The sequence below is a fragment of the Paracoccus sp. (in: a-proteobacteria) genome (genome assembly GCF_030538495.1).
GTDB lineage: Bacteria > Pseudomonadota > Alphaproteobacteria > Rhodobacterales > Rhodobacteraceae > Paracoccus.
Map to the genome: position 1 here is coordinate 167,999 of NZ_JAUNTW010000002.1, position 56,772 is coordinate 224,770.

At 62.8% G+C, this 56,772-nt stretch carries 55 protein-coding genes, 1 tRNA gene and 1 pseudogene (1 of these 57 running past the window's edge); 18 read left to right on the plus strand and 39 right to left on the minus strand.

Going from position 1 to position 56,772, the window contains the following annotated elements; all coding sequences use genetic code 11:
• On the minus strand, positions 1–243 hold the start of the coding sequence (locus Q4G20_RS02420; protein ID WP_303341739.1) for a lysophospholipid acyltransferase family protein. It extends 564 nt beyond the left edge of the window; only the first 243 of its 807 coding nucleotides appear in the window; the start codon lies at positions 241–243; the stop codon falls past the left edge of the window.
• Between the two features lie 104 nt (positions 244–347).
• Positions 348–2,915: an aminopeptidase N gene (pepN, locus tag Q4G20_RS02425; RefSeq protein ID WP_303341740.1), complete on the minus strand. Its 2,568-nt coding sequence runs from the start codon at positions 2,913–2,915 to the stop codon at positions 348–350.
• A gap of 175 nt (positions 2,916–3,090) precedes the next feature.
• Here pepN and Q4G20_RS02430 point away from each other — a divergent pair, with 175 nt between their 5' ends.
• The 4 genes from Q4G20_RS02430 (at position 3,091) to Q4G20_RS02445 (ending at position 7,677) form a co-directional block, all read left to right on the plus strand.
• A complete protein-coding gene (locus tag Q4G20_RS02430; RefSeq protein WP_303341741.1) occupies positions 3,091–3,762 on the plus strand; it encodes a hypothetical protein in 672 nt (223 codons plus the stop codon).
• A gap of 178 nt (positions 3,763–3,940) precedes the next feature.
• Positions 3,941–5,515, plus strand: a complete 1,575-nt coding sequence (locus Q4G20_RS02435) for a Re/Si-specific NAD(P)(+) transhydrogenase subunit alpha (protein ID WP_303341742.1) — start codon at positions 3,941–3,943, stop codon at positions 5,513–5,515.
• Positions 5,516–5,525: 10 nt separating this feature from the next.
• The gene (locus tag Q4G20_RS02440; protein WP_303341743.1) at positions 5,526–7,112 is read left to right on the plus strand and encodes an NAD(P)(+) transhydrogenase (Re/Si-specific) subunit beta; all 1,587 of its coding nucleotides are present in this window, start codon (positions 5,526–5,528) and stop codon (positions 7,110–7,112) included.
• A gap of 220 nt (positions 7,113–7,332) precedes the next feature.
• On the plus strand, positions 7,333–7,677 hold the full coding sequence (locus tag Q4G20_RS02445) for an arsenate reductase family protein (RefSeq protein ID WP_303341744.1): 345 nt from the start codon (positions 7,333–7,335) through the stop codon (positions 7,675–7,677).
• Here the strand turns inward: Q4G20_RS02445 and Q4G20_RS02450 are convergent.
• The 16 genes and pseudogenes from Q4G20_RS02450 to Q4G20_RS02525 all read right to left on the minus strand — a co-directional run bounded on the left by Q4G20_RS02450 (position 7,674) and on the right by Q4G20_RS02525 (position 24,328).
• Positions 7,674–8,102, minus strand: a complete 429-nt coding sequence (locus Q4G20_RS02450; protein WP_303341745.1) for a TIGR01244 family sulfur transferase — start codon at positions 8,100–8,102, stop codon at positions 7,674–7,676. The two genes, Q4G20_RS02445 and Q4G20_RS02450, sit on opposite strands and share 4 nt — an antisense overlap.
• A 338-nt stretch (positions 8,103–8,440) precedes the next feature.
• Positions 8,441–9,712, minus strand: a complete 1,272-nt coding sequence (locus Q4G20_RS02455) for a class II D-tagatose-bisphosphate aldolase, non-catalytic subunit (RefSeq protein WP_303341746.1) — start codon at positions 9,710–9,712, stop codon at positions 8,441–8,443.
• Positions 9,709–10,626, minus strand: a complete 918-nt coding sequence (locus Q4G20_RS02460) for an ROK family protein (protein WP_303341747.1) — start codon at positions 10,624–10,626, stop codon at positions 9,709–9,711. The genes Q4G20_RS02455 and Q4G20_RS02460 overlap by 4 nt, the downstream gene beginning before the upstream one ends.
• Entirely contained in the window at positions 10,623–11,699 is a 1,077-nt protein-coding gene (locus tag Q4G20_RS02465; protein WP_303341748.1) for an SIS domain-containing protein, read from the minus strand. Before Q4G20_RS02465 ends, Q4G20_RS02460 begins: the two co-directional genes overlap by 4 nt.
• An 11-nt stretch (positions 11,700–11,710) precedes the next feature.
• Positions 11,711–12,589, minus strand: coding sequence for a transcriptional regulator (locus Q4G20_RS02470; protein ID WP_303341749.1), 879 nt, complete (start codon positions 12,587–12,589; stop codon positions 11,711–11,713).
• Positions 12,590–13,660, minus strand: a complete 1,071-nt coding sequence (locus Q4G20_RS02475; RefSeq protein WP_303341750.1) for an ABC transporter ATP-binding protein — start codon at positions 13,658–13,660, stop codon at positions 12,590–12,592. It lies immediately after the preceding gene.
• Positions 13,647–15,542, minus strand: coding sequence for a DUF5107 domain-containing protein (locus Q4G20_RS02480; RefSeq protein ID WP_303341751.1), 1,896 nt, complete (start codon positions 15,540–15,542; stop codon positions 13,647–13,649). Before Q4G20_RS02480 ends, Q4G20_RS02475 begins: the two co-directional genes overlap by 14 nt.
• Positions 15,539–16,411, minus strand: a complete 873-nt coding sequence (locus Q4G20_RS02485; RefSeq protein ID WP_303341752.1) for a carbohydrate ABC transporter permease — start codon at positions 16,409–16,411, stop codon at positions 15,539–15,541. The genes Q4G20_RS02480 and Q4G20_RS02485 overlap by 4 nt, the downstream gene beginning before the upstream one ends.
• A 1-nt stretch (position 16,412) precedes the next feature.
• Positions 16,413–17,297, minus strand: coding sequence for a carbohydrate ABC transporter permease (locus tag Q4G20_RS02490; protein WP_303341753.1), 885 nt, complete (start codon positions 17,295–17,297; stop codon positions 16,413–16,415).
• A 62-nt stretch (positions 17,298–17,359) separates the two neighbouring features.
• Positions 17,360–18,616, minus strand: a complete 1,257-nt coding sequence (locus Q4G20_RS02495) for an ABC transporter substrate-binding protein (protein WP_303341754.1) — start codon at positions 18,614–18,616, stop codon at positions 17,360–17,362.
• Between the two features lie 86 nt (positions 18,617–18,702).
• Positions 18,703–19,508, minus strand: a pseudogene (locus Q4G20_RS02500) (carbohydrate ABC transporter permease).
• A complete protein-coding gene (locus Q4G20_RS02505) occupies positions 19,505–20,383 on the minus strand; it encodes a carbohydrate ABC transporter permease (protein ID WP_303341755.1) in 879 nt (292 codons plus the stop codon). The pseudogene Q4G20_RS02500 and the gene Q4G20_RS02505 overlap by 4 nt, the downstream one beginning before the upstream one ends.
• Positions 20,384–20,393: 10 nt before the next feature.
• A complete protein-coding gene (locus Q4G20_RS02510) occupies positions 20,394–21,425 on the minus strand; it encodes an ABC transporter ATP-binding protein (RefSeq protein WP_303341756.1) in 1,032 nt (343 codons plus the stop codon).
• 3 nt (positions 21,426–21,428) lie between these two features.
• Positions 21,429–22,190, minus strand: coding sequence for a metallophosphoesterase (locus tag Q4G20_RS02515; protein ID WP_303341757.1), 762 nt, complete (start codon positions 22,188–22,190; stop codon positions 21,429–21,431).
• A 53-nt stretch (positions 22,191–22,243) separates the two neighbouring features.
• The gene (locus tag Q4G20_RS02520; protein WP_303341758.1) at positions 22,244–23,515 is read right to left on the minus strand and encodes an ABC transporter substrate-binding protein; all 1,272 of its coding nucleotides are present in this window, start codon (positions 23,513–23,515) and stop codon (positions 22,244–22,246) included.
• Positions 23,516–23,545: 30 nt separating this feature from the next.
• The gene (locus Q4G20_RS02525; RefSeq protein WP_303341759.1) at positions 23,546–24,328 is read right to left on the minus strand and encodes a DeoR/GlpR family DNA-binding transcription regulator; all 783 of its coding nucleotides are present in this window, start codon (positions 24,326–24,328) and stop codon (positions 23,546–23,548) included.
• Positions 24,329–24,401: 73 nt separating this feature from the next.
• Between Q4G20_RS02525 and Q4G20_RS02530 the strand changes: the two genes are divergently transcribed.
• Complete coding sequence (locus Q4G20_RS02530; protein WP_303341760.1) at positions 24,402–24,764, plus strand: hypothetical protein; 363 nt, start codon at positions 24,402–24,404, stop codon at positions 24,762–24,764.
• 4 nt (positions 24,765–24,768) lie between these two features.
• Here the strand turns inward: Q4G20_RS02530 and Q4G20_RS02535 are convergent.
• From Q4G20_RS02535 to putA, 3 genes are all read right to left on the minus strand, one after another.
• Positions 24,769–24,845 (minus strand) — tRNA-Pro (locus Q4G20_RS02535).
• A gap of 41 nt (positions 24,846–24,886) precedes the next feature.
• A complete protein-coding gene (locus Q4G20_RS02540; RefSeq protein ID WP_303341761.1) occupies positions 24,887–26,482 on the minus strand; it encodes a GMC family oxidoreductase in 1,596 nt (531 codons plus the stop codon).
• Positions 26,479–29,916, minus strand: coding sequence for a bifunctional proline dehydrogenase/L-glutamate gamma-semialdehyde dehydrogenase PutA (gene putA / locus Q4G20_RS02545; protein ID WP_303341762.1), 3,438 nt, complete (start codon positions 29,914–29,916; stop codon positions 26,479–26,481). The genes Q4G20_RS02540 and putA overlap by 4 nt, the downstream gene beginning before the upstream one ends.
• Before the next feature lie 100 nt (positions 29,917–30,016).
• On the opposite strand from putA, the gene Q4G20_RS02550 reads away from it, so the two are divergent.
• From Q4G20_RS02550 to Q4G20_RS02580, 7 genes are read left to right on the plus strand one after another with little or no spacing between them, the layout of a single operon-like run.
• Positions 30,017–30,184, plus strand: a complete 168-nt coding sequence (locus Q4G20_RS02550) for a hypothetical protein (protein WP_303341763.1) — start codon at positions 30,017–30,019, stop codon at positions 30,182–30,184.
• The gene (locus Q4G20_RS02555; RefSeq protein ID WP_303341764.1) at positions 30,184–31,365 is read left to right on the plus strand and encodes a VWA domain-containing protein; all 1,182 of its coding nucleotides are present in this window, start codon (positions 30,184–30,186) and stop codon (positions 31,363–31,365) included. Before Q4G20_RS02550 ends, Q4G20_RS02555 begins: the two co-directional genes overlap by 1 nt.
• Positions 31,366–31,394: 29 nt before the next feature.
• Positions 31,395–32,042, plus strand: coding sequence for a sulfotransferase family protein (locus Q4G20_RS02560; RefSeq protein ID WP_303341765.1), 648 nt, complete (start codon positions 31,395–31,397; stop codon positions 32,040–32,042).
• A 38-nt stretch (positions 32,043–32,080) separates the two neighbouring features.
• Positions 32,081–32,761: a M48 family metallopeptidase gene (locus tag Q4G20_RS02565; protein WP_303341766.1), complete on the plus strand. Its 681-nt coding sequence runs from the start codon at positions 32,081–32,083 to the stop codon at positions 32,759–32,761.
• A 51-nt stretch (positions 32,762–32,812) separates the two neighbouring features.
• Complete coding sequence (locus tag Q4G20_RS02570; RefSeq protein ID WP_303341767.1) at positions 32,813–33,940, plus strand: hypothetical protein; 1,128 nt, start codon at positions 32,813–32,815, stop codon at positions 33,938–33,940.
• Entirely contained in the window at positions 33,937–35,277 is a 1,341-nt protein-coding gene (locus Q4G20_RS02575) for a cytochrome P450 (protein WP_303341768.1), read from the plus strand. The genes Q4G20_RS02570 and Q4G20_RS02575 overlap by 4 nt, the downstream gene beginning before the upstream one ends.
• Complete coding sequence (locus tag Q4G20_RS02580) at positions 35,274–35,612, plus strand: MmcQ/YjbR family DNA-binding protein (RefSeq protein ID WP_303341769.1); 339 nt, start codon at positions 35,274–35,276, stop codon at positions 35,610–35,612. The genes Q4G20_RS02575 and Q4G20_RS02580 overlap by 4 nt, the downstream gene beginning before the upstream one ends.
• Here Q4G20_RS02580 and Q4G20_RS02585 read toward each other — a convergent pair.
• The 9 genes from Q4G20_RS02585 to Q4G20_RS02625 all read right to left on the minus strand — a co-directional run bounded on the left by Q4G20_RS02585 (position 35,609) and on the right by Q4G20_RS02625 (position 45,417).
• On the minus strand, positions 35,609–36,718 hold the full coding sequence (locus Q4G20_RS02585; protein WP_303341901.1) for an ABC transporter ATP-binding protein: 1,110 nt from the start codon (positions 36,716–36,718) through the stop codon (positions 35,609–35,611). The genes Q4G20_RS02580 and Q4G20_RS02585 overlap by 4 nt on opposite strands.
• 20 nt (positions 36,719–36,738) lie before the next feature.
• Positions 36,739–37,557 carry an ABC transporter permease gene (locus tag Q4G20_RS02590; RefSeq protein WP_303341770.1) on the minus strand — a complete coding sequence of 273 codons (819 nt, stop codon included), beginning with the start codon at positions 37,555–37,557 and terminating at the stop codon, positions 36,739–36,741.
• On the minus strand, positions 37,554–38,423 hold the full coding sequence (locus Q4G20_RS02595) for an ABC transporter permease (protein ID WP_303341771.1): 870 nt from the start codon (positions 38,421–38,423) through the stop codon (positions 37,554–37,556). Before Q4G20_RS02595 ends, Q4G20_RS02590 begins: the two co-directional genes overlap by 4 nt.
• Positions 38,424–38,517: 94 nt before the next feature.
• Positions 38,518–39,288, minus strand: coding sequence for a squalene/phytoene synthase family protein (locus Q4G20_RS02600; RefSeq protein WP_303341772.1), 771 nt, complete (start codon positions 39,286–39,288; stop codon positions 38,518–38,520).
• On the minus strand, positions 39,285–40,688 hold the full coding sequence (gene cysS / locus Q4G20_RS02605; protein WP_303341773.1) for a cysteine--tRNA ligase: 1,404 nt from the start codon (positions 40,686–40,688) through the stop codon (positions 39,285–39,287). Before cysS ends, Q4G20_RS02600 begins: the two co-directional genes overlap by 4 nt.
• 29 nt (positions 40,689–40,717) lie before the next feature.
• Positions 40,718–41,941, minus strand: coding sequence for a glycosyltransferase (locus tag Q4G20_RS02610; RefSeq protein WP_303341774.1), 1,224 nt, complete (start codon positions 41,939–41,941; stop codon positions 40,718–40,720).
• 103 nt (positions 41,942–42,044) lie between these two features.
• Positions 42,045–42,521 carry a paraquat-inducible protein A gene (locus Q4G20_RS02615; RefSeq protein ID WP_303341775.1) on the minus strand — a complete coding sequence of 159 codons (477 nt, stop codon included), beginning with the start codon at positions 42,519–42,521 and terminating at the stop codon, positions 42,045–42,047.
• A 64-nt stretch (positions 42,522–42,585) separates the two neighbouring features.
• Positions 42,586–44,385 (minus strand): translation elongation factor 4, encoded by a 1,800-nt coding sequence (gene lepA / locus Q4G20_RS02620; RefSeq protein WP_303341776.1) that lies wholly within the window; start codon positions 44,383–44,385, stop codon positions 42,586–42,588.
• Between the two features lie 54 nt (positions 44,386–44,439).
• On the minus strand, positions 44,440–45,417 hold the full coding sequence (locus Q4G20_RS02625) for a DMT family transporter (protein ID WP_303341777.1): 978 nt from the start codon (positions 45,415–45,417) through the stop codon (positions 44,440–44,442).
• 35 nt (positions 45,418–45,452) lie between these two features.
• Between Q4G20_RS02625 and Q4G20_RS02630 the strand changes: the two genes are divergently transcribed.
• From Q4G20_RS02630 to Q4G20_RS02640, 3 genes are all read left to right on the plus strand, one after another.
• Positions 45,453–45,647 carry a heavy-metal-associated domain-containing protein gene (locus Q4G20_RS02630; protein ID WP_303341778.1) on the plus strand — a complete coding sequence of 65 codons (195 nt, stop codon included), beginning with the start codon at positions 45,453–45,455 and terminating at the stop codon, positions 45,645–45,647.
• A 151-nt stretch (positions 45,648–45,798) separates the two neighbouring features.
• Positions 45,799–46,107 carry a hypothetical protein gene (locus Q4G20_RS02635; protein WP_303341779.1) on the plus strand — a complete coding sequence of 103 codons (309 nt, stop codon included), beginning with the start codon at positions 45,799–45,801 and terminating at the stop codon, positions 46,105–46,107.
• Complete coding sequence (locus Q4G20_RS02640; protein ID WP_303341780.1) at positions 46,107–46,781, plus strand: NAD-dependent deacylase; 675 nt, start codon at positions 46,107–46,109, stop codon at positions 46,779–46,781. Before Q4G20_RS02635 ends, Q4G20_RS02640 begins: the two co-directional genes overlap by 1 nt.
• On the opposite strand, the gene parA is transcribed toward Q4G20_RS02640, so the two are convergent.
• Complete coding sequence (gene parA / locus Q4G20_RS02645; RefSeq protein ID WP_303341781.1) at positions 46,773–47,408, minus strand: ParA family partition ATPase; 636 nt, start codon at positions 47,406–47,408, stop codon at positions 46,773–46,775. The genes Q4G20_RS02640 and parA overlap by 9 nt on opposite strands.
• A gap of 73 nt (positions 47,409–47,481) precedes the next feature.
• The gene (locus Q4G20_RS02650) at positions 47,482–47,805 is read right to left on the minus strand and encodes an antibiotic biosynthesis monooxygenase (protein WP_303341782.1); all 324 of its coding nucleotides are present in this window, start codon (positions 47,803–47,805) and stop codon (positions 47,482–47,484) included.
• A gap of 113 nt (positions 47,806–47,918) precedes the next feature.
• Here Q4G20_RS02650 and Q4G20_RS02655 point away from each other — a divergent pair, with 113 nt between their 5' ends.
• Positions 47,919–48,956 carry a dipeptidase gene (locus Q4G20_RS02655; protein WP_303341783.1) on the plus strand — a complete coding sequence of 346 codons (1,038 nt, stop codon included), beginning with the start codon at positions 47,919–47,921 and terminating at the stop codon, positions 48,954–48,956.
• A 51-nt stretch (positions 48,957–49,007) separates the two neighbouring features.
• Here the strand turns inward: Q4G20_RS02655 and Q4G20_RS02660 are convergent, their stop codons facing one another.
• The gene (locus Q4G20_RS02660; protein ID WP_303341784.1) at positions 49,008–50,252 is read right to left on the minus strand and encodes a helix-turn-helix domain-containing protein; all 1,245 of its coding nucleotides are present in this window, start codon (positions 50,250–50,252) and stop codon (positions 49,008–49,010) included.
• A 110-nt stretch (positions 50,253–50,362) separates the two neighbouring features.
• Positions 50,363–51,592 (minus strand): 5-aminolevulinate synthase, encoded by a 1,230-nt coding sequence (gene hemA, locus Q4G20_RS02665; RefSeq protein WP_303341785.1) that lies wholly within the window; start codon positions 51,590–51,592, stop codon positions 50,363–50,365.
• Positions 51,593–51,757: 165 nt separating this feature from the next.
• Between hemA and Q4G20_RS02670 the strand changes: the two genes are divergently transcribed.
• Together Q4G20_RS02670 and Q4G20_RS02675 are read left to right on the plus strand one after the other, a co-directional pair.
• A complete protein-coding gene (locus Q4G20_RS02670) occupies positions 51,758–53,140 on the plus strand; it encodes a M20/M25/M40 family metallo-hydrolase (RefSeq protein WP_303341786.1) in 1,383 nt (460 codons plus the stop codon).
• 86 nt (positions 53,141–53,226) lie between these two features.
• A complete protein-coding gene (locus tag Q4G20_RS02675; protein WP_303341787.1) occupies positions 53,227–53,460 on the plus strand; it encodes a DUF6525 family protein in 234 nt (77 codons plus the stop codon).
• A 73-nt stretch (positions 53,461–53,533) separates the two neighbouring features.
• Here the strand turns inward: Q4G20_RS02675 and Q4G20_RS02680 are convergent, their stop codons facing one another.
• The 5 genes from Q4G20_RS02680 to gatC all read right to left on the minus strand — a co-directional run bounded on the left by Q4G20_RS02680 (position 53,534) and on the right by gatC (position 56,675).
• A complete protein-coding gene (locus Q4G20_RS02680; protein ID WP_303341788.1) occupies positions 53,534–53,896 on the minus strand; it encodes a YigZ family protein in 363 nt (120 codons plus the stop codon).
• A gap of 14 nt (positions 53,897–53,910) precedes the next feature.
• A complete protein-coding gene (locus Q4G20_RS02685; protein ID WP_303341902.1) occupies positions 53,911–54,540 on the minus strand; it encodes an N-acetylmuramoyl-L-alanine amidase in 630 nt (209 codons plus the stop codon).
• Between the two features lie 65 nt (positions 54,541–54,605).
• Positions 54,606–54,884 (minus strand): hypothetical protein, encoded by a 279-nt coding sequence (locus tag Q4G20_RS02690; RefSeq protein WP_303341789.1) that lies wholly within the window; start codon positions 54,882–54,884, stop codon positions 54,606–54,608.
• 25 nt (positions 54,885–54,909) lie between these two features.
• Positions 54,910–56,391, minus strand: coding sequence for an Asp-tRNA(Asn)/Glu-tRNA(Gln) amidotransferase subunit GatA (gene gatA / locus Q4G20_RS02695; protein ID WP_303341790.1), 1,482 nt, complete (start codon positions 56,389–56,391; stop codon positions 54,910–54,912).
• On the minus strand, positions 56,388–56,675 hold the full coding sequence (gene gatC, locus Q4G20_RS02700) for an Asp-tRNA(Asn)/Glu-tRNA(Gln) amidotransferase subunit GatC (protein ID WP_303341791.1): 288 nt from the start codon (positions 56,673–56,675) through the stop codon (positions 56,388–56,390). The genes gatA and gatC overlap by 4 nt, the downstream gene beginning before the upstream one ends.
• Positions 56,676–56,772: the final 97 nt, after the last annotated feature.

Genomic DNA, 56,772 nt, shown 5'->3' on the forward strand with positions numbered 1-56,772 from the left:
CAGCGCGGGGCCGGTTTGGGGCAGGTGATCTGCGCCCGTTACTTGCAGATCGCGCACAATCAGGTCGGCCATGTGGCGCATGATGTGATCGGTGGGCATATCGCGAAACTGCGCGCCCAGTTCCACCGTGCGGGGGTATTGCAGCAGCCGCATCATCACTGCGCGGCTGGCTCGGTTCAGGGTTCCGTCCGCGAACAGCCACGGCGCGCGTTCGGCAATCAGCGGATCCAGACGGGCGCGCATATCGGCCTGCGCGTCGGGGGGAGGGGTGGCTGCGGGGAACGTCGCGTCCCCCGGACCCCCTGCGGGATATTTAGGCACAGAAGATGCCGCAGAAGATACTCGCGTCATGCGCCTGCCGCGATCATGCGGCTGACCATTTCCCGCGTGTTCCGGCTGAGGCCGTCCGTCGCCGCAATCCGGTTCAGCGCAGCAACGGCATGGGCGCGGCGCGTGGCGTCATAGCGGGGCCAGGTTTCAAAGGCCGTGGACATGCGCGCCGCGATTTGTGGATTTACCGCGTCCATGCGGATCACCCAATCGGCGGTAAAGTCATAGCCCGACCCGTCGCCTGCGTGAAAGCCCGCATGATTGGCCGCCAGCCCGCCCAGCAATGCGCGGTAACGATTGGGGTTTTTCCAGTCGAAATCGGCGCGCGCGGCCAGTTCGGTGGACAGCGCGACCGCGCGGGCCGGATCGGCGGCCATGGGCTGCACCATGAACCATTTATCCATCACCAGCCGGTTGTCATGGAATTGATCATGCAGCGTTTGCAGCGCCTGATCGGCGCGGTTCTGCGCGATCAGCGCGGCCAAAGCGCCCATGCGTTCGGTCATGTTGGTGGCGTTGTTGAACAGGGCTTCGGCGCGGGTGCCGCCATCCAGACGCGACAGCAGCGACAGCGCCGCCAGACGCAGCGACCGGCGCGCGGCGGATGTTGCATCGGGGCTGTAGTCGCCCGGCACCGCCATAGCGTCGTAAATCCGCGCCAGAATGTCGTGATGCGCCTCGGCCGCGCGTTTGGCCAGCGTTTCGCGGGCCTGATGGATGGCATCGGGATCGGGGGTGACGCCGGTGTTGTGCAGAGCCGTGGCGATGTCATCTTCGGCTGGCAGCGACAGGCACAGGGCGCGGAAGGCCGGATCGGCGCTGTCATCCGTCAGCAGGCGACCGATGGCATCGACCCAAGCCGCGCCGGCGTCATGCCCCTGCGCCAGTTGGATCAGCGCGGACATAGCCAGATCGCGCCCCGCATCCCAGCGGGCGAAGGGGTCGGTGTCATGCGCCAGCAAAAACGCCCGCGTGTCATCGTCAATGGCGCGTTCCAGCACCACCGGCGCCGAAAAACCGCGCAGCACCGACACAACCGGACGCGCGCCAAGCCCGTCAAAGGTGAAGCTTTGCCGCGAATCCGTCATTTCCAGAATACGGGTCGGCATGATTTCATCGCCGTTCTGGCCGATCAGGCCCACGGCAATGGGGATCACGCGCGGCGCTTTGTCCGGTTGGCCGGGGGTGGGGGCGGTGTGCTGGTCAAAGGTCAGGGTCAGGGTGCCGTCGGCCCAATCCTCGGCCATGCGCAGGGTGGGGGTGCCGGCGTCGAAATACCAGCGGCTGAATTGCGTCATGTCGCGGCCCGTGGCGTCGGTAAAGACCTGCAACCAGTCTTCAATCGTGGCGGCGTCGCCATCGTGGCGGTCGAAATACAGGTCAAGCGCGGCACGATAGCCGTCGTCGCCGACCAGCCGTTTCAACATGCCGATCACCTCGGCCCCTTTTTCATAGACGGTTACGGTGTAGAAATTGTTGATTTCTTCGTAATGATCGGGGCGCGGGGGATGGGCCAGCGGTCCCGCATCTTCGCGGAACTGGCGGTTGCGCAGCAGGCGCACATCCTCGATCCGTTTGACGGCGGCGGAACGCAGGTCGCTGGTGAATTGCTGATCGCGGAACACGGTCAGCCCTTCTTTCAGGCACAGCTGGAACCAGTCGCGGCAGGTGATGCGGTTGCCGGTCCAGTTGTGGAAATATTCATGCGCGATCACCGCCTCGATCCGTTCGTAATCGGTGTCGGTGGCGGTGTCGGGGCTGGCCAGCACCAGTTTGCTGTTAAAGATGTTCAGCCCTTTGTTTTCCATCGCGCCCATGTTGAAATCATCCACGGCGACGATATTAAATTCGTTCAGATCGTATTCGCGGCCGTAAACGTCTTCGTCCCATTTCATGGATTTGATCAGCGATTCCAATGCGAACCATGCGCGGTCCTGATCGCCGGGACGCACCCAGACATTCAGCGCCGTGGGGTTGCCGGATTTGGTAGTAAAGCTGTCGCGGACCGCGACCAGATCACCCGCGACCAGAGCAAACAGGTAACAGGGTTTCGGCCATGGGTCGATCCAGACCGAACCCGTGCCATCGGACAGGCCGCGTTCGCCGTTGGACAATTCCACCGGCTGATCGCTGCGGATGGTGACGTGGAACGGAGCCATCACATCGGGCCGGTCGGGATAAAAGGTGATGTGGCGGAAGCCTTCGGCCTCGCATTGGGTGCAGTAAATGCCGCCGGACAGATACAGCCCTTCGCAGGTGGTGTTGGCCGTGGGGTTGATGACGACCTGCGTTTCCAGCGTGAAATCGCGGTCGGGCAGGGCGGCGGCGGCGATGATCAGGCGTTCATTCGTGACGGTCACGGCATCGCCATCAACCGCCTGCCCGTCGATCGTCAGCAGCCGCAGATCCACCCCCGCGCCGCCGTCCAGCACCAGATCCGCGCGTCCGGCGCGTGGGGTGAACGACAATTGCGCCGTCACCGTGGTGCGGGTCGGGTGCAGGTCAAACTCAAGCCGCGTTTGCGTCAGGATGAACGGAAACGGGGTGTAATCGGACAGGTGGTGAACCGGGTTGGGCTGCGTCATGGCGGGCTTTCGCTGATTGTGACGCGAAACGTCGCGCCGTGGCGGAACTGAACTGATGCTGTTGTGTTAAAGCGCAGAACGCCGCGTCGCAAGCGGTGCGTTTGGTGTGGGAATTGACAGCATCCCCCCGGTCGCGCACAACCCAACCCAACAAATGATGTGTCAGGAGACGAACATGACCCATAATCCGAACGAACCGCAAAAGCGCGAAGACGTCTATGTCGAGCCGGTGAAAACCCAATCTTCGGCGCTGCCGCTGATTATCGGGGTGCTGGTTGCGTTGGCCTTGGCCTATTTCATTGTGACGCGGTTCACCGGCAACGACACGCCGGTGGCAGACACGACCGTGACCACGACGCAGGACGCCCCGGCGGCGCCGGTCGTGACCGAGGCTGAAACCGCCGTCGAAACGGTTGAGACCGAAGCCGAAGCCGCCGCGGCATCGGCTGAAGCGGCCGCCGAACAGGCCGCAGCGGACGCGCAAGCCGCAACCGAGGCCGCAGAAAACAGCGTCGCCGCAGCCGCCGACAGCGCCGCAGAAACCGCTGAACGCGCGGCTGAAACCGCTGAAGCGGCTGCTGCATCCGCCGTTGAGGCTGCCGAAGCTGGCCTGACCGAGGCCGCGCAAGCCGCCCAGGACACCGCCGAGGCCGCAGCCGAAACCGCATCCGAGGCCGCCGCCGCCGTGCAAAACGCCGTGTCAGATGCGTTGACCACGCCGACCACGACCCCGGCACCGGCCACCACTCCGGCGACCCCCGCGCCGTCGGCCATCACCGTGGAACCGACCCCCGCACCGGCGACCAGCACCACCACCGTGCCGGTCACGCCTGCGCCGACCAACTGATCGCGCGGCACCCCAAAACACAACCCAAAGGCCCCCGGCCTTTGGGTTTTTTGATGCGCAGATCCCAAACAACTGGTTCTTTCCGGTGAAGTGAACCGATGACAGGCTTGTGAAGCCGCGCGCGCCGGTGCTATTCACTTTGCAACTGCGAAATCACCATGCGGGGGGCGATGACACCATGAAGATCGGTGCGCTAAGAGAGACTTTTGACGGAGAGGCGCGCGTTGCGATTACGCCAGCCTCTGCGGGTCATTTGCAAAAACTGGGGCATGAGGTCTGGATTCAGGCCAATGCGGGCAGCCGTGCGGGCTTTTCCGACGCGGATTATCAAAAAGCGGGCGTGACGGTCGCGCAAACCGCCGCCGAACTGATCGGCGCGGTTGATGTGGTCGCCAAGGTCCGTCAGCCCAGCCCCGGCGAATTGGGCCAGATGCGCGACGGGCAAACGGTCATTTCGTTCTTCTATCCCGCGCAAAACGCGGAATTGCTGGCGCAGGCCAAAGATCAGGGCGTGACCGCGATTGCCATGGATATGGTGCCGCGCATCAGCCGGGCGCAGAAAATGGATGCGTTGTCATCCATGGCCAACATCGCCGGCTATCGCGCCGTGATCGAGGCGGCGAACAATTTCGGCCGCTTCTTTACCGGGCAGGTGACGGCGGCGGGCAAGGTTCCCCCGGCCAAGGTTCTGATCGTGGGCGCCGGTGTGGCCGGTCTGGCCGCGATTGGCGCGTCGGTCAGTCTGGGCGCGCAGGTCTATGCGTTCGATGTCCGCCCCGAAGTGGCCGAACAGATCGAATCCATGGGCGCGGAATTTGTGTTCCTTGATTTCGAAGAATCGCAACAGGACGGGGCCGCGACGGGCGGTTATGCCGCGCCCTCATCGCCCGAGTTCCGCGAAAAACAACTGGCCAAGTTCCGCGAACTGGCCCCGCAAGTGGACATCGTGATCACAACGGCGCTGATTCCGGGCCGCGACGCGCCGGTTCTGTGGACCGCCGACATGGTGGACGCGATGAAACCCGGCAGCGTGATCGTTGATCTGGCCGCGGAAAAGGGCGGCAACTGCGAACTGACCGTGGCCGACGAACGCATCGTGACCGAAAACGGCGTTGTCATCATCGGTTACACCGATTTCCCGTCGCGCATGGGCGCGCAGGCGTCGGAACTCTATGGCAACAACATCCGTCACTTCATGGCCGATCTGACGCCGGGCAAAGACGGCGTGATCGTTCACAACATGGAGGACGACGTGATCCGGGGCGCGACCGTGGCGCATGACCATGATGTGACATGGCCGCCCCCTCCGCCGAAAATCGCCGCAATCGCGGCGCAAAAGCCCAAGGAAAAGAAAAAAGAGCCGACCCCCGACGAACGCCGCGCCGCCGAGGTGGCCGCGTTTCAGGCACAGACCCGCAGCCAGTTCACCTTGCTGGGGATTGGTGCCGCGCTGATGCTGCTTGTGGGCCTGTTCGCCCCCGCCAGTTTCCTGCAACATTTCATCGTCTTCGTGCTGGCGGTGTTCATTGGCTTTCAGGTCATCTGGAATGTCAGCCATTCGCTGCACACGCCCCTGATGGCGATCACGAATGCGATTTCGTCCATCATCATCGTGGGCGCGATTATGCAGATCGGTTCGGGGTCATGGCTGATCGTGCTGCTGGCGGCGCTGTCGGTGTTCATGGCGGGCATCAATATCTTTGGCGGCTTCATGGTCACGCGGCGTATGCTGGCCATGTTCCAGAAATCGTAAGGATCGGATCATGGAACAAACCACCAATTTTTCCGCGCCCGTGATCGTGACCGACACCATGATGACCACCCCGCCCATGGCGCCCGTCGTGGAGCCTGTGATCGTGCCGGTCGGGCATGGCGTTTTGTCGGCGCTGCCGGCCTATGGCTTTACCACGGCGGCGTATGTCGTGGCGGCGGTGCTGTTCATTCTGGCCTTGGGCGGGTTGTCGGGCCAGGAAAGCGCGAAACGCGCCGTTTGGTATGGCATTGTTGGCATGGCTTTGGCCGTTATCGCCACGCTGTTCGGGCCGGGTTATGGCAATTGGCTGCTGACGATCCTGATGATCGGCGCGGGCGGCGCGATCGGCTGGGTCGTGGCCAAGCGCGTGCAGATGACCGAAATGCCGCAACTGGTCGCGGCGATGCACAGCCTTGTCGGTCTGGCGGCTGTGTTCGTGGGCTTTAACGCGCAGTTCGAACTGGGCCGGGTGCAGCGCCTGATGCAGGAATTCGCACTGGGTCTGAACGATCACCTGCTGCATCTGCGTGGCTTTGCCGCCGTTCTGGCGCATAAAACCCCCGCCGAGCTGTCCGTTCTGAAGATCGAGGTGTTTCTGGGCGTGTTCATCGGCGCGGTGACCTTTACCGGGTCGGTGGTCGCCTATGGCAAGCTGGCGGGCAAGATCGACGGCAAGCCAAAGAAACTGCCGGGCGGGCATATGCTGAACGCGGGTGCGGCGGCGCTGTCGCTGCTGTTGGGCATCCTCTATGTGGCGGGCGCGGGTCCGGCGGTGCTGTGGCTGGTGGTCATCTGTCTGCTGGCGTTCTTTATCGGCTATCACCTGATCATGGGCATCGGCGGCGCTGATATGCCGGTCGTGGTGTCCATGCTGAACAGCTATTCCGGGTGGGCGGCGGCGGCCATCGGCTTTACGCTGGGCAATGACCTGCTGATCGTGGTCGGTGCCTTGGTGGGTTCGTCGGGTGCGATCCTGTCCTATATCATGTGCAAGGCGATGAACCGGCATTTCGTGTCGGTGATCCTGGGCGGCTTTGGCGGTGAAACCGGCCCGGCGGCGGAAATCGAGGGCGAACAGATCGCCATCGACGCCGACGGCGTGGCTGCGGCCCTGAACGACGCCGACAGCGTGGTGATCGTGCCGGGTTACGGCATGGCCGTGGCGCAGGCTCAGGGCGCGGTCAGCGAACTGACCCGCAAACTGCGCGCATCGGGCAAAGAGGTGCGCTTTGCCATCCACCCCGTCGCCGGTCGTCTGCCCGGTCACATGAACGTGCTGCTGGCCGAGGCCAAGGTGCCGTATGACATCGTTCTGGAAATGGACGAAATTAACGATGATTTCCCATCCACCGATGTGGTCATCGTGATTGGGTCGAACGACATCGTTAACCCCGCCGCCCAAGACGACCCCAACAGCCCGATCGCCGGTATGCCCGTGCTGGAGGTGTGGCGCGCGAAACAGGTCTTCGTGTCCAAACGCGGGCAGGGCACCGGGTATTCCGGGATCGAAAACCCGTTGTTCTTTAAGGAAAATACCCGGATGTTCTATGGCGATGCCAAAGACAGCCTGAACAAATTGCTGCCGATGATCGACTGATTTTCGGCGATAGGAACCAACCCGCTGGTGGTGACGCTGGCGGGTTTTTTCGTGGCTGGAACCGTGATGGGGCAGGGGCGTTGACCTGCGCGTCGCGACCTGACACACTGCCGGTAACGTCTTGAGGGATAATATGAAACTGACCGCTGCTTTCGCGTTGTTGCTGGCCTTGTCCGCCTGTGGCGTGCCATTCGTTCCGTTCATCTGATTTGGAGGATATATGTCCAAGACATTGACCATGCTGGGACTTGGCCATTGCTCGACCTGCCAAAAGGCGCATGCCGCGTTGCAGGACCATGGCTGGACCGTCGATTTCCGCGATGTTCAGAAAGACCCGCTGACCGATGACGAACGCGCCGATCTGGTGCAGCGGTTTGGTGAAAAAATCATCAACCGCGCCAGTCTGACATGGCGCGTCATGTCCGATGACGAACGCAGCACGGACCCGGTCGCCATGATGGCCGCCAAGCCCAGCGTTATGAAACGTCCCGCCATCATCGCGGGCGATCTGAACCTGCTGGGCTGGACGGCAAATGTGAAACGCGCGCTCGACGTGCCAGCTTAACGGTTCTGATTGGCCAGCGATTCAATCAGCGGCCGAACGCCGGTCAGGTCGTAACCGGCCTGATGGGCGGTCGCCATAATCTCGGATACCGGCGTTTTCCCAGCCTGATTCAGCGCCCACAGAACCGTGCAGCGATTGCCCGTGCGGCAATAGGCGACCACAGGCGCGCCGCCATCCGTCGCCGCGCCAAAATCCGCGATCAGTTGCGGCGTGATCTGACCCGGAAAGAACGGCTGGTAATGATAGGCCATGCCCGCATCCGCCGCCGCCGCCGCCATGGCGTCGTGATCCAGACCAGCCTCGATTTCGTCATCGGGGCGGTTGTTGATCAGAACCTTGAAACCGGCCTGTGCCAGACTGGCCACATCGGCAGGCGTCAACTGCGCCGAAACCGCAAGCGTAGGGCTAATCTGCCGCAAATCCATCGCAAACCTCATTTATTGCTGTCACGCCTTTGGGCTGTGTAAATGTGGGTTTGTCAAGGCTGGATGGTGGTTATGTTACATAATACAGATTATTGGATAATTACAATCCTGGCGTGTAGCGACGACGGTTGGCAGCGTGGGACTTGGCCGCTCGAAAAACTCAGCCATCATTGTGGACAATTACAAACGATTGGCCCCTGCTCTTTTATTCAGACGGTCATCCTGACACTGCCATAGATATTGTGTTGATGATGAGAAAAAATATCCGCACAATTTTCACGGACATCGCGCGGGACGGCGTATTGTCGCTGGCCCCATCGGGGCCAGCCGTTGCGTCGTTACGCCGCCGTCTGACAGGCCAGATACGGGATCAGGACGCCCTGAATTTCGGCCATGACTAACGCATCAGCCCAGGGCACATCGCGGATCGCCTCGGCCCGCTCCAGCGTTGCCGCGTCGAAAAACTGGGCCAGCAGCGGCGCGGGGGGGCGTGGGCCGTCAAGCGCCGCCATCAGCGCATTGACCGCCGCCACGGCCTCGGGCCGGGTCCAGTAGTATCGGATCCGGTCGGCGTAACCGAAATGCAGCAGATCGCGCAGCGCCTCGCCCTCGGCGTCGTAATGCGCGGCCCACGGGCCGGGATCGGCGCGCATCAACCCCTCCATCACGGCGGGCAGGCCGACCCCCTGCCCGCGCCACGCCGCCAGCCCGTCAAGCGCATAGAGCGCGCGGCGCAGCGCAAAGGTCAGGGCGGGGCCGACCTTCAGCACCGCGAAATGACGCCGTGCCAGATCGCGGAACACGGCATCGTCCTGATAATCGGTGGAATGGGCCTCGAACGCCATGGCCGGATGGTCGGACAGCGCCGCCGACAGATGGTCGGGCTGGTCACGGTCAAAGCGGATGACGTGATCGGGGGTGAACTCTAACCCCGGCTGCACGACCAGGGCGACCATGCGCGGCCAAGCCCCGCCCAGCCCCCGCGCGTCAAAGGCCGCGCGATGCGCCGCAATCGTGGCCGCCGCTGCCTGCGGATCGGTGGGCGGCACGCTGTCGTGGTTGTCATCGGCGCGGGCGCCGCCGGGGGGCGGAACCTCGGTCCCAAAGCAATAGGACAGAGCGGCGGGATCGGTGGCCGCGCCTTCGCACACCGCGGCCAGATCGGCGGCGCGGTCGGCGCTGATCGCGTCCCCCACCTGCGCCGGTTCGCCCGCGCAGCCTTCGGAACAATCCAGATGGATTTTGGTAAACCCGGCGCGGACAAAGGCGCGCATCAGATCGCGGGCCTTGGCCATGGCGGTGTCCGCATCTTCGCGCCGCCAGACCTGCGGCCCCAGATGGTCGCCGCCGAAATGCAGCCGCGCCGGGTCCATCCCGTTCTGCACCGCCATATCCCGCGCCCATGCGACGAAATCGGCGGGCGTCATGCCGGTATAGCCGCCGAACTGGTTCACCTGATTCGACGTTGCCTCGATCAGCAGGGGTTGGCCGGACGCCGCCGCCAGCCGCATGGACGCGGCCAGAACCAGCGGATGCGCCGAACAGACCGAGGCCAGCGCAACCGGCTGGCCCGCGCGGTTGCGGGAAATGGTGTCGCGCAGCAGATTCATGTCGTTTCCTTTGTGGATGATTGCAGGGCAAACAGCGCCGCCCCGCGCGCGCCGCTGGCATCGCCGAATTGCGCAATGCGGATGCGGGGCGCGCGGGTGCCGGTCAGAACGCGGGCGTCGATCAGGCTTTGCGTGCGGTCGGCCAGACCGGGGACGGTGGACACGCCGCCGCCCAGAACGATCACGTCGGGGTCGATGGTCAGGTTCAGGATCAGCAGCAATTCAGCCAGCAGCGCAAACCACTGATCGACAACGCCCGCCATGGCCGCATCCCCGGCGGCGGCGCGGGTGAACACATCGACCGATGGGACAGCTTCGCCGGTCAGGGACAGCGCCAGCCGCGCCACGCCTTCGCCCGATAACAGCGTTTCATAACAGCCCACAGCGCCACAGCCGCAGCGCAGCACCGGCAAGCCCAGATGGGCGGGGGCGGCGATATGGCCGACCTCACCCGGCAGGCCGCCCATGCCCGTCACCAGCCGCCCGCGATGCACGACGCCGCCGCCGATGCCGGTGCCGATGACCAGCCCGACCGCCGTATCGGCCCCATCCGCCGCGCCGCCGATGGATTCGGACAGGGTGAACAGCTTGCAATCATTGGCGAATGCGATGCGCCCGCCGGCGCGGTCCGCAATTTCAGCGGTGATCGGGCGGCCCGTGGCGGGCAGGTTCGCGGTCGTCGCCTGTCCGGTCGCGGGGTCGATCACACCGGGCAGGCCGATGCCGACCGCCAGATCATCCCCGCCCTGCCCGCGCAGCCAGCCCACCATATCGCAGACAGCGGCGATGATCCCGGCATAATCGCCGCGCGGCAGAGGGATGCGGTAACGCGCGATCTCGGCCATGTCGGGGGCAAACAGGCGCGCTTCGATCTTGGTGCCGCCGACATCAATACCGCCCGATGCCTGCGTCATGCCGGATGCCCCGCCCACGGATACAGCGTCACCCCCGACACCACCCGCGTCAGATTGCGCCCGGCAAAGGGATCATCGGCGTTCAGGCCCAGCGTATCAGACCAGCGCAGCGACAGGATTTGCGCCGGGATCACGTTCAGCGGCACCGACCACGCATCATCCAAGCCCGCAAACGGGCCGATCCGGGTGGCGATGCCGTCGTGATATTGACGGCCCAATTCGTCGATCAGGTCGGTTTCATAGCGCGCAGTCTGCGCATCCGCCGACCCCAGCACAAAGACCTGAGTCTGCGGGTTCACCACCGCCTTGGGGCCGTGGCGAAAGCCCAGCGGCGTGTCAAACATCGTCACCACCTGCCCCGCGGTCAGTTCCAGCACCTTCAGCGCGGATTCGCGCGCAGCCCCGGCCAAAGGCCCCGCGCCCAGAAACACCGCGCGTTCCGGCATCGCCAGTTCCGCGTCAAAACCGCGCGCGATCACCCCATCCGCCGCATTGGCCAGACGGTGCAGCTGCGCCGAAATGCCCCCCTGCGGCGGGGCAAAAACCGACAACGCCGACAGATACATCGTTGTGTAGCTGGAGGTCATGGCAAAGCCCGCATCCTCGGTTTCCGGGGGCAGGATCAGGCGGCGGCATTGTCCTGCCGCGCCGTCGGGCATATCGCGCGTGGCCAGTGCCGATCCGGCGTTGCAGGTGATGTGCAGCCGGTCAAAGCCCGGCGCGTGCGCGTCCAGCAGGTCCAGCGTGCCGATGCTTTCGGAACTGTTGCCCGACCGGCCAAAGGACACGACCAGCACGCCCCGGTCGCGGTGCAGAACATCCTGCGGACGGGCGACAAGATCGGGCGACGGCACCGCGCGGAACCGCGCCCCCCCCGACACGCCATTCAGCGCCGCCGCCAGCGATTCCCCGATAAAGGCCGATGTCCCTGCCCCGCAGAACCAGATTTCATCCACCCCCCGCGCCGCGATCCAGTCGCGCAGATCATCGGCCCCAGCGGCCAGAGCGGGGGCAAAGTCGCGCCAAATCTGCGGTTGCTGGCGAATTTCGCGTTCAGTGGCAAAACGGGTCATCATATTTCCTTTCACGGCAGGGCGGCGCGGATAACGCTGATGCCGCGCCCGGTCAATTGGTCGTAAATATCGGCGGGAATCGCGTCGTCGGTGACGATCATATCGACCCGGTCCAGCCCACAACAGCGGTGCAGACGCGGCGCGCGGAATTTGGTGCTGTCGGCCAGTACGATCACGCGGGCGGCCACCTCGATCATATGGGCGTTCTGGCGCGCCTCGGCCTCGTTATAGGTGGACAGGCCGAAATCGGGGTCGATGGCGTCCGCGCCCAGAAACACAATGTCAAACCGCAGCCGCGCCAGCGTCGATTCCGCCAATTCACCGACCAGAGATTGCGATTGCGGGCGCAGGATGCCGCCGGGCAACAGCAATTGATGCTGCGTCGCGCCATGCAGAACGCCCGCGACGTTCAGCCCGGTGGTCATCACGATCAGCGGCGGGGCCGCGCGCAGATGATGGGCAAAGACCTGCATCGTCGATCCGCCATCCAAGAGGATCGACTGCGCATCCCCCAGATGATGCAGGGCAGCGGCGGAAATCGCCTCTTTCTGGGGGCGGTTCATCACGGCTTTGTCGGACACCGTGGGTTCGATGCGGCCGGTATCGGTGCCTGCGCCCTGCGCCAGCGTCATGGCCAGCGCGATGCGGAAATCCGCGACACCTTTGTAACCAAAGCTGCGGCAGAACCGCAAAACGCTGGGTTCCGACACCCCCGCCCGCGCCGCGATCTGATTCAGCGGCAGTTGGATGAAATGATCGGGCGCGTCGGTCAGAAACCGCGCCACGCGCTGATGGGCGGGGCTAAGCGCGCCCGCCTGATCGCGCACGCGCTGAATCAGGTGGATCGGATCGGGGGGGCGGCCCGCCCCTTGGGTGGCACGGTCGGACATTCAGGCCCCCGCCGGTCGGGCCAGCAGATTGCGGCCCGTGTCGTCAAAAGCCGCCAGCCGCGCCGCATCCGGCAGCAGGTGCAGCACATCGCCCGCCCGCGCGGGATGCTGTTTGCCCAGCCGCGCGATGAATTTTTGCCCATCGGCCAGCGTGCCATGCGCGATCGTTTCATCGCCCAGTTGTTCGACCACAGAAACGGTCAGGGTCAGCGCGCCCGGCGCGCCGGGGCGGATCGTCACATCTTCGGGGCGGATGCCCAATTCGGTGGCCTGCGCGGCATGGGCGGACAACGAAACCGAGACACCGCCCGGCAGCACCGCCACCCCGCCCTGCATCGTCACACGGACAAAGTTCATCGGCGGTTGCCCCAGAAACCCGGCGACAAAACGGTTGGCGGGGTGGTTGAACAGCTCCAAGGGCGTGCCGACCTGTTCCACATCGCCGCCGCGCATCACGACGATGCGGTCGGCCAGGGTCATCGCCTCGACCTGATCATGGGTGACGTAGATCATCGTATTGCCCAGCCGCGCATGAAGCTGCGCCAGTTCGACCCGCATATCCCCGCGCAGCGCCGCATCCAGATTGGACAGCGGTTCATCGAACAGGAAAATCGGCGGGTTGCGCACCAGCGTGCGGCCAATCGCGACCCGCTGACGCTGACCGCCGGACAGCGCCTTGGGCTTGCGGTCCAGCAGGTGATCCAGTTGCAGCAGCGTGGCGACTTCGCGGACGCGCGGGCCGATGTCGCGGCGGGGCATCCCGGCGATTTTCATGCCAAAGCCCATGTTTTCGGCCACCGTCATATGGGGATAGAGCGCATACGACTGAAACACCATGCCGATACCGCGCGCGACCGGGGGCGCGGTCGTCACATCCTGCCCGTCGATCAGCACCTGCCCGCTGGTCACATCCTCAAGCCCCGCGATCAGGCGTAAGAGCGTGGATTTGCCGCAGCCCGACGGGCCGACCAGCACGACAAATTCCCCATCCGCAATCGTCAGATCCACCCCGCCGATGACCCGATGCCCGCCATAGCTTTTGCTGATGGATTTCAGTTCAACATGGGCCATTCGGGGTCTCCTCTGGGTCGGGCTGCATTCGGAAATCCAGATGCGGGGGCAAGGGGTGGTCGCGCGGATCCTGTCCACGCAGGGCGATCAGGGCGTCCCATAATTCGCAGGTCACGGTTTCGCCTTCGCGGATGGTGGCAAAGGGGCGGGTCAGCAGATCGGCCAGCGTATCGGCATCGCCATCGGCGGCGGCCAGACGCGCGCGGGCCAGATGGATGCGTTCGTCATCGCGCGCCGCCGCCGGCAGGTTGGTGACGAACGGGCCAAAACCGGCGGGGTCATGGCGGCGCAGATGTTCGGCGATTTCTGCGGCCAGCGACACCGGCGCGCCCCCTGCGGCCCATGCGGCGCGGTAATGCGCGGTCGCCTGCGCCGGGTCATCGGCGCACAGCGCCAATTGCCGATGCGCCATCCAGTGATCGCCCGCCATCCGCGCCAGTTGCGCGGCCTGCGCCCGACAGCCCTGATCCAGAGCCGCAACCGACCGGAACAGAGAGGCGCGCGGATCATCCACCCCCTCCAGCCGCGCCAGCCATGCGGACGACAGCGCGAACCCATCCGGGAATCCCGCGCGTGGCGCGCGCCCGGCGGCCAGATCGTCCCAGAAATCGGGGGCGTGATTGGTCGTGAAATCCAGATGCGCGGCCAGCGTTTGGCCCGTCAGCGCCTGATGCCGCCCGCCCCATGGCGCGCCGGTGGACAACACCCGCGCCGGGGTCTGCGCCACCCGGCGCATCCAGTCCTGCGCCGGTTCCAGCCCGCCCGGACAGGCCGCCGTCAGCGCATCAGTGGCGGCATGGTAATCGCCATGCGCGCCCGGCACGGTGACGGGGGCCAAAATCGCGGTCCAGTCCAGCACCGCCCCCGGCGCCAATTCCCGCCGCTGGTTCTGATGCGGGGTGATCCCGGCCTGAAGTTCGACATAATCGCCCTGCCCCGGCTGCGACAGGTAATCCATCCAATGCTGCCCGCCCGGCGCGGTGCCGAAATAGAAAAACTTGCGCCCCGGCAGGCCCTCTGTCGCGATATGGGCCAGCCCCTGCCCGTCCGCATCCACGCAGGCGATGATCCCCGGCCCCGGCCTGCCGCCGCGAAAGAACACCGACGTCGCCCCGCGCCAGTTGCCCGGATAGGACCCGTCCGGGTCACGCGGAAAAGCGAAACGCTCCAGATGGTTATCGGGCAAGACATGTTCGATGCTGTCATCCGCCGCCGCCAGCACCCGCCCCCCCGGCGGCGTGGCAACCGCGATATTCGTCCACCAATAGACCCGCGCAGGCGCATCGCCGGGGTTCATAATGCGGCCATGAATGACCAGCGGCCCATCACCGGGCGGCAAAAACAGGTCAATCTGCCAGACACATTCGGTCGTGCGGTCAAATTCATACAGCCGCAGCACCGGGCCATGTTCGGTATCGACCCGCGCGGTGAACACCGGGCTGCATGTCGTGGGGCTGTGACCCGGCGTCAGGCCGTTCCATTCCACCCCGCCCGAAAACCACGCATTCAGCGCCGCCAGATTGGCCGGCTGAAACACCGGGTTGCAGAACAGCAATTCGCGCCCTGCGGCTTTGTCGAACAAACTGGTCAGCCGCCCGCCCAGACCCGGTGCGATGCGGGCGCGGAACCGGTCGTTTTCCAATTGCTGCACCGGCAGGGCGGCGTCGCGCCGATCGCGGTCGTAACGGTCCTGCACCTGATAGGGCAGGATGCTGTCCGCGCCCCAGTCGAACAGATGGGTGACCTCATCGCCCTGCAACCCCACAGGCGGGGCATCGCTGACCGGGATCGGCTGTTGCCAGCGGTATCGCGGCATCGGACAGGGTGGGCCAAGCCACGCCATCGGCAGGATCACCTGCGCATCGGTCAGCGTCGCGGTCATTTCACGCCGCCCATGGTGATGCCGGAAATCATCTTTTCCGACAGCGCAATGAACAGAACCACCGTCGGCACCATCACAATGGTCACGCCCGCAAACAACGCCACCCAATCGCCGCCCGAATACTGCATGGATGTGATCAGCGCATAAATCCCCAGCGACAGCGTGCGGTTATCGGGGCTGTTCAGCAAGACCAGCGACCATTGATATTCGTTCCACAGCCCGACGAAATTCAGGATCGCCACCGTCGCAATGCCCGGCATGGCCAGCGGCAACATCACATGGCGGAACACCTGAAAATCCGAACAGCCGTCAATGACCGCGGCACTTTCCAATTCCGACGGCAGGGACGTGAAAAACCCTTCAAGCACATAGATCGAAAACGGGATCGACAGCGCGATATAGGCCAGCGTCAGCCCGGTCAGGCTGTCGCCCAGCCGCATCTGATTCATGATCACGAAAATCGGCACGAACAGCAACGGATAGGGAATCCCCATGCCAAAGGCGAAAAAGCTGGACATCGCGCCCCGCCCCCGGAACCGCGCCCGCGCCAGCACATAGGCCGCCGGAACCGACACGATCAAAATGCCCAAAACGGATGCCGACACCACCAGAGCCGAGTTCAGGAAATAATCGCCAAAGCGGTTCGACACCCATGTCTTGACGTAATTGCCCCAGACCGGATCCAGCGGCAGCGACCACGGTTCGCGGAACAATTGCCGGTTGGTTTTCAGCGATGCCGAAATCACCCAGACGACAAAGAACACCGAACTGAACGACCAGCCCGCCACGATCAGATAGCTGATGGCCCGGCCCAGACGGCCACGGCGCACGGGCTTGCGGCGGATGGATGGGTTGCTGGGATGGGTCATCTTAATACTCCAGCCGGTCGCGCTTCATCAGCAGGCGCAGGCCGACAATGGTGATCAGCGTGAACACAAACAGCGCCACCCCGATGGCCGAGGCATAGCCCAGCGCATAGACCGGTTCGCGCTGACCAAACCCCATAATGTAAAGGTAAATCGCCGGCGTATACAGGTTCTGGTCGATATTCGGCCCGCCAAAGGCATAGGGAAATTCGGTCAGCTTGATCGCCTGAATCGACCACAGCACCACCGCAATCGTCACAATGTCCCAGATCATCGGCAAGGTGACATAGCGGAAAATCTGAAAGGTGGATGCGCCTTCCAGACGGGCGGCCTCGAACATATCTTGCGGGATTTTGTCGGCTCCGGCCAGCACCAGAATGGTAAAAAACCCCGCCGACACCCAGACCAGCCCGACGATCATTGCCGACAGCACGTTTTCGGGCGCGGTCCACGGCGTTGCGGCCAGACCGTCCAGCCCCATCGCCTTAAGCAGATTGGTCAGCAGGCCATAACGCGGCGTGAACACAAACGACCAGAACGTCGTAATCGCCACCACCGCGATCATATTCGGCAGGAAAATCAGCGCGCGAAAGAATTTCTTCCCCCACATCCCGGAACTGAGCAGCATGGTAAACAAAAACGCCAGCCCGAACACCGCCGCGCCGCCGATGACCAGCACCGTCAGCATATTGCGCACCGCGCGCCAGAAAATCGGGTCGCCCCACAGCCGCGTGTAATTGCGCAGACCCACCCAGACCGGATCATCGCCAAAGCCGCTGGTCGCATAAAAGCTGAGCTGAAAGGCCTGGATCGCGGGCAGGATCATCAGCCCCAGATACAGCACCAGCGCAGGCACCAGAAACAGAACAACCATGCGGCGGCGGATCATCACGCGCCCCTTTTTGTCATGACATCAGGGGGTTGGCCGGTGGTCCCGGCCAACCATCGGGATCAGTTCTGGCTGTCCCAGTATTTTTTGGTTTCGTCGACCAGACGGGCGACGAACTGTTCCGGCGTGGTTTCGCCCAGGAACATGCGGTTGTATTCCGGCTGCAACACCTGCGACGTAAATTCGGGATAGAGGATGTTCAGACCGCCGCCATAGGGGGTCAGGGCCGTGGCCTCGGCCGCGGACGTTTCGGCACTGGCCAATGCGCCCGGCCATGCCACGCCGCTGCGCGTCACGCCGACGCCGCCGGTTTCGGCCAGAATGGCCTGTGCCTCGGCCCCCATCAGGTGGTTCAGGAAACCCGCCGCCTCATCCGCATGGGGGGCGTTTTTCAGGATCGCAATGGACACCATCGCGACCTCTAGATCGGTGGCCTTGCCTTTGCCATCCGCCACAGCGGGGAAATTGAACGCACCCCATTGGAAATCGGGGCCAGCGGTCGATGACAGTTCCGTCGGCAGCCACGAGCCCACCAGTTCGCCCACGGTTTCGCCCAGCGCGATCGTCGTCTGACCGGCAGGGTATTGGAACCCGCGCGCGTCCTGCGCGATGCAATCGGCATCCCACAGCTGACGGCCCGCCTGCGCGGCCTCGAGCACCGCCGGATCGTTCCAGCCCTGCCCGGTTTTGTCGGCAAAGGCGGTCAGCATCGCATCCGGCCCATTCTTGCGCGCCAGATAATGCGAGAAATAGGCCGCGTTATAGAACGCGACGTTCCCTTCGATCACCAGCAGATGCGTGTCCGCGTCCCGCGCCGCACCACACAGCGCCAGCAGGTCGTCCCATGTCGCGGGCGGCTCGCCAATCTCGGCCATCGCCTCGGCGTCATACCAGAAATTCACGGTGTTATAGATATAGGGCAGCTGGACCACGCCATCATCCTGCCCATAAAGCGACAGCACCCCCGGCAGCATCGCGTTTTTCACGTCATCGGTCAGATCCGATGACAGATCGCGCAACTGGCCCTGCAATTGCAGACCGCCCGCCAATTGGTCGCTGTCCTGATCCATCAGATCGACCGGAGTCTGCGCGGCCAGTGCCTGACGCAGCTTGGTCTGGTTCTGCCGCCCGTTCCAGACCACGTTAAAGGTCGTTTCCGGGTTCGCGGCGGTGTAATCCGCCATGATTTGTTTCAACGCCTCGGCCTGCGGTTCGTTTTCGTTCCACATCGACCAGTAAACCAGTTCGGCCGCCCCTGCGGGAACCGCCGCCATCAACGCCACCGCCGCGACGCCGCCTTTAATCCAGAATGTTGTCATGTTTTCCTCCCATCGCGGCGCTGTGGCCGTTTCCGTAAAACTACGGTGGGTGAAGTTTTACTACATGTCAACGGTTCCGTTGCGGGTCATTTGATGCCCGCGCGCATGAAGCTTTGCACAAACTGGCGCTGAAAGATCAAAAAGGCGATCAACAGCGGTGCCGTGGATAACAATGTTGCGGCGTTGATGATCGCCCAGTCGGTGCCGCTTTCGGCCGTGGCAAAGACCGACAGGCCAACGGTCAGCGGGCGCGTTGCACCGAATTGGTGATAATCAGCGGCCACAGAAAGTTGTTCCAATGACTGCTGACCGACACCAGCCCAAAGGCCAGAAAGGTCGGTTTCGCCAGCGGCACATAGACACGCCACAGCAACCCCAACAGGGAACAGCCTTCCAGACGCGCGGCCTCGTCCAGCTCTTTGGGGATGGTCATAAAGGTCTGACGCAGCAGGAACATGGCAAAGGCCGACGCAAAATAAGGCAGCCCGATGGCAAAGATCGTGTCCAGAAAGCCAAGGTTGTAAATGGTGCGGTAATTCTGAACCAGCAAGATGTCCGGCATAATCGTCAGTTGCAGCAGAACCAGCGCAAACAGAAACCCCTTCATCGGGAACCGCAGCCGGGCAAAGGCAAACGCGGCCAGCGTGCATAACACCAGCTGGATCGACAAAATCATCGTCACCAGCAGGATGGTGTTCAGAAAATACCGTCCGAATGGCGCGGCGTCCCACGCCCGGACGAAATTATCCAGCGTCAGCGGCGCATCCCAGACAAAGCGGGTCGAATACATCGGCGGGTGAAAGGCCGACCACACCGCATAAGCCAGCGGCAAAATCCAGATCGCGGCCAGCAACCATGCGCCGGCGCGCATCAACAGAATGTCCAGCTTCATTTGTAATGCACCCGTTTGTCCATCAGAAAGAACTGGCCAATCCCGATCAGCGCCAGAATGGCGACCAGAACCACGGTCAGCGTCGCGGCATAGGCGGTATCCCAATAGCGGAATCCGACTTCGTAGATGTAATACAGCAGCAGGGTGGATGCGTTATCCGGCCCGCCCTTTGTCATGACAAAGATATGGTCCACCAGACGGAACGCGTTAATCACCGCATTGACGGAAATAAACAGCGTCGTGGGCATGATCAGCGGCCAGACCACGCGGCGCAGAAAGGTGATGCGGCCGCAGCCTTCTAACGCGGCGGCTTCGCGCAGGCTGGTGGGGATGGATTGCAGCGCGGCAAGGTAAAAGATCATAAAGAACCCGGCCTCTTTCCAGACCGTCACCGCCATCACCGCATAAAGCGCGGACCGAGGCTGACCCAAAAGGTTCGTCGGCCCGATGCCAAACCAGCCCATGATCTGATCAAACAGACCCATCCCCGGCAGATAGAAAAACACCCAGATATTCGCGACCGCGACCAGTGGCAAAACCGTGGGCGTGAAATAGGCCATGCGCATCAGCGCCGATCCGCTGAACGGGCGATAGACCGCCAAGGCCATGGCCAAGGCCAGCCCGATGGATGCCGGGATCGTCACGACGGCGTAAATCAGGTTGTTCCACATCGCTTTGCGAAACACCGGGTCGGCGATCAGGGTGGCGTAATTGTCGATGCCCACGAATTCCGACGGGCGGCGCCCGCGCGGCGTGGACCAGAAACTGTCAATCAGCGTGTTGATCGCGGGCAGATGGGTAAAGGTCAGCAACAGGACCATGGCGGGCAACAACAGCAGCCAGCCATAAATCCATTCGCGTTTTTCAATCGTCATCGCCGCCCCCTTATGCGTAAACGCGCGCAGGCGCGGTGTCGGGCAGGCGCTTGCCGGTGGCGGTGTCAAACAGATGCTGCGCGCCCGTGTCCCACGTGACACAGGCATCGCTGGGCGGCGGTCCCAGACGCGCGGGCATCCGCAAAATCACCCGGCTGGCACCGATCTGGGCGGTGACCAACTGATCGGCGCCCAGATATTCAACACCGGTGACACGCGCGGGCGTGCCATCAGCAGACAGGCGCATATCTTCGGGGCGGATGCCGATTTGCGTTTTGGGATCAAAGCCCGACAGATCCGCCGCATCAATCAGGTTCATCGGCGGCGTGCCGATAAAGCGCGCCACAAACACCGTCGCGGGCCGTTCATAGAGTTCGCGCGGCGTGGCGATCTGATCGACATGCCCGCCATTCATCACGACGATGCGGTCGGCCATGGTCATCGCTTCGACCTGATCATGGGTGACATAGACCATCGTCAGGCCCAGCCGCTGTTGCAGGGCGCGAATTTCGACCCGCATTTCCGCGCGCAGTTTCGCGTCCAGATTGGACAGCGGTTCATCCATCAGGCAGACCGGGCGTTCCGACACAATCGCGCGTGCCAGTGCGACGCGCTGTTGCTGGCCGCCCGACAGCTGCCCCGGTTTGCGGTCCAGCAATGTGTCCAACCCCACCATCGGCGCGACCTGCCCCAGAATCCGGTCCTGTTCCGCGGCGGGGGTGCGGCGCACGGCCAGACCAAACAGGATGTTCTGCGCCACGCTCAGATGCGGAAACAGGGCATAGTTCTGAAACACCATCGACACATTGCGTTCCGCCGGGGCCAGCGTGACAATATCGCGCCCATCCAGCAGAATCTGGCCGGAATCGGGGCTGTCAAATCCCGCAATCAGCCGCAGCAGCGTGGATTTGCCGCAGCCCGACGGCCCCAGCAGCGCCGTGAACTTACCGGCGGGCATGGTGATGTTCACATCATGCAGAACCGTGGTGCCGCCAAAGGATTTGCGGATATGGTTCAGCGTCAGAGGAAGGCCGTGAATCATGGGTCAGGTCCGAATGCCTGCATCATGGCAGGGGTGAATGGTCACGCTGCCGCAGGGCAACAGGCGGTGCAGGTAGAAAACATATGGCTCGGTCACGAAACCGGGCGCGTGGTCGAAATCCAGCACATGCTGAAAGGCGGGGCCTCCGCCGATGGCGCAAAGATGGCCCTGCCACAGCGTTTGCACGGGGCGATGCACATGGCCCGCGATGATATACAGATCGCGATGCCGGATCAGCGCGGCCAGACGATCCGCGCCCCGGATCAGGCTGCCATCCATATCGGCAAGGCCGGTCGGAAAGACGGGATGGTGCATCATCAGACAGGTGGGGCCGTCATGGGGCTGCGCCAGCCGCTGTTCCAGCCAGTCCAGCCGCGCATCGCATAATTCGCCGCGCACATCGCCGGGGATCATCGTGTCCAGCCCGATGACACGCAAGCCCTTGATGATCCGGTCAAACTGCGCGAACCCGCCGTCAAAGCGGATCATATCCGCAAACGCGGCGATGAAATGGTCGCGGTGATCGTGATTGCCGGGAACCGCCAGAACCGGCATGGTCAGAGGGGCCAGAATATCGCGGATCAGCGCATAATCGGCGGGGCTGCCGCCATCGGCCAGATCGCCCGAAATCAGCACCAGATCCGGCGTGTGATCGACCACGGCGCGCACAACCGCGCGGGCCGCATTGGCGGCGTCATCGCGGACCGGTGCGGTTTCTTTGACATCAGAAAAGACATGAAAATCAGACAGATGCGCAATCAGCATAAGGGCGGCCCCTGTGGGTAAAGGGGCGGCACAAAACGCGCCGCCCGGTTGAATCAGCGATAGGGGCGCAGGATGCGGTCCAGTTCGGCCTGCGCGTCGGTCAGCGCCTGTTCGGCGGTTTTCTGACCCGTCAGCGCGGCGGCCACGGCGTCATTCAGAACGCGCGTGGTGCGCCCGTTTTCATAGGTGGACCATTCCGGCACCGACACGGGGATCTGTTTGCGGGCAACCTCGGCCGCGGGAACCTCGGCCACATAGGCTTGCAGTTCGGGGGTGTCCCACGACCCGTCACGCGGCGCGACATAGCCGGTCTGGATGCCCCAATCGGCCAGAATCTCATCGCTGGTCATGAATTTGATCAGCTCGAACGCGGCTTTTTGCTGATCTTCCGGCGCGTCGGAAAAGATATACAGATTGCCGCCGCCCAGCACCGATGCCGGGTTCGGATTGCCCGGCATGGGGGCCAGACCGAAATTGATCGTCGCATTGTTGCGCAGATTGGTCAGGTTGCCGGTCGTGGACCAGATCATCGCAAGCTGCCCATCCATGAACGACTGCGCCGTGGTCCCCCATTCCAGAATACCGGGCGGGTGGATGCCGGCGCGTTCCAGATCGACCCAGTATTGCAGCGTCTCGACCACACGCGGATCGGTCAGATAGGTTTCGGTGCCGTCGTTGTTCATCAGGCGCACATCGTTTTGCGCGGTCATGGCGCCAAACATCCACTGGTTCGACCCGTTATTGCCCGGAATCCCGATGCCGTAACGCGACCCGTCACCCGTGGTCAGCTTTTCGGCGTAATCGCGCAGTTCGTCCCAGGTGGTCGGGGGCGTTTCGGGGTCCAGACCGACCTCGGCGAAGGCGTCTTTGTTCCAATACATCACCGCCGTGGACCGCTGGAACGGGATGCCCCAGACATGGTCGTCCACCGTCGCACTGGCCATATAGGCGGGCATAAAGCCATCCAGCCACGCCTGATCTTCGGCCGTGGTCACAAAGCTGTCGATGGGCGCGATCACGTCTTCGTCCAGCAGGGTAAAGATGTCGGTGGCCAGCAGCACGGCCAGCGCGGGCGGGTTGCCACCTTTGGCCGTGGTCAGCGCCTTGGTCGTCGTGTCGATATAGCTGCCCGAATAAATCGCGTTCACCGTGATGTCGGGGTTCTGTTCCATGAACTGCGCGACATAGCCGTCAATCACCTGCGTCAGCGGGCCGCCAACGGCAATCGGGTAATACATGTCAATCGTGGTGTTCGCCGCGGCCGCACCCGACAGCGCGATCAGCGAGGCACCGGCCCACAGGGCCAAGCGGTTGGTTTTGGTCATGGTCGTCTCCGGTTTTGGGTTGGGGTGGTCTCAGCAGAACACGAACCTCTGCGCGATAGGGTCAGGCAGATCGGCGGTCAGGGGGCGTGTATCAGTGTCGGTGACAATGATGTCGATGGCGTCAAGGCCGGTGACCAGCGTCATGGCCTTGCGCGTGAATTTCGTGTGATCGGCGGTCAGAATGCTGGTCTGAGCGATTTCGATCATCGCCCGCGTCGTCGCCGCCATATCCGGGTCCACCATGCAGATCGCCTGCCGGTCCAGATCAATCGCGGCGATGTTCAACAGCGCCTTATCGACGTTAAAGGCGCGCAACTGATCAATCGCCTGCGGGCCGATAAACGACCGGTTGATCGGGGCTAACTGCCCGCCGATCATATGCACATGCGGCGCACCCGCATCCGTCAGCAGTGCCGCCGTATCCAGCCCATTGGTGATGAAACGCAGCGTTTTGTTCGCAGCCAGCAGCCGCGCGGCCTGAAATGCCGTGGTGCCAGCGGAAATGAACACAGCATCGCCATCGTCAATCATAGCGGCGGTTGCGCGCCCGATCCGCGCTTTTTCCGCGCGCATCGCCAGATCGCGAACCGCCGTCGGGCTGCCCTGCGTGACCTGCCCCATGACAATCGCGCCGCCGCGCGTGCGGCGCAGTTGGCCGCAGGCTTCCAGTTCCGTCAGGTCGCGGCGGATGGTGGCTGTGGACACATCCAACGCGGTTTGCAGCGCGTGAATATCGGCAAACCCATCCCGCCGCAGCCGGTCCAGGATCTGCTGATGCCGCTGATTGATGCCGTTGCTCTGAAGGTTGTCCATGATCCCACCACGCCGGTTGTTGCGCATCGGATAACAGGCAACTGTGACCGAATTATGACCGAAACCGCGCATAATGATCGAAATCGATCATTTTTGGCGGCGCGTGATCACCGCGCGCAATCGGTCGATGATGACCGCCTGCGCCGCAAAATGCGGTCATAGTCCCCAAGAACGCCCGGCCCGTATGCCGTCCGGTCGGGACTGCGCCCGTATGCCGTCCGGTCGGGACTGCGCCTGTATGACGCGCGCGGGACAACAGCAATGCGCCCGCTGGAAGCCGTGGCTGGAATATATGGGCTGGTCGCTTCAGCACGCGTCCGAGGTGATCGAACGCGATGTCGCACTGTCCCCGGCGATGTCAGATTTATTGGCCGCCAAGCTGAGGCAGGCCGCGCGCGAACAAAGCTGTAAAAGTGGGCGGGTGAAAACCAGCTAGGTGATGGTCGGGGCGAGAGGATTCGAACCTCCGACCTACGGTACCCAAAACCGTCGCGCTACCAGGCTGCGCTACGCCCCGACTCGGGCGGTATTAGCGTAAGCTGACCGCCGGGAAAAGCCCTAACGCGCGGCCAAAATCATTTGCGCGGCCTTTTCGGCGATCATGGTCACGGGGGCGTGGGTGTTGCCCGACACAATCGCGGGCATGATCCCGGCATCCGCGATGCGCATGCCCTCCAGCCCATGCACGCGCAGTTCGGGGTCCACTACGGCCATGGGGTCGGTCCCCATCTTCGTGGTCCCGACCGGGTGAAAGATCGTCGTGCCGACATCGCCCGCCGCCTGCGCCAGTTCCGTGTCACTGGTCAGATGCGCGCCGGGTTTCACCTCGACCGGGGAAAAACCCGCCATCCGGCGGGTGGCCATCAGGCGGCGTGCGTGGCGCAGGCTGTCAATCGCCACCTGACAGTCGCTGTCGGTGGACAGATAACGCGGCGCAATCGCGGGTGCGCGGGTCGGGTCCGGGCTGGTGATATGGCTGTGGCCGCGGCTGTCAGGGCGCAGGTTGCAGACCGACACCGTCAACCCCGGAAAGCCATGCAGAGGATCGCCGAACTTATCCAGCGACAGCGGTTGCACATGATATTCGATGTTGGCGGTATCGAACGCGTCGGATGATTTGGCGAAAATCCCCAACTGGCTGGGCGCCATCGACATTGGCCCCGACCGCCGCCATGCATATTCGGCGGCAATCCCCGCCCTGCCCCACCAACTCCGCGCGCGGTCGTTCAGCGTGCGCGCGCCGGTGATCTGATAGACGGTGCGCAATTGCAGGTGATCTTGCAGGTTTTCACCGACTCCGGGCAGGTGATGGGCGACGTTGATCCCCAAATCGCGCAGGCGGTCGCCCTGCCCGATGCCCGACAGTTCCAACAGCGCGGGTGAATTGATCGCACCCGCCGACAGGATCACCAGCCCCGCGCGCGCCGTCATGGGCTGGCCGTTTTGCGTAAAGGCCACGCCGGTGACGCGCCGCCCGTCCAGCATCAGCCGGCTGACCTGCGCATGGGTCAGGATCCGCAGATTGGGGCGTTTGCGGGCGGGGTTCAGAAACGCCTTGCGCGCGTTCCACCGCAAGCCACCACGCTGAGTCACCGGGAAATAGCCCACGCCCAGATTGTCGCCCGCGTTGAAATCGGCGCAGGCGGGCAGGCCCAGTTCCTGCGCCGCCTCGGCCACGGCGTCCAGAATAGGCCAGTTCAGCCGCTGCCGTGCGACGATCAATTCGCCCGCATCGCCGTGCAGATCGCTGGCGGGTTCGTAATGGCGTTCCGACCGCCGAAACAGCGGCAGCACATCATCCCAGCCCCAGCCGGGATTGCCCATCTGACGCCAGCGGTCGTAATCCGCCGCCTGCCCGCGCATATAGATCATGCCGTTGATCGACGAACAGCCGCCCAAGACGCGCCCGCGCGGGTAATTCAGCCGCCGCCCGTTCAGGCCCGGCTCAGATTCCGTCTGATAACACCAGTCCAGCGTCGGGTCGCCCATGGCATACAAATACCCCACCGGCACATGCACCCAAAACCGGTTGTCGCTGCCTCCGGCCTCTAACAACAGCACGCGATTGCGGGGGTCCGTGGACAGGCGGTTTGCCAGCACACAGCCCGCCGATCCCGCCCCGATGACGATATAATCGTAATCACCCGCTGTCATTCATCGACCCCGGCGAGCAGCGCCGCGTTCCCCCCCGATGCGGTCACATCCACGCACAGATGCCGTTCAATTACGGCATAATCGCGCAGATGCGCCTGCGAAACCAAGGGGATAATCGCGCCGTCACGGCCTGCCAGAGCCTGACGATAGCGCCGCGCCTGATCGTCTGGGCCGTCATAGACCACCACGGCCATGCCCGACAGCCGTGCCAAGGCGTCGGCGTTCAGATGGCCGCTGACCTGAACGGAGGCGCAGCCTCGGGTCGCGGCCTGTTGTGCCTGCGCTGCGGTGTCCGGGCCAAGGCACAGCACCGTGCCGCGCGGATGCAGGGTCAGGCGGTTCAGTTCGCCCGTAGGCCCCGGCAGAACCGAGCGATCCAGAATCGCGCGATCATCGGTCAGCGCCTGATCCAGTTGTGCCTGCACGGTGGCGGCGTCGGCCTCGCCCATGGCGGCATCGCTGCGCGTGACCGGCGCGGCGCGGAACCGGGCGACGTAATGCGGCCCGCCGGCCTTGGGTCCGGTCCCCGACAGCCCTTCGCCGCCAAAGGGTTGGCTGCCCACGACCGCGCCAATCTGGTTGCGGTTCACATACAGATTGCCCACCCGCAGCACCGTGTTCACATGCTGCACCCGGTCGTCGATCCGCGTATGCAGCCCCGCCGTCAGGCCAAAGCCGCGTGCGTTGATATCGGCCATCACCTGATCCAGTTCATGCGCGTGGAAACGGGCGACATGCAGGACGGGGCCGAAAATCTCGGTCGGGATGTCGTGGATGCTGCCGACCTCGATGATGGTGGGGGCGGTGAAATGGCCACGGGCCGGGGCGACCAGCCGGTGCAGCACGGTGCCTTTGTTGCGCGCGGCGGCGACATAGTCGTGAATCCCGCCCTGCGCCTGCGCGGAAATCACCGGCCCGATATCGGTGTCCCATTGCCACGGATCGCCCAGACGCAATTCCTGCATCGCGCCGATCAGCATATCCAGCACCTTATCGGCAATGTCATGCTGCACATAGAGCACCCGCAGCGCCGAACAGCGTTGCCCCGCCGATTGAAACGCACTGGCGACAATATCGCGCACGGCCTGTTCGGGCAGCGCGGTGCTGTCCACGATCATCGCGTTCATCCCGCCGGTTTCGGCAATCAGCGGCGCGTCGGGGGCCAGGTGGTCGGCCATGGCGCGGTTGATCGCCTGCGCCGTCGGCAGGCTGCCGGTAAAGCACACCCCCGCGATCCGGGCGTCCGAACACAGCGCCGTCCCCACATCCTGCCCTGCGCCGGGCAGCAATTGCAGCGCCGTGACCGGCACCCCCGCCTGATGCAGCAGCCGCGTGGCCAGATGCGCAATCAGGCCGGTGGTTTCCGCAGGCTTGGCCAGCACCGCATTGCCCGCCGCCAAAGCCGCCGCGATCTGACCAACGAAAATCGCCAGAGGGAAATTCCACGGTGAAATGCAGGTGATCACCCCGCGCGGCGCATCGCCCGACGCAAAGCCCGCGTAATAGCGCAGGAAATCAACCGCTTCGCGCAGTTCGGCCACGGCGTCGGGCATGGTCTTGCCCGCCTCGCGCGTCAGCAGGGCAAAAAGTTCGGCGTGGTTGTGTTCCAGCAGATCGGCGGCGCGGTTCAGCGCCTCGGCGCGCGTTTGCGGCGCGGCGTCCCAGATGGCCGCGTGGTCCAGAGCGGCGGCGACATCGCCCGGCGTGGCCCAGGCCACTTGCCCCGGCTGATCATCCGGGCGCGCGGGGTTGATGACCGGATGCGCGGCGCGGTCGTCGTCACGCGGCTGCGCCAGAATGGGCTGCGCGTCCCATCTCGCCGTCAGATAGGGTTGGCGCGCCGCATCCAGTGCCGCAATCGTGGCGCGGTCGCGCAGATCAAAGCCCTGCGAATTGGCGCGGTCAGGGAACAGGTCCGATGGCGCGCACAGCCCCGCAGGCGGCTGATCCTGCACCGCCAGCCATTGCGCAAAGGGATCGGGCGCGACCTGATCCGGGGGGATCGTTTCATCGACAATCCGGTTCACAAAGCTGGAATTCGCGCCGTTTTCCAGCAGCCGCCGCACCAGATAGGCCAGCAAATCTTCATGCGCGCCCACGGGGGCATAGATGCGGCAGCGCGTGCCGTGACGGTCGCGGGTGATGTCGTGCAACGCCTCGCCCATGCCATGCAGGCGCTGAAATTCGAAATCGCGCCGCGCGCCCGCCAGATGCAGGATCGTCGCGACGGAATGGGCGTTATGGGTGGCGAATTGCGGATAAATGCGCGGGCTGTCCAGCAGTTTCTGCGCGCAGCAAATCCACGCCACATCGGTCGCGGATTTATGGGTCCAGACCGGAAACCCCGGCAGGCCATCGACTTGGGCGCGTTTCACCTCGGTGTCCCAATAGGCGCCTTTGACCAGACGCACCATGATGCGGCGGTCCAAATCCTGCGCCAAGGCGTCCAGCCAGCCAATGACCCCCGCCGCACGTTTGCCATAGGCCTGCACCACCACGCCGAACCCATCCCACCCCGCCAGAGACGCATCCGACAGCACCGCCTGAATCACGTCCAGCGAGATGTCCAGCCGGTCAGCCTCTTCCGCGTCGATATTCAGGCCCATTTTCGCGGCCTTGGCCTGACGGCAGAGACGCAGCACCACCGGCACCAGTTCGGCCATGACGCGGTCGCGCTGTGCTTCTTCGTATCGGGGGTGCAGCGCCGACAGCTTGATCGAAATGCCGGGATTGTCGCGGATGTCGTCCTGCATGGCCTCGGACGCAAGGGCGGTGATCGCGCCTTCATAGGCCGCCAGATAGGCGCGGGCGTCATGGTCGGTCCGCGCCGCCTCGCCCAGCATATCATAGCTGTAGGTATAGCCGCGCCGCACCATCGCACGCCCGCGCCGGATCGCGGTTGCCACGGTTTCGCCCAGAACAAATTGCTGGCCCATTTCGCGCATCGCCCGGTGAACGGCGGTGCGGATCACGGGTTCCCCCAGCCGCCGCATGGCGTTGCGCAGATGCCCCGCAATGCCGGGCGTTTCATCCCCGCGCAGCACCCGCCCCGTCAGCATCAAAGCCCAGGTGGACGCATTGACCAGCGACGATGACGATTTGCCCAAATGGTGCCCCCATTCGGATGGCGCGATTTTATCTTCGATCAGGTCGTCCATGGTGGCGGCGTCGGGGACGCGTAACAGCGCCTCGGCCAGACACATCAGCGCGACGCCTTCGTCGGTGGACAGCCCGTATTCGGCCAGAAAGACCTCCATCATGCCGGGTTTGCGGTCGTGACGAATGGCGCTGACCAAATCCGCCGCAGCCCGCGCAATGGCATCCCGCGCCGCCGCGTCGGGCGCATTGTCCGCCATCAGCGCCGCAACCGCCTGCGCCTGCGGAACCGTGGTCTGCTGTTGGATCTGCTGGCGGATGTGATCAAGCTGGGCCATCATAAACCTGTGTGTTAAGGGGGCGCGAATCGTCGGCCGGTTGCGGCTGTGGTGAACACGGTCTATCTGCTGGCGTAAAAGATCAACAGGAAGGACCGACATGATCGTTATCGCCGCCACCATTATCGGGCTGTTGCTGGGCTGGACGCGCGCCGGACGGCTGGGCGGGAACCGCTGGGACCGGGCGCAATATGCGGCGGTGTTTGCGCTGATCTTTGCCGTTCTGGGCCTGTTTGCCACGATCATCATTCACCGGATGTCGGTCTGATGTTCCTGCCCTTTCTGGACAATCTGCGTCGTCAGGGCGTGCCGGTGTCGCTGCGCGAATGGCTGGACCTGATGGGGGGGATGCAGGCCGGGGTCACGGGGCTGTCGGTCGATGATTTCTATGCCTTTGCGCGGCTGTGTCTGGTCAAAGATGAACGCCATATCGACCGTTTCGACCGGGCGTTTGGGGAAACCTTTTCGGGGCTAGAGACGGTTTCGGTTCAGGATTTGGTGCATGAACAGGCCATTCCCGAAGAATGGCTTCGCAAAATGGCCGAAAAATTCCTGACGGACGACGAAAAGGCCGCCATTCAGGGGTCCGGCAGTTTCGAAGAGCTTATGCGCAAATTGCGCGAACGGCTGGCCGAACAGCAGGGCCGCCATCAGGGCGGGAATAAATGGATTGGCACGGCGGGGACGTCGCCCTTTGGCGCCTATGGCTATAACCCCGAAGGCGTGCGCATTGGCCAGCACGAATCCCGCCACCGGCGCGCGGTCAAGGTGTGGGATAAACGCGAATTTCGGGATTTCGACGATAATGTCGAATTGGGCACGCGGAATATCAAGGTCGCGTTGAAACGCCTGCGCAGTTGGGCGCGGCATGGCGCCGCCGATGAATTGGATTTGCCCGAAACCATCCGCGCCACGGCCGATCACGGCTATATCGACGTAAAAACCCGCCCCGAACGCCGAAACGCGGTGAAGGTGTTGCTGTTTCTGGATGTGGGCGGGTCGATGGATGACCATATCCGCGTGGTCGATGAATTGTTCAGCGCCGCGCGGGCTGAATTCAAACATATGGAACATTTTTATTTCCACAACTGCCTGTATGAAGGCGTTTGGAAAAACAACAATCGCCGCTGGACCGACCAAATCCCGACTTGGGATATTCTGAACCGATTTGGCCGCGATTACAAATGCATCTTTGTTGGGGACGCGTCGATGTCGCCCTATGAAATCGCGGTGCCGGGCGGAGCAAACGAACACTGGAACGACGAAGCCGGTCATGTCTGGCTGCAACGCGCCTGTGACACATGGCCCGATCATATCTGGCTGAACCCGGTGCCGGAAACGCATTGGCCTTATACCCAGTCCATCGGCATGGTGCAGCAGATTTTTGAAAACCGCATGATGCCGATGACGCTGGAAGGGTTGACACGGGCCATGCGAATTCTAGGGTAACGCAGCAGTCGTTTTGTGTGTTTAAGAGTATGAATATGGCCATGATGAGTAAAAAAATATACAATCGTCTTTTGTATAAGATGTTCGACAAAATGCCCTATGACCGCCCATTTGTGTTTGGCGTCGGGTTGTCGAAAACTGCCACCACAACGCTGGCAAGCGCCCTGACGATTTTGGGTTATGATGTGCGTGATAATCCTCCGATTGCCAGGGTTGTGAATGGCGATATTATTATGGATTGGCCGTGGTGGGTGCGCGACTGCAACGCGGTGACGGATCTGTCATCGGCTGCACTGACTCCGCAATTGGTTCAGCATTTCCCGAATGCAAAATTCATCTATACAACGCGCGATATGGATCGGTGGTTGAAAAGCTGTCACAGTCATTTCTCGCCTGAATTGCACGACGCGCGCATTCGTCAAAACAACGAATGGATGAACGAATTATCGGCTGCGGTTTATGGGAATTCGGTGTTCCAAGACCCCGAACCCTTTCGCCAAGCCTATCTGAACCACGATAAGATGATCCGCGAAACGGTGCCGGCGGATCGTTTGCTGGTGGTTGATTTTACCAAAAATCCCGGCTGGGATAATTTATGTTCGTTTTTGGATAAACCCATTCCTGCGCAGGGTTTTCCTCATTCAAATGTCGGCACTTATATCCGCAAAGATGGCTGATCGTTGACGCGGCGCGCATTTGCCGCCACAGTCACCGCATGTTAAGACTGCTGCCGTTCATTCTGCTGGCCCTGTATGTGGTCGTTATGTGGTTTTTTTCCGCATGGCGGATGCGTCAGGATTTAAACCAGAACTCAACGCCCTTGAACCACCCGCGCCTGAACCCGGTGCTGGCGCAGTTGGGCGCGGCGATGAACGCGCCCACCATCCCCGCCCATATTTACGAAGTCGAGGCCGTGAACGGCCTTGCCGTCGCCGATGGCCGCATTTTTCTGACGCGCGGGTTCATCCGCAAACTGGACGCGTGCGAGGTGACGCCAGAGGAACTGGCATCCGTTATCGCGCATGAATTGGGGCATGTCAGTTTGGGCCATTCGCGCCGCCGGATGATTGATTTTGCAGGACAAAACGCCGTTCGTATGGCCTTGGGCGGGCTGTTGGGGCGGTTTATCCCATTCGTTGGCCCGTGGATCGCGACGGTCATTGCCAGCACAATCGCCGCCCGTCTGTCGCGCAACAATGAATACGAGGCCGACACATTCGCCGCCGCCCTGATGATCCGCGCGGGGTTGGGGACGGAACCACAAATATCACTGTTCCGCAAATTATCGGCGAACATGCGCAATCACAGCACGCCCGCATGGCTGATGTCGCATCCGTCGCCCGAAAAACGCATCGCCGCGATTGAATCGCATACCGCACGCTGGCAGGCGCGCTAAGGCTTGCTGTTCCCCGTAAATTAACACATTTACGGCAGGATCAGGGATGCCATGTCAAAAACCTTTCGCCGCCATGTTCTGTATCTGCCGGGATTTGATCCGATCCCGCCCCGCCGCTATCGCGAGCTTTACCGCCGCGAAGGCGCGGAGCAGGCGCGGATTGCGGGCTATGACCTGTCGCTGACGCCGCGTCGGGATGTGCGCTTTGGCTGGCAGGCCCAGACCGACGGCGCGCGCGCCGATATTCAGGTGCTGGTCTGGTCCGATCTGGTGCAGGCGTCGATGACGCGCAGCATCGCCGGAACCTATGCCCAACTGGTGCGGACGGCGTGGGTTTACATTGCGTCAGGGGCGCTGTGGCGGTTGGCGCGGCTGCGGCGCGGGCCGGTTCTGGCGGCGCTCTATCCGATCATCGTGCTGCTGGCGCAGATGATCGTCGCGGCCTTGGCGGCATGGGGCGCGGCGCAGATCGGACTGTGGTTGGCGGTGCCGGTGTTTATCGGGGCGATGCTGATCTGGCGCCGGCTGGATCACCGGATTTTCGCCTATTACCTGATGCATGATTACGCGTTCACCGCCGAACATCGCGGCGCTTATCCCCCTGAATTGGAACAACGTTTGCGCGAATTTCGGGTCACGCTGCGTGACGCGCTGTCGGATAACGTGGACGAAGTTCTGATCGTCGGTCATTCATCCGGGGCCTATCTGGCGGTGTCGCTGCTGGCCGATCACCTGCGCGATGCCCCGCCGGGGGGACCGGCACTGTCGCTGTTGACGCTGGGGCATGTCGTGCCGATGGCGTCGTTTCTGCCCCGCGCGGACCGGTTGCGCGCGGATTTGGCGTTCCTTGGGCGCAGCGACCGGCTGTTCTGGCTGGACGTGACCGCGCCGGGGGACGCCTGTTGTTTCGCGCTGTGCGATCCGGTGGCGGTCAGCGGTGCGGGCGGGCCGGATCAACGCGCGCCTTTGGTGATTTCGGCGGCCTATCGTCAAAACCTGTCCCCGGAACGGCAACACGCCATGCGGCATCGCTGGTTCCGGCGGCATTTTCAATATCTGTGCGCCTTTGATCGGCCTGAAAACTATGACTATTTCGCGATCACAGCGGGAGGGCTGACGCTGGCGGATCGCTATGCCGGGCGCGACCATTCCCCCGGCCGAATCATAGGGGCGCCATGACACCCCCCCGCCCCATCGGCACCACCGGGCGCAGCACTCTGCGCGGCCTGATCGCCGGGTTTCGCAACGACCTGTTATCGGCGCTGCCCGAACGGCTGTATCGCGGCTGGATGGCGGAATTTCGCGCGCCCTTCGTTCACAGTTTTTTCTGCAACGACCCCGAGCTGGTGCGGCGCATCCTGAACGACCCGGACCAGTTCCCGAAATCCATGCTGATGCGCGAAGGTCTGGCCCCCCTGCTGGGCAATGGCGTGTTCATCAGCAACGGCGCGGATTGGGCGCAGCAACGCCGCATCATCGACCCCGCATTTCAGGGCGGGCGCATCCGCGACACGCTGCCCGCGATCTGGGCGGCGGCGGATGCGACGGTTGCGCGGCTGTCCGATGGCGAAACCGATATCGAACCCGTGGCCGCCCATGCCGCCGCCGATGTGATTTTCCGCGCGCTGTTTTCCATCCCGATCAGCGACGACATCGCCGGGCAGGTCTTTGCCGCGTTTCAGGCGCATCAGCGGGCGCAACCCTTGGTTAACATCGCGGCTTTGGTGCCATGGCCCCGCTGGTTGCCGCGCCCCCATTCGCGGCGCACCCGCGACACCGCGGCCCGTATCCGCGCGCTGATTGACCGGCTGGTGACGGATCGGCAGGCGGCAATTGACGCAGGCGACGCCCCCGATGATCTGGCGACGCGGATTATGACCACGTCTGATTCGGAAACCGGACGCTGTTTCACGCGGGCCGAGATGGTCGATCAGGTCGCGGTGATGTTTCTGGCCGGGCATGAAACCAGCGCATCGGTGCTGGCTTGGGCGCTGTGGCTTTTGGCCGCGCATCCCGATTGGCAGGCGAAAATCGCGGCCGAGGCGGCGACCCTGACCCCCGACATGGCGGCCCTGTCGCGGATGCCGGCGACGCGCGCGGTGTTTCGTGAAACGCTGCGCCTCTATCCCGGCGTGGCGATGTTCACGCGCGCAGCGGGGCGCCGCCAGACATTCCGCGACCGCCGCGTGCCGCGCGGTGCGCAGTTAACCATTTCGCCCTGGCACCTGCACCGGCATCAACGGCTGTGGGATCGCCCCGATGATTTCGACCCGGCCCGTTGGGACAACCCCGCCGGTCAGGACAGCGCGCGCCATGCCTTTATCCCGTTTTCCGCCGGTCCGCGCGCCTGCCCCGGAGCGGGCTTAGCCATGGCCGAGGGCGTCATTATGCTGGCACGGATCGTCGGCGCGTTTCACCTGTCACCGGGGTCGCGCGCGCCCATGCCGGTGCTGCGCTTGACGCTGCGATCGCGCGACGGCATCCTGATTACGTTACGCAAACGGGCCACGGAATGAACATCGTTCACCAGATTTGCGCTGCTCTGCCGGGGGCCGAGGTCAGCGACCCTTGGGGGGACGGGCATGACTGTTGGAAAATCGGCGGCAAGATGTTCGCCGTGACCGGCGCGGTTGACCGCCGCGTCAGCGTGAAAACCGACAGCATCGAGATGGCAGAAACCCTGATTTCCGCCGGTCTGGCCGAACGCGCGCCCTATCTGCACCGCAGTTGGGTTGCTCTGCCCGCCGATACGGCACCAGATGAATTAACCCACCGCATCCATGCCAGCTACCGCATCATCCGCGCGGGACTGACCCGCAAGGCGCAGGCCGCCCTGCCCCCGTTTCCTTAACGAAACAGGATCAGCGACCCCGGCGACCACGCCAGCCGCACCCGCGTGCCGACATCCTGCACGTCGCGCCCAAAGACGTTGCGCATCGAAATCCGCACCGGCGGCACACGCGCGCCATCCGTCCCCGGCAGCCGCAAATCGTAATAGGTCATGTCGCCGTAATAGACCACTTCGTCGATCACAGCCTCGGTTTCGCGCGGTTGGGTGTGGGGCTGACCGGCGGCAACGATGGTCATGGTTTCCGGGCGGAACCCGATCATCGGGCCGTCATCATCGGCATTGGCGCGGCTGATCTGACGCTGGGGCAGTTCGACCACGCCCAAACCCGGCACATCGGCCATAACCATATCGCCCGTTTCACCGGTGATCCGCGCGGGCAGGAAATTCATCACCCCGATAAAATCCGCCACGCGACGGCTGACCGGGCGGGCATAGAGCGCCTCGGGTCCGTCAAGCTGGGCGATTTCGCCGTCAAACATCACGGCGATGCGGTCGGACATCACCAAGGCCTCTTCCTGATCATGGGTGACCAGAACGAAGGTGATCCCGACCTGCCGTTGCAGTTTGATCAGTTCCACCTGCATCTGTTCGCGCATCTTGCGATCCAGTGCCGACAGGGGTTCGTCCAGCAACAAGACCTTGGGCTTCAGGATCAGCGCGCGGGCCAGTGCCACCCGCTGACGCTGCCCCCCCGACAGGGCATGCGCCGCGCGTGTGCCGTAACCCTTTAGCCCGACCATGGTTAACGCCTGTTCAACCGCCGCAGCTTTTTCCGCTTTGCTGCGCGGATCGCGGCGCAGGCCAAAGGCCACGTTTTCCGCCACCGTCAGATGCGGGAAAATCGCATAGGATTGGAACACCATATTCGTGGGGCGCTTGTTCGCCGGCACGTCCTGCATGGATTTGCCGTCGATCAGCACCACCCCGCTGCCAATATCTTCGAACCCCGCAATCGTGCGCAGCAGCGTGGTTTTGCCGCAACCCGACGGCCCCAGCAGCGAAAAAAATTCGCCCGAATTGATGGTCAGATCAATCCCGCGCAGGGCGTGATAATCGCCATAATATTTGTGCAGATCCTGACATTCGATCATCGGTTTTGCGGGCATCGGTTTCGTGGGCGTTTGGGTCACACCAATCCTCCGGTCGGGGAACCGCCGATTCGGGCATTGCCACGGCGGCGGAAATATTCGCCAATCGCCAACAGAACGACGGACAGTACAACCAGCACCGTCCCAAGCGCCATGATGACAGGAATGGCGCGCGGGAACCGCAGCTGGCTAAAGATATAGGTCGGCAAGGTCGGTTCATTGCCCGCCAAAAAGAACGCGATGATGAATTCATCCAGACTGATTGTGAATGAAATCAACAGCGAACTGATAATTCCCGGCATCACCAAGGGCAGCGTGACCAGACGAAAGGCGCCCAGACGGGTTTCGCCCAGATCATAGGCGGCCTCCTCTAGTGATTTATCAAGGCTGGAGAACGCCGTCGATAAAATCGCAATCGCATAGGGCATACAAATCAGCGTATGGCCGACAATCACTGTCAGGATCGACAGTTGCACGCCCACGCCCAACAGCACCACCAACAGCGACATCGCGACGATGATTTCGGGCAGCACCATGGGCAGCATGATGAAGCCCATCATCGGACCCTTGGCCGGCCATTCATACCGAGTCGAGGCCCGCGCCGCGAACACGCCCAGACAGGTGGCGAACACCGCCGCCGACACCGCAATGGTCAGCGAATTGGTTAACGCGCGGCGCAGCGTGGCGTTGCCCCACATCTGCGCGAACCAATCGGTCGTAAACCCTTGCAACGGAAAGGCAATCACCGTGCCGGAATTGAACGCAAAGATCGGCAGCAGCAGGATCGGCGCGTATAAAAACAGCAGATATAACAGGGCATAGGCTTGCAGCCCCCGGCCTTTTGATCGCGCGCTCATTGCCGGACCTTTAGGAAACGACGGTTCAGGAACAGGAACAGCAGGCTGGCCACAGCGACCAGAAACATCGTCGTGACGGCCAATGCAGATCCCAGCGGGCGGTTTGCCAGACCCAGCATTTCTTTCTGTATCAGGTTGGAAATCATCGGGATTTTGCCGCCGCCAATCACCGTCGGCGTGACGTAATCACCAATGGTCGGGATGAACACGATCAGCACCGCCGCCACGACCCCCGGCATTGCCAGCGGCAGCGTCACCCGGAAAAAGGTCATCGCGCGGCTTTCGCCCAGATCGCGCCCGGCCTCTAACAGCGAACGGTCGATTTTTTCCAAGGCGATAAAGATCGGCAAAATTGCAAAGGGCGCATAGGCATGGGCCAATGTGATCACAATTGCGTTCACGTTATACAGAATAAAGGTCAGCGGTTCGTCGATAATCCCCAATCCCGTCAGTGTCGAATTGACCACGCCGTTATAGCCCAAAATCACTTTCCACAGGAACACCCGGATCAGATAGCTGGTCCAGAACGGAATCGTAATCAGGAACAGCCACAGCGCCTTGCGTTCGGGGCGCACCATGAAACTGACGTAATAGGCCACCGGAAAGGCCAGAACGACCGTGACCAGCGTCACCACGCCCGCGACGGTGAAGGATCGCAGCATGATCACCCACACAATCGGGTCGTTGAACACCTGAGCATAGTTGGCCAGCGTGAATTCCCGCACAACGCGCAGATAATCATTGGTCAAAAAGCTATAGGCAAAGATCGTCAGCAGCGGCGCCGCCAGAATCAGCAACGCATAAACAAAGGGTGGCGCGATCAGCGTCAGCCCTGTGCGTGCTTGTGAATCAATGCGTTGCGCCATATGCGCCTGCCCCGTCAGTCCTCGTTCAGGTCAATTCCTGTCACAGCCTGCGCGTTTCGAAAAGGGGGTTTTCGCAGTTATGGTGAATGTTGTGTTAACGCCACCAGCGACCCGTCATCGCCAGACGCGCCAATGATGCGCGGCGTTGAAACGGCGTCACCTGCGGCGTGTCCTGATAGGCGTCCACCCGCCCCGCCGCGATTTCCGACAGCAGCCGCGACACGCGCGGGCCGGGATACAGCGCCGCTGCCGCACTGGCCGGGATTTTGCGCCGCAGATGGCTGGCCGCGCGGAACGCATCGCGGGCGTGACTGGCCAGCTCGCGCGGCGCATCATCAGGCGCGCCGTCCAGGCCCAAGCCCATGGCCTGCAATTGCGGCAGCGCGCGCAGCCACGCGGTTAACCCCGCCCCGCGCGCTTGCTGGGCCACAGCCTCGGCCGTGCTGTCAGGGGCGCCGCAACGACGCGCGGCCAACGACATTAAAGAACTCGCCGTTTTATAAACATATTCAATAACCTGATCGACATTCTTAAATGGCTGACGTTCGCAATCGCGGTGCCGCGCATGGGCCAGCGGCACCATCTGCCCTGCGCCGTCGCCCCATGCCTCCCATAACGGCGTTAACACATCATGCAGAGGGGGCGCGACGCCGCGGCCCATTTCCTCCAGCCGATCGGCCCACCATTGCAACCGGATTTCTGACAGCATCGGTTCCGCCGACTGAAACGGGGCGCGCGCAATTTCCAGATTCAGCGCATAGAGCGTCACCAAAGCCGCCCGGTCGTCCGGGCGCGCGGTCAGGACGGCTCCGAAACGGTCGGGGTCGTCGCTGCGCAAACGGTCAGTGCAGATATCGAGCGTCACGACAGATCGCGCGCCAAAGCGGCCAGCCCGTCCGCGTCAAAACCCGGAGCCAGCGACCATTCTGCGCCCTGCGCCGTATCCTTAACCACGACGCCGACCGCCGCGAAACCGTCGCGGATCGCGTCGGAACGGGCAAAGTCGCGGGCTTTGCGGGCCTCTGTGCGCGCGGTCAACAGCGCGTCGATCAGCGCCGCCGCGTCATCGCCTGCTTGCGCCCAGTCGCCCATTCCCGGCAGCAACAGCCCCAACATCCGCGCACTGGCCAACAGCGCCGACGCCTGCCCGCGCGACGCCAGATCATGCAGCGCCGCAATCGCGCCCGCCGTGTTCAGATCATCCGACAGCGCATCCACAACCGCCGCCACCGGGGCCGCATCCGGGGTCACGCCGTGGGTCAGATCGTGCCAGCGGCGCAGGGTGGCCTCGGCCTCGGCGGCTTTGGTCGCGGTCCAGTCCATCGGCTTGCGATAATGGGTGGACAGCATGACGAAACGGATCACCTCGGGCGGGACGCCCTGATCCAGCAGGTCGCGGACGGTAAAGAAATTGCCCAGCGATTTGGACATTTTCTTACCCTCGACCTGCAACATTTCGTTGTGCAACCAAATGCTTGCAAAGCCGTGGCCGGGATGGGCGCAGCAGCTTTGCGCGATTTCGTTTTCGTGATGCGGGAACAGCAGGTCGATGCCGCCGCCGTGAATATCAAAGGCCGGTCCCAGCAATTCCGCCGACATGGCCGAACATTCGATATGCCAGCCCGGACGCCCGCGCCCCCACGGGCTGTCCCACCCCGGCAGATCATCGGTCGAGGGTTTCCACAGCACAAAATCCATCGGGTCGCGTTTATAGGGCGCGACCTCGACCCGCGCGCCGGCGATCATGTCATCGACCGAACGCCCTGAAAACGCACCATATTCCGGGAATGACCGGACATCGAACAGCACATGCTCATCGGCGGCATAGGCATGGCCGCGTTCGATCAGGTCTGAAATCATCGTGATCATCTGCGGGATAAAATCCGTCGCGCGGGGTTCGTGATCGGGCCGCGCGGCGCCCAAGGCGTCCATGTCGTCGTGATACCAGCCGATTGTCTCTTCGGTCCGCTGGGTCACCAGTTCTTCCAAGCTTCCGGGGGCGCCTGCGGCTTTGCGGCGCTGCGCCTCGGCGTTGATTTTGTCGTCAACATCGGTGAAGTTCCGCACATAAGTCACGGATGTTTCACCATAAACATACCGCAGCAAACGCACCAGCACGTCAAAGACCAAAACCGGACGCGCATTGCCCAGATGCGCGCGATCATAGACCGTCGGCCCGCACAGATACAGCCGCACATTGCCCGCATCAATCGGGGTCAGCACCTGTTTTTGCCGGGTGCGGCTGTCGGTCAGGCGGATGGTCATTGCGGCCTCTTGCTTTGGTTTGGCGGTGTTTAGCGCATCGGCCCGTGGCTTTCCACCCAGTCAATCAGCGCGGGCAGGCTGTGCCGCCGCAGGTCATAGCCGTTCACGATGGTGTCGCGCGCCGCCGCGCGGATACGACCCGCCTGCGGATCGCCCGACAGCCCATGGATCAGCGCCGCCGACAGCGCCGGGATGTCGAAAAACGGCACCAGCCGCCCGTTCTCGCCGTCCCGGATCAGTTCGCGCACCGGGTCGGTGTCGGACGCCACGATATAGCCCCCCGCCGCCATGGTCTCTGTCAGAGACCACGACAAAACAAAGGGATAGGTCAGATAACAATGCACCCGCGCCAGTTGGATCAGCGCCAGATAATCGCCATAAGGAACGCGCCCCAGAAAATGCACGCGCGACAGATCCAGCCGCTCACCCAGTTCGGCCAGCATTTTCGCGCGCCATGTCGCGGCGTCCTTGGGCGCGCCGCCATAGCTGGTCCCGTCACCGCCGACCAGCACGATCTGCGCATCCGGACGCGCGGCCAGCACATCGGGCAGCGCGCGCATAAAGACGTGAAACCCGCGATAAGGTTCCAGCGACCGCGACACGAAACTGACCACCTCATCCCCCGCGCGCAGGGTCTGGCCATTCGGCAGGGTCAGCGTGGCATCGGGGTTGGGACAGACGCGGTCGGTGTCAATTCCATCATGTATCACGCTGATTTTATGCGCCAATTCCGGCGGAAAGCTGCCCGCCTGATACCGCGTCGGCGACAGCGCCGCGTCGGCCTGAACCAGCGATTGAATCAAATGCGCTGACCGCGCGACCGTCATCATCCGCGCATCATCGCCGCCGTCGCTGATTTCGGGGTCAAAGCCCACATCATGGCCGCGCGTACGATACATCAGTTCGGCATAAACCAACAGCTTGGCATCGGGCCAAATCTCGCGCAGAAACAGGGTTTCGCCCCAGCCGGGATGCCCGAAAATCACGTCGGGCGTGAATCCGTGCCGGTCGCGCAGCGCCCGCGCCCCTCGCGCCGCCATCAGCCCGCGTTCGGCAAAATCCGAATAGGTCCGGCCCAGAGCGCCGTCGGTCTGAACCGCACGCGGCGCCCGATACCGCACAACCTGCACATCGGACGGGCGTTGATTGTGCTGATCGGTCAGGGCCAGCACCTGATGCCCCCGCGCGGCCAAAGCCGGGGCAAGATGCGGAAACTGGCCGGGAAAATTCTGATGTACAAATAAGATGCGCATGAAATCCTTGTCGCAAACGCTATCCCGGAACGCAAGCGGGCGGCCCCGATTCGTGGTCAGATGATCCGCGACGGACAACAGCCATGGGTTTGGGAAAGCGGCGCTACCCCCTGCCCCAATTCTTTTCGGTCAGCGTGAACACAATAATCGACGCGACAACGCAGGCTGTGAATAAATACATCCCCCACGCGACATTCACATGGCCCAGCCCTATTCCTTTGAAGATCAGAATATACAGCGAGATCAGGAAAATATCGGCCATGGCGAATTTACCCGCCCATGCCAGTATGGGCGACAGTTTCGGTGACATCAGGTCAAACTGAATCAATGCGACCCCGATTGTTTTCAGCATCGGAAAGAATATCGCCGCCGCCGTCACGACAAGCGCCAAAACCGCCGATGATGCCCACAGCGCCTGAAGCCCGGATATAATCGTTACCGTGTCCAATTCAAACAGCGTGCGTTCCGTAAACGGAATCCGTCGCGGGCGCAGCAGCCCCGTATGCAGCAACGGCATAAACCATGATACTGGAAACAGGATCAGCAAAGACAAATTTGCAATGCGCAGGGTGGTTTTCATAAAGCCCCCGGAAAAACAAACGCCGCACCCAAGGCGCGGCGTTGTTATGGCAGGACGTGGAAAATCAGTTATCCATCTTCAGCGCCTGAATAAACGCCGTTTGCGGGATTTCGACTTTGCCGAACTGGCGCATCTTTTTCTTACCCGCTTTTTGCTTTTCCAGCAGCTTTTTCTTACGCGTCGCGTCGCCGCCGTAACATTTGGCGGTCACGTCTTTGCGCATCGCAGACAGGGTTTCGCGGGCAATCACGCGCGCGCCAATCGCGGCCTGAATGGGGATTTTGAACATATGGCGGGGGATCAGCTCTTTCAGCTTTTCCACCATGACGCGGCCACGGGATTCGGCGCGGTCGCGGTGAACCATAATCGACAAGGCGTCAACGGGTTCATCATTCACCAGGATCGACATTTTGACCAGATAATCTTCGCGATATTCGCTGATCTGATAATCAAACGACGCATAGCCTTTGGTCACCGATTTCAGGCGGTCATAGAAATCAAACACGACCTCGGCCAGTGGCAAATCATAAACCGCCATGGCGCGCGACCCGGCATAGGTCAGATCCATCTGAATACCGCGCCGATCCTGACACAGTTTCAACACATCGCCCAGATATTCATCGGGAACCATAATCGTGGCTTTGATCCGCGGTTCTTCGATATGGTCCACATGGGTCAGGTCGGGCATATCGGCGGGGTTGTGCAGATCGCGCACCTCTCCGTCGCGCATATGCAGTTTGAACACCACCGACGGCGCGGTCGTAATCAGATCCAGATCATATTCGCGTTCCAGACGGTCGCGGATCACCTCAAGATGCAGCAGCCCCAGAAAACCGCAGCGGAACCCAAACCCAAGCGCGGCCGAGGTTTCCATTTCGTAACTGAACGACGCGTCATTCAGGGCCAGCTTTTCGATGGCGTCGCGCAGGGCCTCGAAATCATTGGCATCGACGGGGAAAAGACCACAGAACACAACGGGTTGCGCGGGTTTGAACCCCGGCAGCGCCGCATCCGCTGGTTTGCGTTCATGGGTGATCGTGTCGCCCACGCGGGTATCGCGCACCTGTTTGATCGACGCGGTGAACACGCCGATTTCGCCCGGTCCCAGTTCCTCAATATCCCGCATGGCGGGGGTCAGAACGGCCAGCTTGTCCAACCGATAGGTCGCGCCGGTCTGCATCATTTTGACCTGATCGCCCTTGCGGATGACGCCATCCATGACCCGAATCATGACGACAACGCCCAGATAGGGGTCATACCAGCTGTCCACCAGCATCGCCTTCAACGCCGCGTTGCGGTCGCCGGTCGGGGCGGGCAGACGGGTGACAATCGCTTCCAAAACGTCGGGGATGCCAAGGCCGGTTTTGGCAGAAATCGGGATCGCCTCGGACGCGTCAATGCCGATCACGTCTTCGATCTGGGCCTTTACGCGGTCGGGTTCCGACGCGGGCAGGTCAATTTTGTTCAGCACCGGCACGATGTCATGATCGGCGTCAATCGCCTGATAGACATTGGCCAGGGTCTGCGCCTCGACCCCTTGGGTGGCGTCCACGACCAACAGCGACCCTTCGACCGCGCGCATGGACCGGCTGACCTCATAGGCAAAGTCAACGTGACCCGGCGTGTCGATCAGGTTCAGAATATAGGTGTTCCCATCCTTGGCCGGATAGGAAATGCGCACGGTGTTCGCCTTGATCGTGATGCCGCGTTCGCGTTCAATATCCATGCTGTCCAGCAGCTGGGATTTCATGTCGCGTTCGGCAACCGTGCCGGTCAGCTGAATCAGCCGGTCGGCAAGCGTGGATTTACCGTGGTCAATATGGGCCACGATCGAGAAATTGCGGATCAATGAAAGGTCGGTCATAGGCGGGCTTTACACGGCGAAAGGGCGGCGGAAAAGGGCGATTGCGCGCGTTTATCAGGTCTCGCCGCGTTTCACCAGACTGGCCGCGGGGGTGCGGGCGCGACGACGCAGGTTCGCTTCGCGCCACATGGCGTAACCGCCCGCCGCCGCGATCAGCCCCGCACCAATCAACATCGGCAGATCGGGGCGTTCGCCGAACACCACGGCGGCCACGAACAGCGCAAATGCCAGCCGAGTATAACGAAACGGCGCGATGACCGAGGCTTCGCCCAGACGCGACGCAGCGACCAAAGCGGCATAGGCCAGAACGCCGAACACCACCGTTCCAACGACATAGCCCAGTTCCCGCAGCCCCGGCATCACCGGCGGATCACCGGGTAGAACAGCCAGCACCACCCCGGCAATGGCAATCGCGCCGAATGCCGATGCCGACAATTGATCCGACGGAATATCGCGCGGAATCAATCGCGTGGTCAGGTCGCGGATCATCAGACCAATCACGCCCAGCACCGCCCACAGCATCGACGGATGAAACGCCGCCGTTCCGGGCCGCAAAATCAGCATGACCCCGGCGAACCCAATCGCGACCGACAGCCAGCGACGCCAGCCGACCTTTTCGCCCAGAAACACCGCGCCCCCCAGCACCAAGGCCAGCGGCAGCACCTGCAAAATGGCACTGGTGGACGACAATTCCCCGGTGGCAAGCGCGGTGACAAAGCCAAAGGTTCCAATGACTTCACCCGCGTTTCGGGTCATCACGCGGGGATGGATCAGCGCACGGGTCACAAACGGCACGCCCTTGCGCGCCATCTGCACCCAAAACGCCACCATGCACAGCGCACCCGTCATCGCCAGAATCTGCCATACGGGGATCGCGTGGCTTAACCCTTTGATAAAGGCGTCCTCGATCGCGAACAGCGCCATGGCCAGCGTCATGAACAGGGCCGCGCGGCTGTTGTCGTTGGTGTCGCCGGTCATGCTGCCCCCTGCGGCCAACTGCCGCGTCTTGCCATTCGGATGATGCCGGATCATTCTGCCCCCACCACGCAAAACGCAAGGGGGGTGTGATGATCCTGACCGTTTCTGACATGACATGCGGGCATTGCAAAGCCGCGATTGAAACCGCCATTTCCGACGCAGGCGGGCAGGCTGTCGTTGATTTGACGGCAAAAACCGTGACCGTCACGGGGCTGGATTCCGCGACCGCCGAATCGGTGATTCGCGATGCCGGGTTTTCGCCCGACGCATCCGCGCAGGACTGACACACCACATCTTGCGCCCGGCGCGGCGTGACCTACGCCATGGGCATCACGCATCCGTGATGACAGGCATTAACCGTTTTGTAATAAAGACGTGTCACACACGGGCAAAAGAACCGCACGAACCGGCGCCCGACATTATGAGGAGACAGAGATGCAGTTGAACCGCCTGATCATCGCGGCCGCTGCGGTTGTCATGACCGCGCCCCTGGCCATGGCTGGCCCCATCGACAATGCCTGTGTGCGGTCCGACCGTGCGCGTGGCAACGCGCCGCTATGTGGTTGCATCCAGCAGGTCGCGAACCAAACCCTGTCGCGCGCCGATCAACGCCGCGCCGCGCAGTTCTTTGCCGACCCTCACCGCGCGCAAGAGGTGCGGACATCCAAACGCGACGCCGATAACGCCTTCTGGGCGCGCTATCGCAACTTTGCCAACCAAGCCGAAGCGTTCTGCCGTCGCTGATGCGCATCACCGTTCTGACCGGCGCCGGTGTTTCCGCCGAAAGCGGGCTGGCCACATTCCGCGCCAGTGACGGGCTGTGGGAACAGCACCGGATCGAAGACGTCGCCACGCCCGAAGCGTTCATCCGCGACCCCGATCTGGTGCATCGTTTCTATAACATGCGCCGCGCGGCGGCGACTGTGGCGGAACCCAATGCCGCGCATCGCGCCTTGGTCACCTTGGCCGACAAACACGACCTGACCCTGATCACGCAAAACGTCGATGATCTGCATGAACGCGCAGGCAGCACGGATGTGATCCATATGCATGGGGCGCTAAACTCGGCGCTGTGTGCGGTCTGCGGCAATCGCTGGCCCGCGCCTGCGGTGATGCAGGTGAACGATCCCTGCCCCGCCTGCACCGCGCCCGCGACGCGGCCCGACATCGTGTGGTTCGGGGAAATGCCCTATCACATGGAACGCATCTGGGATGCCTTGGACAACAGCCATCTGTTCGTGGCCATCGGCACATCGGGCAATGTCTATCCGGCGGCGGGGTTTGCCCAACATGCCGGTCGGCGCAATGCGCTGTGTCTGGAAATCAATCTGGAGCCCAGCACAAACCGCGCCGATTTCGACCGTCAGATTCTGGGACCGGCGACCGTCACCGTGCCGGAATGGGTCGCGTCACTTTAGGCGCGCCAACACCTCGGCGGTCAGGGCGTCGATTTCGTCGCGCGCGGGGCCGGTCTTGGCGCGCTCAATCGCGCCCAACCCCAGCCCCAGCGTTTCGGCATAGGCGACACGATTCGCGATTTGCGTATCAGCCACAACCGCGCCCAATTCGACGGCCTTTTCCGCCACCTCGGCCGACAGCCGAGTGTTCGGACGCACACGGTTCAGCACCACCAGCATATCGGCCCGTTCCCGCCGCGCCAGATCCAGCACGCCTTCGGTCGCCCACAGATCCACATGGCTGGTTGCCACCGGCACCAGCACCAAATCCGCCACCCGCAGCGCAGGCCGCAAATCGCTGTCGATTTTCGGCGGTGTGTCGATGATGACGAAGTCAAAGCGTTTCTTCAGCTTTTCCGATTCATAGCTGGCCCCCCACGCGGAGGAGGTGGAAAAATCCATCGCCTCATCCTCGCCCTGCGCCTGCATCCGTTCGATGAACCAACGGCCCATACTGCCCTGCGGGTCGGTGTCGATCAGCGCGACAGAGTGGCCGCGCGCATGAAGCGCCACGGCAAGATTAACGGCCAGCGTCGTTTTCCCCGAACCGCCCTTTTGCTGCGCCACCGTGATGATTTTGCCCGACATATCGCCCCCCGCTGCGTTTCGCGCAGGTTAGCCCCGCAAAACCCGGATTGCACGGGCTTTTTGCGTAAATCGGTCAGTTATCAAACACCGATTGCACTTCATACATGACGGGTTCGAAACTTTTGCAGGCGGCGTGAATATCGCGGTTGCGGCGGCGCATTTCGTCGCTGCGCAGCATCGCCTGATAATCGCGCCGGTCGCGCCATTGCGAATAGGTGGCGATCCGCGTCTGCGCGTCATTCAGATGAATCGCCCCGCCAAGACAACCGGGCTGACGGCTGATGACCTGATCCCAGGCATCGGTCAGCATCTCTAACACATCCTGCGCGCTGCCGGGGGTGACGTCAAAGGTGGTGATGACGGTCTGACCGTCGAAATCGCGGCGAATGGTGGGCATCGCGTTCTCCTTTGCTGATTGGTCCAGCCTAGCACGATTTTCCCCGGCGTGAAGCCGATTGCAGCGCCCGCCCGCGCGGTGCATGTTGTGCAAATGTTAAGGAAAGGCACAGCATGATCCCGGTGTTTGACGGCCATAATGATTTTCTGCAACGCGCCGCCGCGCAGGGGCCGCATGTCTGGACCCACGGCGACGGCTTGGGGCATCTGGACCTGCCGCGCGCGCAGGCGGGTGGGTTCGTTGGTGGGTTCTTTGCGATTTGGGTGCCAAGCCCGGCCAGCGATGACGACGCCGCGCATATGGCGCTGATGCAGAACCCGCCCTATGCCGTGCCGCTGCCCGACCCGGTTGACCATGCCGACGCGCTGCCCCCGGCATTCGCGCAGGCCGCCGCGCTGATGGCCATGGAACGCACAGGAACGGTCGATATTTCACGCAATATCAACGATCTGCGCGCAACAATTGATGCCGGACGCATCGCCGCCATCATGCATATGGAAGGGGTCGAGGCGATCCGCGATCCCGACGCCCTGCATGTCTGGCACGCCATGGGGCTGCGGTCGTTGGGGCCGGTCTGGTCGCGGCCAACCGCGTTCGGGCATGGCGTTCCCTTTGCCTTTCCGGCCAGCCCGGATACCGGGCCGGGGCTGACCGATCTGGGCCGCGCGCTGATCCGCGAATGCAACGCGCTGCGCATCATGATCGACCTGTCGCATCTGAACGAGGCCGGTTTTAACGACGTGGCCACCCTGTCCGACGCGCCTCTGGTCGCGTCCCACAGCGCCGTTCACGCGATTTGCCCCAGCACCCGCAACCTGACCGACCGGCAATTGCAGGTCATCGCGGATAGCGGCGGGCTGGTGGGGTTGAACTTCGCGACCAGCTTTCTGCGTGCGGATGGGCAGCGGATGCCGTTTCCGGGCTTTGACCCGATGCTGCGGCATCTGGATCACATGCTGGCCATTCTGGGCGAAGATGGAGTCGCCGTGGGGTCCGATTTCGACGGCGCGTTGATGCCGGCGGATTTGGCGGATGTGTCGGCCTTGCCCGCGCTGATCGCGGCGATGCAGGCGCATGGTTACGGCGACGCGCTGATCCGCAAAATCGCCTGCGATAACTGGATCGGGCTGCTGGCGCGGACATGGGGATAAATCGTGGGGGATAACGCAAACGCCGGGCGATTTACCCGGCGTTTTCAACGCTTAATCCGACGAGGTTAACGGCCCGGTCAGCGCCGCATCGACCTGCGCAATCGCGACCATTTGCGCCAGTTCGGGATCCTTGGCCATATCGGCCAAGGCGAAACGGTCGGTCAGGCTGCTGGGCGACAGTTCCACATTGCTGATGACCTGCGCGCCGGGTGCTGCCGGGCCATAGGTCTGACCGTTCACCGCGAAATACACCGCGCCCGAATTGCCGGTGCGCAGGCGGGGCGCGTCTTCGAGCTTAGGCAGGGTAAAGCGTTCGCCCGCATCCATAATTTTCTCCAACAGCACGGTGCCATCGGCGGATGTGACCCGCACCCAGGCCGGACGCGCGGCCAGCAATTCCAATTCCGGCGCGTCAGGCGCGACCGTGCGCACCGGCGCATCGACCACTGCGACCTGCTGACCGGGCCAGTCGGGGCCAAAATCCGTTCCGCGCGGAGTCGCCGCCACATCAGCCGACGCAATCACCGACCCCACATCCGGTACGTCAAAGACCAGCCCCGGATCAATCGCCGCAATCGGACCGTCACGCGCGGTTAACACAGGCGCTTCAAGGATTTGCGGGCGATACATGCGGTCAACCGCCTCGGGCTGGGGCAGCGCGGCGATGTCGGTGTCAAACTGAACCTCGGGACCGACCAGCGACGGTTGCGCCACCGGGTCCAGCGTGGTGACAATCGCGGGCGTCCCTTCGCCGGGGGCCAGCGTCACGCGCTGCACCTCTTGCAGAACGGTGTAGCCGCCATAGGCCAGACCGCAGACCACCGCGACCAGCACCAGAACCGACCCAATCGCGCGGGGTTCCACATCGGACCAGAAACTTTGTTCCTGCGGGATGAACAGCGCGCGGGGGTTCGCCAATGCCTCGGCCGGGTCCGACGGGCGGCGCGTGGGTTTCGGGCCAGCCGCCGCCGGTGCCATGCCATGCGTGGGCTGAAACCCCGATTCGGTGCAGAACCGGCGGAACGTCCAATCCGGGTCCATGCCCAGATACCGCGCATAAGACCGGACATAGCCCGAAATAAAACTGGGCGTATCAAAGGCCGAGATGTCGCAATTTTCGATCGCCGCGACATAAGACGCGCGAATCCGCAATTCCCGCTGAACATCCAGCAAGGATTTGCCAAGCGTCGCCCGTTCGCCACGCATAAGATCGCCAAGCCGGGTGTCATCATCGGGCAAGCCCGATTCGATTGGCAACACCTCATCTGCCGGGTAAGTGTCCCGCAGCCTGCTCATCCCGAATGCCTCTTTCGCCGATTATGTGGCCGATCCGAATCAGATCATGCCACAGGTTCTTTAACCAAAGGTTATCACGCTGGCGAGAGCGGTTCACCCGCTGATTTATCCTATGCGCTTAATTCCGCGCGATTCAGCGCGCAATGTGACCACAGCCGATCCATGGCGCGAACCAGATGGTCGATCTGTTTGGGGTCATGCACGGGCGACGGCGTGAACCGCAGCCGTTCGGTGCCGCGCGGCACGGTCGGGAAATTGATCGGCTGCACATAAACGCCGTGATCGGACAGCAGCATGTCGGACAGCATTTTACAATGCACCGGATGGCCGACATGCACCGGCACAATATGGCTGCCATGGTCGATAATCGGCATCCCCAGCGATTTCAGCCGGTCTTTCAAAATCCGGGCGTGCAATTGCTGGGCATCGCGCAAGTCCTGCCCCGCCGCCGTTTTCAGATAGGCAATCGACGCCGCCGCCCCCGCTGCAACCGCAGGCGGCAGAGACGTGGTAAAGATGAACCCCGGCGCATAGGACCGGATCGCGTCGCACATTTTCGCGCTGCCCGCGATGTAGCCGCCAAACACGCCAAACGCCTTGCCCAGCGTGCCGTTGAAAATGTCGATGCGGTGCGACAATCCGTCGCGTTCCGCCACGCCACCACCACGCGGGCCATACATGCCGACCGCGTGAACTTCGTCCAGATAGGTCAGCGCGCCAAATTCATCGGCCAGATCGCAGATGGCCGCAATCGGCCCGAAATCTCCATCCATTGAATAGATGGATTCGAACGCAATCAGTTTGGGTGCCGCCGGATCATCCGCGGCCATCAATTCCCGCAGATGCGCCACATCATTGTGACGGAACACACGTTTTTCGCCGCCATTGCGTTTGATCCCTTCGATCATGGATGCGTGGTTCAGCGAATCGGAATAGATGATCAGCCCCGGAAACAGCTTGGGCAGCGTGGACAGCGTGGCGTCATTCGCGACATAGGCACTGCTGAAAATCAGCGCGGCCTCTTTGTCGTGCAGGTCGGCCAGTTCGGCCTCTAACCGTTTGTGATAGGCCGTCGTGCCGGAAATATTGCGCGTGCCGCCCGACCCCGCACCGGCGGCGTCCAAGGCCTGATGCATGGCGTCCAGAACGACCGGATGTTGCCCCATGCCCAGATAATCATTGCCGCACCACACGGTGATGTCTTGTTTTTCACCATCGGGACGGTTCCAGACCGCCTGCGGAAACCGGCCCTTGGCGCGTTCAATGTCAATGAACGTGCGGTATCGTCCTTCGTCATGCAGACGAGAAATGGCCAGATCCAGTGCGGCGTCGTAATTCATGCGGGCGTTCCCTTGCATAGATGGCTGGGTATGATCATTCTGTCTGATCAAGCGCGGCGCGACCTTGATAAAGGTCAAAGCGCGAAAAAAACAGGGCAAAACGTCATGACGCGACGAAATGCCTATCCCGGAAACACAGATCAACCGTCAGGAAAGGCGCGAATGATGACCCAAGACAAACTCAATCAGGTGCTGGACCGGCTGGATACGGGGCTGGATGACGCGCTGAACCGGCTGAAGGCGTTTCTGCGTATCCCGTCGATTTCCACCGATCCGGCACATAACGGCGATGTGCGCGCGGCGGCGGAATGGCTGGCGAATGAATTGCGCGACTTGGGGTTCGACGCGCAGCTGCGCGACACGCCGGGTCATCCGATGGTCGTCGCCCACAGCCCGCGCGGCGATGCCCGCCCGTTACTGTTTTACGGCCACTATGACGTGCAACCCGTTGATCCGGTTGAGCTATGGGACCGCGCGCCGTTTGATCCCGAAATTCAGGACACCCCGCAAGGCCGCGTGATCCGGGCGCGCGGCGCATCCGATGACAAAGGCCAGCTGATGACCTTTGTCGAGGCGTTCCGCGCATGGCGCGACATCCACGGCGAATTGCCCACCGACATCACCATCCTGTGCGAAGGCGAAGAGGAATCCGGTTCTCCGTCGCTGCGTCCGTTCCTGCGCGACAATGCCGATGAACTGCGGGCGTCGCTGGCGATGATCTGCGACACCGGGCTGTATGCCGATGGCCGCCCCGCCATCACCACCCAATTGCGCGGTCTGGTCGGGCAAGAGGTCACCATCCACGCCGCCGACCGCGATCTTCATTCCGGCGCCTTTGGCGGGCTGGCCGCAAACCCGATCCTGATTCTGGCGCAGGCTCTGGCCGCGTTGAAGGACGACACCGGCCGCGTCACCCTGCCCGGTTTTTATGACGGCGTGCAGGAATTGACCGATGATCTGCGCGCCGATTGGGACGCGCTGAACTTTGACGCGGCAGGGTTTTTGTCGGGCGTCGGTCTGACCACACCCATTGGCGAACGCGGGCGCACTCCGTTAGAAATGCTGTGGAACCAACCGACCGCCGAAATCAACGGGATTACGGGCGGTTACACGGGTGCGGGCTTCAAAACCGTGCTGCCCGCGCAGGCAAGCGCCAAGGTCAGCTTTCGCCTGACCGGCCAGCAAGACCCCGAAAAAATCCGCACCGCGTTTCAGGACCATATCCACCGCTTTGTCCCCGATGATTGCCGGGTCGATTTCACCGATCACGGCGCCAGCCCCGCCAGCGTGATGGACACCAGCGACCCGGCCTTTGGTCAGGCGAAACAGGCGCTGACCGATGAATGGGGCGTTGATGCGGCCTATATCGGGGCGGGCGGGTCCATCCCAATCGCGGGCGATTTCAAGGAATTGCTGGGTATGGACGCCATGCTGATCGGCTTTGCCCGCGACGATGACCGCATCCATTCGCCGAACGAAAAATACGATGTGGACAGCTTTGCCAAAGGCGCGCGGTCCTGGGCGCGCATCATCGCGGCGCTGCGGTAAGATCGGGCGGGGCGTGACAGCCCCGCTTTTTTCTTGCGTGAGTTTTGATATAGTATTACATAACGTAAAACTGCAACGGATCCCCCATGACCGGCAATCTTGGCCATACCGCTCAACGCCGCCGCCGCACCGCCAACCCGATGGCGCGCTATGACGCCCTGCCCCAGCCGCTGCGCCGGTGGATGGCGGATGCCGCGCTGCCGTGGTCGGCCACGTCCTGCCTGCGCCTGTGGCAGCGCGCGCAGCAACGCGGCACCAACCCGACCGAAGCCCTGAACCGCGCCCAAGCAAACGCCCTGCGCCGCGAACGCCGGTTCTGAATGGACAGCGCCGGGGGCTACGCGCCCCCGGACCCTGCGGGATATTTAAGCACAGAAGATAAAGCCGACGCGCCTAACCCAAGCCCGTTTCGCGTAAGTAATGCCGGACCGCATCCGCGACATGTCGAAACCGGTCCCCGCCCAGATGTTTGCCGCCATACCAACGGGTGACAATAATCACATGATCCCGCAATTCCGCGCGTTCGATCATCTGCAAGATCAACGCCCCCGCCCCGGTTTCGCCATCATCATCGCGCGCCGGTTCACCCGACAGCACCGCCGCCCAACTGTGATGCGTCGCCTTTGCAAAGCGTTTATTCGCACGCAATTCCGCAATCAATGCCGCCACCTGCGCGGGGTTCGATGCGGGCGCACCCGACACCGCATAGCGTGACCCGCGATCGGAAATGATCTTATCAAAGACGCGCAGGTTCATCGGTATCTTCTGTGTCAAAATATCCTGGGGGAGTCGCCTTCAGGCGACGGGGGCAACGCCCCCTGACCCGCTTGATATTCAAAGCCGACCTGATGGTCCGCGACCCAAGCCGCCGCGCGGCGGTCCTGTTCGGTTTCGGCCCCCGCGCCCCAGGGGCGAAAGCGCAACCGAAACGCCGCCAGCCGCATATCAGCCGGTGCGTCCGGGTAACCAATTGCGGTCAGGCTGTCGGCCAGAGGGCGATCCGCGCCCGGCCCCGACCACAGCGCCAGCCCCTGACGCGCTAAGCGTTCCCAATCAAATCGCGGGCCGGGGTCGCATTTACGCGTGGGGGCCAGATCGGAATGGGCGATCACCCCCTTGGGGCCGATGCCCCACCGGCTCATCATCCCGCGCAGCAGATCGGTTAATGCATCCATCTGCGCGGCAGCAAAAGGACGGTCGCCGGGATTGGCTATTTCAATCCCAATGCTGCGGGAATTGACGTCATCCTGACCGCGCCACGATCCGGCACCGGCATGCCATGCGCGGCGATCCTCGGGAACCAATTGCTCAACCGCACCGGTTTCGTCGATCAGGTAATGGGCGCTGACCTCGGCCTCGGGGTCGCAGAGGCGCGCGCGGGCTGATGCCGCATCCGCCATGCCGGTATAGTGCAGCACGATCAGGCTGGGCCGCTGGCCCCGCCGGTCGCCATGGTTCGGGCTGATCACAGCGGCGCGTCACCCGCCGCGGGTTGAGGCGCGCGCCAGCGAACCGGCGCGGGCGGCACGGGGTTTTGCCCCGCAATATCCGCCGCCGTGGGGGCATAGAACGGACGCGCCACCGGAATGACCTGCGACGGCACCGTGGTGCCGGTCAGGGCCGCTTCGCGCGCGATTTTATACTGACCATAAGCGTCGCCGCCCATCTGGTAATTCGGGTTCATCCCGCTGTGGGCGCCGCAACCGGCAACGGCCAGCACACCCAAAATCATCACGCCGCGCATATCGCCCCCCTAGTTTCGCCTGATCTTACCACCAACGATCCGGCTTGGCCACAAAACCCGCCGCGCGTTCCAGCACGCTGGCCTGATTCAGCAGATCGCCTTCTTCGAACGGGCGGCCGAACAGTTGCATCCCCAGCGGCAGACCCTTGGCGTCCAGCCCCATCGGGACCGAGATCCCCGGCAGACCCGCAAGGTTCAGCGTCACCGTGAACACGTCGTTCAGATACATCTGCACCGGATCGTGGCTGTCGGATGCGCCGATGGCAAAGGCCGATGACGGCGTGGCGGGTGCCAGAATCGCGTCAATGCCGCTGTCGAATGCCTGTTCAAAGTCGCGCTTGATCAGCGCCCGCACCTTGCGCGCGCGGTTGTAATACGCGTCATAGAACCCCGCCGACAGAACATAGGTGCCGATGATGATGCGGCGCTGAACCTCGGGGCCGAACCCTTGGGCGCGGGTTTTTTCATACATATCGACGATGCCGTCACCGGCGCCCAGCGTCGCGCGATGCCCGTAACGCACCCCGTCATAACGCGCCAGATTCGACGATGCTTCGGCCAAGGCCACAACGTAATAGGCTGGCAGCGCGTATTTCGTATGCGGCAGGCTGATGTCCACGATTTCTGCGCCCGCATCGCGCAGCATATCCGCGCCCTTGCGCCACAGCGCGTCGATGTCATCGGGCATCCCGTCAACGCGGTATTCACGCGGAATCCCGATGCGTTTGCCGCGAATGTCGCCGGTCAGGGCGGCTTCGAAATCCGGCACAGCAATGTCGGCACTGGTCGAATCCATCGGATCGACCGAGGCCATGGCGCCCAGCATGATCGCCGCGTCGCGCACCGATTTGGTCATCGGCCCCGCCTGATCCAGCGAGCTGGCATAGGCGATGATCCCCCACCGGCTGACCCGGCCATAGGTCGGCTTCAGGCCCACGGTGCCGGTAAAGGCCGCCGGTTCGCGGATCGACCCGCCGGTATCGGTGCCGGTCGCGGCCAGACACAGATCCGCAGCCACGGCCGCCGCCGACCCGCCCGACGATCCGCCCGGCGTCAGTTGCGTGTCGCCGTCGCGCCACGGGTTCACGGCAGGGCCATAGACGCTGTTTTCATTGGCCGAACCCATGGCGAATTCGTCCTGGTTCAGCTTGCCCAGCATGACCGCACCCGCATCCCACAGGTTTTTGGTCACGGTCGATTCATATTCGGGACGGAATCCCTGCAAAATGCGGCTGGCGGCCTGCGTCGGCACGCCTTGGACGCAAAAGTTATCCTTGATCCCCACAGGGATGCCGGTCATCGCCACGCCGTCACCGGCACGGATGCGGGCATCGGCGGCGCGGGCCATGTCCTGCGCCTTATCGGCGGTCATGTGAACAAAGGCGTTCAGCGCCCCGGCCCCGTCAATCGCGGTCAGGCAGGCATCGGTCAATTCAACGGCGGTGACATCCCCACGGCGCAGCGCGTCGCGCGCATCCGCAATCGTCAGTTTATTCAGATCGGTCATTCCACCACCTTTGGCACAGCAAAGAATCCCTCGCGCGCGTCGGGCGCATTGGCCAGAACCTGCGCCTGAGCGCCACCCGCCGTCACCTGATCATCGCGCCGTTTCAGCCGCATGGGTGTGACGCCGGTCATGGGTTCGACGCCGTCGACATCCACTTCGTTCAGCTGTTCCATGAAATGCAGGATGCCGTTGATTTCATTGGCAAGCGCCGGCAAAGCGGCAGGGTCAACCGCGATGCGCGCCAGATGCGCGACCTTGCGGGCCTGATCCTCGGTGATGGACATGACGTTTCCTTTCGTTGACCCCGCGTTTACAGGCGCGCGCGCGGTATCGCAAGGCTAAGGCGAGGGCAAAACGGCACCCCGGCGGGGGTGCCGTTCG

Coding starts and splice junctions, on each gene's coding strand:
- Q4G20_RS02560 (WP_303341765.1), top strand. CDS start 31,395: ATGAATATGGCCATGATGAGTAAAAAAATATACAATCGTCTTTTGTAT.
- Q4G20_RS02465 (WP_303341748.1), bottom strand. CDS start 11,699: ATGACCCGTTTTGCCACTGAACGCGAAATTCGCCAGCAACCGCAGATT.
- cysS (WP_303341773.1), bottom strand. CDS start 40,688: ATGACCATCCGCCTGACCGACAGCCGCACCCGGCAAAAACAGGTGCTG.
- Q4G20_RS02455 (WP_303341746.1), bottom strand. CDS start 9,712: ATGAATCTGCTGCGCGACACCATTTCCCGCAACCGCGCGGGCCAGCCG.
- gatA (WP_303341790.1), bottom strand. CDS start 56,391: ATGACCGATCTGAATAAACTGACGATTGCGGATGCGCGCGACGCGCTG.
- Q4G20_RS02625 (WP_303341777.1), bottom strand. CDS start 45,417: ATGATCCGGCATCATCCGAATGGCAAGACGCGGCAGTTGGCCGCAGGG.
- Q4G20_RS02440 (WP_303341743.1), top strand. CDS start 5,526: ATGGAACAAACCACCAATTTTTCCGCGCCCGTGATCGTGACCGACACC.
- Q4G20_RS02530 (WP_303341760.1), top strand. CDS start 24,402: ATGATCGAAATCGATCATTTTTGGCGGCGCGTGATCACCGCGCGCAAT.
- lepA (WP_303341776.1), bottom strand. CDS start 44,385: ATGACCGACCTTTCATTGATCCGCAATTTCTCGATCGTGGCCCATATT.
- Q4G20_RS02655 (WP_303341783.1), top strand. CDS start 47,919: ATGATCCCGGTGTTTGACGGCCATAATGATTTTCTGCAACGCGCCGCC.
- putA (WP_303341762.1), bottom strand. CDS start 29,916: ATGGCCCAGCTTGATCACATCCGCCAGCAGATCCAACAGCAGACCACG.
- Q4G20_RS02575 (WP_303341768.1), top strand. CDS start 33,937: ATGACACCCCCCCGCCCCATCGGCACCACCGGGCGCAGCACTCTGCGC.
- Q4G20_RS02430 (WP_303341741.1), top strand. CDS start 3,091: ATGACCCATAATCCGAACGAACCGCAAAAGCGCGAAGACGTCTATGTC.
- Q4G20_RS02630 (WP_303341778.1), top strand. CDS start 45,453: ATGATCCTGACCGTTTCTGACATGACATGCGGGCATTGCAAAGCCGCG.
- Q4G20_RS02515 (WP_303341757.1), bottom strand. CDS start 22,190: ATGCTGATTGCGCATCTGTCTGATTTTCATGTCTTTTCTGATGTCAAA.
- Q4G20_RS02690 (WP_303341789.1), bottom strand. CDS start 54,884: ATGCGCGGCGTGATGATTTTGGGTGTGCTGGCCGTTGCCGGTTGCGGC.
- Q4G20_RS02450 (WP_303341745.1), bottom strand. CDS start 8,102: ATGGATTTGCGGCAGATTAGCCCTACGCTTGCGGTTTCGGCGCAGTTG.
- Q4G20_RS02650 (WP_303341782.1), bottom strand. CDS start 47,805: ATGCCCACCATTCGCCGCGATTTCGACGGTCAGACCGTCATCACCACC.
- Q4G20_RS02520 (WP_303341758.1), bottom strand. CDS start 23,515: ATGACCAAAACCAACCGCTTGGCCCTGTGGGCCGGTGCCTCGCTGATC.
- Q4G20_RS02585 (WP_303341901.1), bottom strand. CDS start 36,718: ATGCCCGCAAAACCGATGATCGAATGTCAGGATCTGCACAAATATTAT.
- Q4G20_RS02480 (WP_303341751.1), bottom strand. CDS start 15,542: ATGACCGCGACGCTGACCGATGCGCAGGTGATCCTGCCGATGGCGTGG.
- Q4G20_RS02615 (WP_303341775.1), bottom strand. CDS start 42,521: ATGAAAACCACCCTGCGCATTGCAAATTTGTCTTTGCTGATCCTGTTT.
- Q4G20_RS02495 (WP_303341754.1), bottom strand. CDS start 18,616: ATGACAACATTCTGGATTAAAGGCGGCGTCGCGGCGGTGGCGTTGATG.
- Q4G20_RS02475 (WP_303341750.1), bottom strand. CDS start 13,660: ATGGCCCATGTTGAACTGAAATCCATCAGCAAAAGCTATGGCGGGCAT.
- parA (WP_303341781.1), bottom strand. CDS start 47,408: ATGTCGGGCAAAATCATCACGGTGGCGCAGCAAAAGGGCGGTTCGGGG.
- Q4G20_RS02680 (WP_303341788.1), bottom strand. CDS start 53,896: ATGAACCTGCGCGTCTTTGATAAGATCATTTCCGATCGCGGGTCACGC.
- Q4G20_RS02635 (WP_303341779.1), top strand. CDS start 45,799: ATGCAGTTGAACCGCCTGATCATCGCGGCCGCTGCGGTTGTCATGACC.
- Q4G20_RS02570 (WP_303341767.1), top strand. CDS start 32,813: ATGTCAAAAACCTTTCGCCGCCATGTTCTGTATCTGCCGGGATTTGAT.
- Q4G20_RS02510 (WP_303341756.1), bottom strand. CDS start 21,425: ATGATTCACGGCCTTCCTCTGACGCTGAACCATATCCGCAAATCCTTT.
- Q4G20_RS02525 (WP_303341759.1), bottom strand. CDS start 24,328: ATGGACAACCTTCAGAGCAACGGCATCAATCAGCGGCATCAGCAGATC.
- Q4G20_RS02675 (WP_303341787.1), top strand. CDS start 53,227: ATGACCGGCAATCTTGGCCATACCGCTCAACGCCGCCGCCGCACCGCC.
- Q4G20_RS02470 (WP_303341749.1), bottom strand. CDS start 12,589: ATGTCCGACCGTGCCACCCAAGGGGCGGGCCGCCCCCCCGATCCGATC.
- Q4G20_RS02445 (WP_303341744.1), top strand. CDS start 7,333: ATGTCCAAGACATTGACCATGCTGGGACTTGGCCATTGCTCGACCTGC.
- Q4G20_RS02670 (WP_303341786.1), top strand. CDS start 51,758: ATGACCCAAGACAAACTCAATCAGGTGCTGGACCGGCTGGATACGGGG.
- Q4G20_RS02505 (WP_303341755.1), bottom strand. CDS start 20,383: ATGACGATTGAAAAACGCGAATGGATTTATGGCTGGCTGCTGTTGTTG.
- Q4G20_RS02490 (WP_303341753.1), bottom strand. CDS start 17,297: ATGATCCGCCGCCGCATGGTTGTTCTGTTTCTGGTGCCTGCGCTGGTG.
- hemA (WP_303341785.1), bottom strand. CDS start 51,592: ATGAATTACGACGCCGCACTGGATCTGGCCATTTCTCGTCTGCATGAC.
- Q4G20_RS02485 (WP_303341752.1), bottom strand. CDS start 16,411: ATGACCCATCCCAGCAACCCATCCATCCGCCGCAAGCCCGTGCGCCGT.
- Q4G20_RS02565 (WP_303341766.1), top strand. CDS start 32,081: ATGTTAAGACTGCTGCCGTTCATTCTGCTGGCCCTGTATGTGGTCGTT.
- Q4G20_RS02640 (WP_303341780.1), top strand. CDS start 46,107: ATGCGCATCACCGTTCTGACCGGCGCCGGTGTTTCCGCCGAAAGCGGG.
- pepN (WP_303341740.1), bottom strand. CDS start 2,915: ATGACGCAGCCCAACCCGGTTCACCACCTGTCCGATTACACCCCGTTT.
- Q4G20_RS02580 (WP_303341769.1), top strand. CDS start 35,274: ATGAACATCGTTCACCAGATTTGCGCTGCTCTGCCGGGGGCCGAGGTC.
- Q4G20_RS02660 (WP_303341784.1), bottom strand. CDS start 50,252: ATGAGCAGGCTGCGGGACACTTACCCGGCAGATGAGGTGTTGCCAATC.
- Q4G20_RS02550 (WP_303341763.1), top strand. CDS start 30,017: ATGATCGTTATCGCCGCCACCATTATCGGGCTGTTGCTGGGCTGGACG.
- Q4G20_RS02610 (WP_303341774.1), bottom strand. CDS start 41,941: ATGCGCATCTTATTTGTACATCAGAATTTTCCCGGCCAGTTTCCGCAT.
- gatC (WP_303341791.1), bottom strand. CDS start 56,675: ATGTCCATCACCGAGGATCAGGCCCGCAAGGTCGCGCATCTGGCGCGC.
- Q4G20_RS02540 (WP_303341761.1), bottom strand. CDS start 26,482: ATGACAGCGGGTGATTACGATTATATCGTCATCGGGGCGGGATCGGCG.
- Q4G20_RS02685 (WP_303341902.1), bottom strand. CDS start 54,540: ATGGCGGATGCGGCATCAGCCCGCGCGCGCCTCTGCGACCCCGAGGCC.
- Q4G20_RS02595 (WP_303341771.1), bottom strand. CDS start 38,423: ATGGCGCAACGCATTGATTCACAAGCACGCACAGGGCTGACGCTGATC.
- Q4G20_RS02555 (WP_303341764.1), top strand. CDS start 30,184: ATGTTCCTGCCCTTTCTGGACAATCTGCGTCGTCAGGGCGTGCCGGTG.
- Q4G20_RS02590 (WP_303341770.1), bottom strand. CDS start 37,557: ATGAGCGCGCGATCAAAAGGCCGGGGGCTGCAAGCCTATGCCCTGTTA.
- Q4G20_RS02435 (WP_303341742.1), top strand. CDS start 3,941: ATGAAGATCGGTGCGCTAAGAGAGACTTTTGACGGAGAGGCGCGCGTT.
- Q4G20_RS02460 (WP_303341747.1), bottom strand. CDS start 10,626: ATGACGCAGGCATCGGGCGGTATTGATGTCGGCGGCACCAAGATCGAA.